This is a genomic window from Acinetobacter sp. ANC_7513 (assembly GCF_056779915.1).
The window spans coordinates 687158-743481 of record NZ_JBWYIW010000001.1 but is presented as its reverse complement, the minus strand read 5'-3'; the positions used below and the strand labels follow the sequence as shown (position 1 = coordinate 743481).

The 56324-nt window shown below is 38.2% G+C and carries 63 protein-coding genes and 1 pseudogene (2 of these 64 running past the window's edge); 22 read left to right on the top strand and 42 right to left on the bottom strand.

What is annotated here, in order from left to right; translation table 11 throughout:
* Positions 1–480: the end of an amino acid aminotransferase gene (locus tag AC1M9B_RS03745; protein WP_481608615.1), read on the top strand. The gene continues 726 nt to the left of window position 1, outside the view; only the last 480 of its 1206 coding nucleotides appear in the window; its start codon lies off the left edge, out of view; the stop codon is at positions 478–480.
* A gap of 40 nt (positions 481–520) precedes the next feature.
* On the opposite strand, the gene AC1M9B_RS03740 is transcribed toward AC1M9B_RS03745, so the two are convergent.
* Positions 521–1630 carry an S-(hydroxymethyl)glutathione dehydrogenase/class III alcohol dehydrogenase gene (locus tag AC1M9B_RS03740; protein WP_092766302.1) on the bottom strand — a complete coding sequence of 370 codons (1110 nt, stop codon included), beginning with the start codon at positions 1628–1630 and terminating at the stop codon, positions 521–523.
* A 135-nt stretch (positions 1631–1765) separates the two neighbouring features.
* Between AC1M9B_RS03740 and AC1M9B_RS03735 the strand changes: the two genes are divergently transcribed.
* Entirely contained in the window at positions 1766–3310 is a 1545-nt protein-coding gene (locus AC1M9B_RS03735) for a phospholipase D family protein (RefSeq protein WP_481608614.1), read from the top strand.
* Between the two features lie 90 nt (positions 3311–3400).
* Entirely contained in the window at positions 3401–3838 is a 438-nt protein-coding gene (locus AC1M9B_RS03730) for a hypothetical protein (protein ID WP_481595276.1), read from the top strand.
* Between the two features lie 29 nt (positions 3839–3867).
* Here the strand turns inward: AC1M9B_RS03730 and AC1M9B_RS03725 are convergent, their stop codons facing one another.
* Positions 3868–4455, bottom strand: a complete 588-nt coding sequence (locus tag AC1M9B_RS03725; protein WP_481608613.1) for a uracil-DNA glycosylase family protein — start codon at positions 4453–4455, stop codon at positions 3868–3870.
* A 13-nt stretch (positions 4456–4468) separates the two neighbouring features.
* On the bottom strand, positions 4469–5191 hold the full coding sequence (locus AC1M9B_RS03720) for an SGNH/GDSL hydrolase family protein (RefSeq protein ID WP_481608612.1): 723 nt from the start codon (positions 5189–5191) through the stop codon (positions 4469–4471).
* Between the two features lie 147 nt (positions 5192–5338).
* Here AC1M9B_RS03720 and AC1M9B_RS03715 point away from each other — a divergent pair, with 147 nt between their 5' ends.
* On the top strand, positions 5339–6715 hold the full coding sequence (locus tag AC1M9B_RS03715; RefSeq protein ID WP_481597090.1) for an alpha/beta hydrolase-fold protein: 1377 nt from the start codon (positions 5339–5341) through the stop codon (positions 6713–6715).
* A gap of 24 nt (positions 6716–6739) precedes the next feature.
* Here the strand turns inward: AC1M9B_RS03715 and AC1M9B_RS03710 are convergent, their stop codons facing one another.
* From AC1M9B_RS03710 to AC1M9B_RS03695, 4 genes are read right to left on the bottom strand one after another with little or no spacing between them, the layout of a single operon-like run.
* Positions 6740–7483 (bottom strand): SDR family oxidoreductase, encoded by a 744-nt coding sequence (locus AC1M9B_RS03710; RefSeq protein ID WP_179997992.1) that lies wholly within the window; start codon positions 7481–7483, stop codon positions 6740–6742.
* Between the two features lie 31 nt (positions 7484–7514).
* Complete coding sequence (locus tag AC1M9B_RS03705) at positions 7515–8213, bottom strand: histidine phosphatase family protein (protein WP_481608611.1); 699 nt, start codon at positions 8211–8213, stop codon at positions 7515–7517.
* On the bottom strand, positions 8210–9331 hold the full coding sequence (locus tag AC1M9B_RS03700; RefSeq protein ID WP_481608610.1) for a phosphotransferase family protein: 1122 nt from the start codon (positions 9329–9331) through the stop codon (positions 8210–8212). Before AC1M9B_RS03700 ends, AC1M9B_RS03705 begins: the two co-directional genes overlap by 4 nt.
* A gap of 27 nt (positions 9332–9358) precedes the next feature.
* The gene (locus AC1M9B_RS03695) at positions 9359–10600 is read right to left on the bottom strand and encodes an acyl-CoA dehydrogenase family protein (RefSeq protein ID WP_481608609.1); all 1242 of its coding nucleotides are present in this window, start codon (positions 10598–10600) and stop codon (positions 9359–9361) included.
* Between the two features lie 89 nt (positions 10601–10689).
* On the opposite strand from AC1M9B_RS03695, the gene AC1M9B_RS03690 reads away from it, so the two are divergent.
* From AC1M9B_RS03690 to AC1M9B_RS03675, 4 genes are all read left to right on the top strand, one after another.
* Entirely contained in the window at positions 10690–11604 is a 915-nt protein-coding gene (locus AC1M9B_RS03690) for a LysR family transcriptional regulator (protein WP_481588128.1), read from the top strand.
* Positions 11605–11710: 106 nt separating this feature from the next.
* Positions 11711–12265 (top strand): thermonuclease family protein, encoded by a 555-nt coding sequence (locus AC1M9B_RS03685; protein WP_481595280.1) that lies wholly within the window; start codon positions 11711–11713, stop codon positions 12263–12265.
* 100 nt (positions 12266–12365) lie between these two features.
* Positions 12366–12815: a MarR family winged helix-turn-helix transcriptional regulator gene (locus AC1M9B_RS03680; protein WP_179997997.1), complete on the top strand. Its 450-nt coding sequence runs from the start codon at positions 12366–12368 to the stop codon at positions 12813–12815.
* Positions 12812–14020 (top strand): MFS transporter, encoded by a 1209-nt coding sequence (locus AC1M9B_RS03675; RefSeq protein ID WP_481608608.1) that lies wholly within the window; start codon positions 12812–12814, stop codon positions 14018–14020. Before AC1M9B_RS03680 ends, AC1M9B_RS03675 begins: the two co-directional genes overlap by 4 nt.
* 50 nt (positions 14021–14070) lie before the next feature.
* Here the strand turns inward: AC1M9B_RS03675 and AC1M9B_RS03670 are convergent, their stop codons facing one another.
* The 5 genes from AC1M9B_RS03670 to AC1M9B_RS03650 all read right to left on the bottom strand — a co-directional run bounded on the left by AC1M9B_RS03670 (position 14071) and on the right by AC1M9B_RS03650 (position 19250).
* Entirely contained in the window at positions 14071–14673 is a 603-nt protein-coding gene (locus tag AC1M9B_RS03670) for a nitroreductase family protein (protein ID WP_481597086.1), read from the bottom strand.
* A 245-nt stretch (positions 14674–14918) separates the two neighbouring features.
* Positions 14919–15410, bottom strand: coding sequence for a hypothetical protein (locus AC1M9B_RS03665; RefSeq protein WP_035267803.1), 492 nt, complete (start codon positions 15408–15410; stop codon positions 14919–14921).
* Positions 15411–15552: 142 nt separating this feature from the next.
* On the bottom strand, positions 15553–16491 hold the full coding sequence (locus AC1M9B_RS03660; RefSeq protein WP_481597085.1) for a DUF4760 domain-containing protein: 939 nt from the start codon (positions 16489–16491) through the stop codon (positions 15553–15555).
* Positions 16492–16743: 252 nt separating this feature from the next.
* A complete protein-coding gene (gene fumC, locus AC1M9B_RS03655; RefSeq protein WP_481597084.1) occupies positions 16744–18138 on the bottom strand; it encodes a class II fumarate hydratase in 1395 nt (464 codons plus the stop codon).
* A 110-nt stretch (positions 18139–18248) separates the two neighbouring features.
* Complete coding sequence (locus AC1M9B_RS03650) at positions 18249–19250, bottom strand: NAD-dependent epimerase/dehydratase family protein (RefSeq protein ID WP_481597083.1); 1002 nt, start codon at positions 19248–19250, stop codon at positions 18249–18251.
* Between the two features lie 71 nt (positions 19251–19321).
* On the opposite strand from AC1M9B_RS03650, the gene tusD reads away from it, so the two are divergent.
* From tusD to AC1M9B_RS03630, 4 genes are read left to right on the top strand one after another with little or no spacing between them, the layout of a single operon-like run.
* Positions 19322–19690: a sulfurtransferase complex subunit TusD gene (tusD, locus tag AC1M9B_RS03645; RefSeq protein WP_035267807.1), complete on the top strand. Its 369-nt coding sequence runs from the start codon at positions 19322–19324 to the stop codon at positions 19688–19690.
* 44 nt (positions 19691–19734) lie between these two features.
* Positions 19735–20085 carry a hypothetical protein gene (locus AC1M9B_RS03640; protein WP_035267809.1) on the top strand — a complete coding sequence of 117 codons (351 nt, stop codon included), beginning with the start codon at positions 19735–19737 and terminating at the stop codon, positions 20083–20085.
* A 5-nt stretch (positions 20086–20090) separates the two neighbouring features.
* Positions 20091–20390, top strand: a complete 300-nt coding sequence (locus AC1M9B_RS03635; protein WP_035267811.1) for a DsrH/TusB family sulfur metabolism protein — start codon at positions 20091–20093, stop codon at positions 20388–20390.
* A 27-nt stretch (positions 20391–20417) separates the two neighbouring features.
* On the top strand, positions 20418–20741 hold the full coding sequence (locus AC1M9B_RS03630; protein ID WP_035267814.1) for a TusE/DsrC/DsvC family sulfur relay protein: 324 nt from the start codon (positions 20418–20420) through the stop codon (positions 20739–20741).
* 247 nt (positions 20742–20988) lie between these two features.
* On the opposite strand, the gene AC1M9B_RS03625 is transcribed toward AC1M9B_RS03630, so the two are convergent.
* Entirely contained in the window at positions 20989–21360 is a 372-nt protein-coding gene (locus tag AC1M9B_RS03625) for a hypothetical protein (RefSeq protein WP_481608607.1), read from the bottom strand.
* On the bottom strand, positions 21360–21710 hold the full coding sequence (locus AC1M9B_RS03620) for an immunity protein Imm33 domain-containing protein (RefSeq protein ID WP_035267817.1): 351 nt from the start codon (positions 21708–21710) through the stop codon (positions 21360–21362). The genes AC1M9B_RS03625 and AC1M9B_RS03620 overlap by 1 nt, the downstream gene beginning before the upstream one ends.
* Before the next feature lie 152 nt (positions 21711–21862).
* On the opposite strand from AC1M9B_RS03620, the gene AC1M9B_RS03615 reads away from it, so the two are divergent.
* The 5 genes from AC1M9B_RS03615 to accC all read left to right on the top strand — a co-directional run bounded on the left by AC1M9B_RS03615 (position 21863) and on the right by accC (position 26350).
* Positions 21863–22480 (top strand): LexA family protein, encoded by a 618-nt coding sequence (locus tag AC1M9B_RS03615; protein ID WP_257219868.1) that lies wholly within the window; start codon positions 21863–21865, stop codon positions 22478–22480.
* 28 nt (positions 22481–22508) lie between these two features.
* On the top strand, positions 22509–23840 hold the full coding sequence (locus AC1M9B_RS03610) for a Y-family DNA polymerase (protein ID WP_481608606.1): 1332 nt from the start codon (positions 22509–22511) through the stop codon (positions 23838–23840).
* A gap of 236 nt (positions 23841–24076) precedes the next feature.
* Positions 24077–24532, top strand: a complete 456-nt coding sequence (gene aroQ, locus AC1M9B_RS03605) for a type II 3-dehydroquinate dehydratase (RefSeq protein WP_481608605.1) — start codon at positions 24077–24079, stop codon at positions 24530–24532.
* An 18-nt stretch (positions 24533–24550) separates the two neighbouring features.
* Positions 24551–24970 (top strand): acetyl-CoA carboxylase biotin carboxyl carrier protein, encoded by a 420-nt coding sequence (gene accB, locus AC1M9B_RS03600; RefSeq protein ID WP_035267829.1) that lies wholly within the window; start codon positions 24551–24553, stop codon positions 24968–24970.
* Between the two features lie 15 nt (positions 24971–24985).
* Entirely contained in the window at positions 24986–26350 is a 1365-nt protein-coding gene (accC, locus tag AC1M9B_RS03595) for an acetyl-CoA carboxylase biotin carboxylase subunit (RefSeq protein ID WP_035267832.1), read from the top strand.
* An 83-nt stretch (positions 26351–26433) separates the two neighbouring features.
* Here the strand turns inward: accC and AC1M9B_RS03590 are convergent, their stop codons facing one another.
* On the bottom strand, positions 26434–26916 hold the full coding sequence (locus tag AC1M9B_RS03590) for a hypothetical protein (protein WP_035270703.1): 483 nt from the start codon (positions 26914–26916) through the stop codon (positions 26434–26436).
* Positions 26917–27168: 252 nt separating this feature from the next.
* On the opposite strand from AC1M9B_RS03590, the gene AC1M9B_RS03585 reads away from it, so the two are divergent.
* Positions 27169–28635, top strand: coding sequence for a GGDEF domain-containing protein (locus tag AC1M9B_RS03585; RefSeq protein WP_481608604.1), 1467 nt, complete (start codon positions 27169–27171; stop codon positions 28633–28635).
* A 4-nt stretch (positions 28636–28639) separates the two neighbouring features.
* Here AC1M9B_RS03585 and AC1M9B_RS03580 read toward each other — a convergent pair whose 3' ends face one another.
* Complete coding sequence (locus tag AC1M9B_RS03580; RefSeq protein ID WP_179998280.1) at positions 28640–29803, bottom strand: MFS transporter; 1164 nt, start codon at positions 29801–29803, stop codon at positions 28640–28642.
* A 605-nt stretch (positions 29804–30408) separates the two neighbouring features.
* Between AC1M9B_RS03580 and AC1M9B_RS03575 the strand changes: the two genes are divergently transcribed.
* Complete coding sequence (locus AC1M9B_RS03575; RefSeq protein WP_481588135.1) at positions 30409–30594, top strand: hypothetical protein; 186 nt, start codon at positions 30409–30411, stop codon at positions 30592–30594.
* Positions 30595–30659: 65 nt separating this feature from the next.
* Positions 30660–30884, top strand: coding sequence for a hypothetical protein (locus AC1M9B_RS03570; protein WP_481588136.1), 225 nt, complete (start codon positions 30660–30662; stop codon positions 30882–30884).
* Positions 30885–31451: 567 nt separating this feature from the next.
* On the opposite strand, the gene AC1M9B_RS03565 is transcribed toward AC1M9B_RS03570, so the two are convergent.
* From AC1M9B_RS03565 to AC1M9B_RS03490, 16 genes and pseudogenes are all read right to left on the bottom strand, one after another.
* Positions 31452–31850 carry a hypothetical protein gene (locus AC1M9B_RS03565; protein WP_481608603.1) on the bottom strand — a complete coding sequence of 133 codons (399 nt, stop codon included), beginning with the start codon at positions 31848–31850 and terminating at the stop codon, positions 31452–31454.
* Positions 31847–32386: an N-acetylmuramoyl-L-alanine amidase gene (locus AC1M9B_RS03560; RefSeq protein ID WP_481608602.1), complete on the bottom strand. Its 540-nt coding sequence runs from the start codon at positions 32384–32386 to the stop codon at positions 31847–31849. Before AC1M9B_RS03560 ends, AC1M9B_RS03565 begins: the two co-directional genes overlap by 4 nt.
* Complete coding sequence (locus AC1M9B_RS03555; RefSeq protein WP_179998017.1) at positions 32373–32663, bottom strand: phage holin family protein; 291 nt, start codon at positions 32661–32663, stop codon at positions 32373–32375. Before AC1M9B_RS03555 ends, AC1M9B_RS03560 begins: the two co-directional genes overlap by 14 nt.
* Positions 32656–33210, bottom strand: coding sequence for a DUF4376 domain-containing protein (locus tag AC1M9B_RS03550; RefSeq protein WP_481608601.1), 555 nt, complete (start codon positions 33208–33210; stop codon positions 32656–32658). The genes AC1M9B_RS03555 and AC1M9B_RS03550 overlap by 8 nt, the downstream gene beginning before the upstream one ends.
* Positions 33207–38678: a TipJ family phage tail tip protein gene (locus tag AC1M9B_RS03545; RefSeq protein WP_481608600.1), complete on the bottom strand. Its 5472-nt coding sequence runs from the start codon at positions 38676–38678 to the stop codon at positions 33207–33209. The genes AC1M9B_RS03550 and AC1M9B_RS03545 overlap by 4 nt, the downstream gene beginning before the upstream one ends.
* Positions 38679–38732: 54 nt before the next feature.
* On the bottom strand, positions 38733–39320 hold the full coding sequence (locus tag AC1M9B_RS03540) for a tail assembly protein (RefSeq protein ID WP_481608599.1): 588 nt from the start codon (positions 39318–39320) through the stop codon (positions 38733–38735).
* Between the two features lie 32 nt (positions 39321–39352).
* Entirely contained in the window at positions 39353–39682 is a 330-nt protein-coding gene (locus AC1M9B_RS03535; protein WP_481608598.1) for a hypothetical protein, read from the bottom strand.
* Between the two features lies 1 nt (position 39683).
* A complete protein-coding gene (locus AC1M9B_RS03530; RefSeq protein ID WP_481608640.1) occupies positions 39684–40436 on the bottom strand; it encodes a C40 family peptidase in 753 nt (250 codons plus the stop codon).
* The gene (locus tag AC1M9B_RS03525) at positions 40436–41233 is read right to left on the bottom strand and encodes a phage minor tail protein L (RefSeq protein ID WP_481608597.1); all 798 of its coding nucleotides are present in this window, start codon (positions 41231–41233) and stop codon (positions 40436–40438) included. Before AC1M9B_RS03525 ends, AC1M9B_RS03530 begins: the two co-directional genes overlap by 1 nt.
* 386 nt (positions 41234–41619) lie before the next feature.
* Positions 41620–42552 (bottom strand): annotated as a pseudogene (locus tag AC1M9B_RS03520) (phage tail fiber protein); the annotation flags it as partial.
* 51 nt (positions 42553–42603) lie between these two features.
* The gene (locus tag AC1M9B_RS03515) at positions 42604–42945 is read right to left on the bottom strand and encodes a phage tail protein (protein WP_481608596.1); all 342 of its coding nucleotides are present in this window, start codon (positions 42943–42945) and stop codon (positions 42604–42606) included.
* The gene (locus tag AC1M9B_RS03510) at positions 42942–46172 is read right to left on the bottom strand and encodes a tape measure protein (protein WP_481608595.1); all 3231 of its coding nucleotides are present in this window, start codon (positions 46170–46172) and stop codon (positions 42942–42944) included. Before AC1M9B_RS03510 ends, AC1M9B_RS03515 begins: the two co-directional genes overlap by 4 nt.
* A 59-nt stretch (positions 46173–46231) precedes the next feature.
* Positions 46232–47155, bottom strand: a complete 924-nt coding sequence (locus tag AC1M9B_RS03505) for a hypothetical protein (RefSeq protein ID WP_481608594.1) — start codon at positions 47153–47155, stop codon at positions 46232–46234.
* An 89-nt stretch (positions 47156–47244) separates the two neighbouring features.
* Positions 47245–47772 (bottom strand): DUF4468 domain-containing protein, encoded by a 528-nt coding sequence (locus AC1M9B_RS03500; RefSeq protein WP_481608593.1) that lies wholly within the window; start codon positions 47770–47772, stop codon positions 47245–47247.
* 79 nt (positions 47773–47851) lie between these two features.
* Positions 47852–48709 carry a KilA-N domain-containing protein gene (locus tag AC1M9B_RS03495; RefSeq protein ID WP_481608592.1) on the bottom strand — a complete coding sequence of 286 codons (858 nt, stop codon included), beginning with the start codon at positions 48707–48709 and terminating at the stop codon, positions 47852–47854.
* 79 nt (positions 48710–48788) lie between these two features.
* Complete coding sequence (locus AC1M9B_RS03490; RefSeq protein WP_481608591.1) at positions 48789–48953, bottom strand: Arc family DNA-binding protein; 165 nt, start codon at positions 48951–48953, stop codon at positions 48789–48791.
* A gap of 144 nt (positions 48954–49097) precedes the next feature.
* Here AC1M9B_RS03490 and AC1M9B_RS03485 point away from each other — a divergent pair, with 144 nt between their 5' ends.
* Both AC1M9B_RS03485 and AC1M9B_RS03480 read left to right on the top strand, forming a co-directional pair.
* Positions 49098–49379: an Arc family DNA-binding protein gene (locus tag AC1M9B_RS03485; RefSeq protein ID WP_481608590.1), complete on the top strand. Its 282-nt coding sequence runs from the start codon at positions 49098–49100 to the stop codon at positions 49377–49379.
* Positions 49380–49600: 221 nt separating this feature from the next.
* Positions 49601–50443 (top strand): hypothetical protein, encoded by an 843-nt coding sequence (locus tag AC1M9B_RS03480; protein ID WP_481608589.1) that lies wholly within the window; start codon positions 49601–49603, stop codon positions 50441–50443.
* 73 nt (positions 50444–50516) lie between these two features.
* Here AC1M9B_RS03480 and AC1M9B_RS03475 read toward each other — a convergent pair whose 3' ends face one another.
* The 10 genes from AC1M9B_RS03475 to AC1M9B_RS03430 form a co-directional block, all read right to left on the bottom strand.
* Entirely contained in the window at positions 50517–51590 is a 1074-nt protein-coding gene (locus tag AC1M9B_RS03475; RefSeq protein ID WP_481608588.1) for a RelA/SpoT domain-containing protein, read from the bottom strand.
* A 497-nt stretch (positions 51591–52087) separates the two neighbouring features.
* Complete coding sequence (locus AC1M9B_RS03470; RefSeq protein WP_481608587.1) at positions 52088–52522, bottom strand: hypothetical protein; 435 nt, start codon at positions 52520–52522, stop codon at positions 52088–52090.
* Positions 52523–52561: 39 nt separating this feature from the next.
* A complete protein-coding gene (locus AC1M9B_RS03465) occupies positions 52562–53476 on the bottom strand; it encodes a phage tail tube protein (protein ID WP_481608586.1) in 915 nt (304 codons plus the stop codon).
* Positions 53477–53539: 63 nt separating this feature from the next.
* Complete coding sequence (locus tag AC1M9B_RS03460; RefSeq protein WP_481608585.1) at positions 53540–54010, bottom strand: hypothetical protein; 471 nt, start codon at positions 54008–54010, stop codon at positions 53540–53542.
* Complete coding sequence (locus AC1M9B_RS03455) at positions 54007–54384, bottom strand: hypothetical protein (protein ID WP_481608584.1); 378 nt, start codon at positions 54382–54384, stop codon at positions 54007–54009. The genes AC1M9B_RS03460 and AC1M9B_RS03455 overlap by 4 nt, the downstream gene beginning before the upstream one ends.
* Before the next feature lie 10 nt (positions 54385–54394).
* A complete protein-coding gene (locus tag AC1M9B_RS03450; RefSeq protein WP_481608583.1) occupies positions 54395–55024 on the bottom strand; it encodes a hypothetical protein in 630 nt (209 codons plus the stop codon).
* On the bottom strand, positions 55011–55493 hold the full coding sequence (locus AC1M9B_RS03445) for a hypothetical protein (RefSeq protein ID WP_481608582.1): 483 nt from the start codon (positions 55491–55493) through the stop codon (positions 55011–55013). Before AC1M9B_RS03445 ends, AC1M9B_RS03450 begins: the two co-directional genes overlap by 14 nt.
* Positions 55477–55737 (bottom strand): hypothetical protein, encoded by a 261-nt coding sequence (locus AC1M9B_RS03440; RefSeq protein ID WP_481608581.1) that lies wholly within the window; start codon positions 55735–55737, stop codon positions 55477–55479. The genes AC1M9B_RS03445 and AC1M9B_RS03440 overlap by 17 nt, the downstream gene beginning before the upstream one ends.
* A complete protein-coding gene (locus tag AC1M9B_RS03435; RefSeq protein ID WP_481608580.1) occupies positions 55734–56084 on the bottom strand; it encodes a hypothetical protein in 351 nt (116 codons plus the stop codon). Before AC1M9B_RS03435 ends, AC1M9B_RS03440 begins: the two co-directional genes overlap by 4 nt.
* Positions 56081–56324, bottom strand: the 3' portion of a protein-coding gene (locus tag AC1M9B_RS03430) for a hypothetical protein (protein WP_481608579.1). It continues 134 nt past the right edge of the window; the window shows 244 of its 378 coding nt (coding positions 135–378); its start codon lies beyond the right edge, outside the window; the stop codon is at positions 56081–56083. Before AC1M9B_RS03430 ends, AC1M9B_RS03435 begins: the two co-directional genes overlap by 4 nt.

Here is a 56324-nt window from a genome sequence, read left to right as displayed (position 1 = left end):
AATTCATTCTCAAAAATCTTCTCACTGTATGGTGAGCGTGTCGGCGGCTTAACATTTGTCTGTGATGATAAAGCTACTGCTCAAAAAGTGCTTGGACAATTAAAAGCAACTGTACGCCGTATTTATTCTAGTCCAGCAAGCACAGGTGCATTGTTGGTTGAAAACGTGTTAAACAACGCAGATCTAACTGCTCAATGGCAAGCTGAATTACAAGAAATGCGTGAACGTATTATTAAAATGCGTGAATTGTTAAATGCTAAATTGAGTGCGGCTCTGCCTGAACGTGACTTTAGCTATCTAGTAAAACAACAAGGTATGTTCAGTTATACAGGTTTGACTGGCGAACAAGTGGATATTTTGAAAGATAAATATGGTATTTATTTAGTCCGTAGTGGCCGTATGTGCGCAGCAGGATTAAACTTGAATAATATTGATTATGTGGCTGAATCAATTGCAGAAGTTTTGAAAGCTACCGCTTAAAAACAAAAAACGGGCATATCGCCCGTTTTTTATTGCCCAATTAAAAATGTACAACTGTACGGATTGATTTACCTTCGTGCATTAAGTCAAAGGCTTTATTAATGTCTTCTAGCCCCATAGTATGAGTAACAAAAGGTTCTAATTGAATGTCACCCTTCATCGCATCTTCAACCATTTTTGGTAATTGAGTACGACCTTTTACACCACCAAATGCTGTACCCATCCATTTACGTCCAGTCACTAATTGGAATGGACGAGTTGAGATTTCTTGACCTGCACCAGCCACACCGATAATGACAGATTGCCCCCAACCACGGTGTGCACATTCAAGCGCTGAGCGCATTACGTTTGTATTACCGATACACTCAAATGAATGATCAACACCCCAGCCAGTCATCTCTACAATGACTTGTTGAATAGGTTGATCATAGTCCTTAGGATTGAGGAAATCTGTAGCACCAAACTGCTCAGCCAATTTAAATTTTTCTGGATTAGTATCCACTACAATAATTCGGCCAGCTTTGGCTTGTTTAGCACCTTGAACAACTGCTAAACCAATACCACCTAAACCGAATACAGCAACAGTGTCACCTTCCTGTACTTTAGCAGTATTGTGAACCGCACCAATACCAGTCGTTACGCCACAACCCAATAAACAAACGTGTTCAGGGTTTGCTTCAGGATTAATTTTTGCTAACGATACTTCGGCAACAACTGTGTATTCACTGAATGTTGAACATCCCATATAATGATAAATAGGTTCGCCGTTATAAGAGAATCGAGTCGTTCCATCAGGCATAACACCTTTGCCTTGAGTGGCACGTACAGAGACACATAAGTTTGTTTTATTTGATTTACAGAACAAACATTCGCCACATTCTGCAGTATAAAGCGGAATGACATGATCACCTGGTTTTACACTGGTTACACCCTCACCAACTTCAACCACAATACCTGCACCTTCGTGACCCAGTACCGCAGGGAATACGCCCTCTGGGTCTTCACCAGAAAGTGTAAATGCATCAGTATGACAAACACCTGTATGCGTAATTTTCACCAATACTTCACCAGCTTGTGGTGGAGCAACATCTAATTCAACAATTTGTAATGGCTGACCTGGACCGAATGCCACCGCTGCACGAGATTTCATGATGAAAACTTCCTTTGTAAATTAAGATTTAACAGATAAGTTACAGTAACCGCTTTTGATAAAAACATTCAACTATTTGATTGATGATATTATAGCCATACAACTGAATAATAAGATTTAGGAACGACAGCTTTGATGCTTATGTTGCGATATATATTGTGTTTACTCACATTCTTTATTTTAACTGGATGTAATTTGGCGATGAATACAAGTATAAAACAAGCCCCAATCCAACCTCATACCACACATTGGCTCAGCAATACACCAGAAACAAGACGCAATATTGAACAAGGTTTAACCGCATTTTTACCACTTCATGATCCTTTTATGAGTATGGCCTCACGTGTTCACTTAATACGTGAAGCGCAACATACGATCGATTTACAGTACTATATCTGGGAAAATGATGTGATAGGTCAGCATTTATTGTCTGACCTACTCAAAGCAGCTGATCGTAATGTGAAGGTTCGACTGTTAATTGATGATCAAAATGGCACTCAATTAGACTCGACCTTAAGTGCATTGTCTAAACATCCTAATATTGAAATTAAACTATTCAATCCCTACAAATTTCGCAGCTTTAGAGTTTTGGATTATGTGTTTCGCTTTAATAAAATCAATCATAGAATGCATAACAAATTGATTATTGCTGATGGAGCGATTGCTGTTACTGGGGGGCGTAATATCAGTAATGAATATTTTGATGCCAGTGACAATTTTCAATTCGCGGATATGGATATTTTATTTGCAGGTCAATCAGTTTCAGCTGCAAACACGGTGTTTCACCAATTTTGGAATGATGAGCTGAGTTATAATATTCAGCAAATAATTCCTCAGTCTCAAAAAGAATTAGCGTATTTAAGATCGCATTATTCAACCAAGCAAAATTTTCAAGGTGCTGAAACTAAAAAACGTATTGATCAAGCAGAACGTTTTTTAGAAGAAAATTTAAAAAAACATCCTATTCGTTGGTCTAAAGCTCATTTTGTTGCAGACAGCCCCAATAAAATCAGAGCGAAAGCTCAATCTCATGAACTGCTGTTTAATCAGTTCAAATCCATTATGGGGAAACCTGCTCAAGAAATAAACTTGGTGTCTGCCTATTTTGTTCCTACTGTTCATGGTGAGTCTTTCCTCAAACAATTGAGTGAGCAGAATGTCAAAGTTCGAGTTTTAACAAACTCATATTTGGCAAATGATGTCCCGATTGTTCATGCATTTTATCAAAAATATCGAACCCCACTCTTAAGGTCAGATGTAAAACTTTACGAGTTTAAACCTTATATTGAACGGTCTGATCGGACTTGGTATGAAATTATGACGGGTAATGTTATTCCTGCGAAAGGAAAAAATGCGTCGCGTCTTCATGCTAAATTTTTTACTGTAGATGATAAAGTTTTTATTGGAACATTCAATTTTGATCCACGTTCAGCGTATTTGAATACTGAACTTGGACTGATCATTGAGTCAGCCGATTTTAAAACAGAGATATCTCAATCTTTAGATGAAAATCTTCCCAAAGTTGCCTATCAACTACATTTGGATGCACATCAAAACTTAAGATGGGAAGAACAACGAGGTGAAGAAAAGTTAATACATGATCATGACCCTGAAACGACTCGTTTTCAGAGATTTATGTTCAAGTCTTTGTCCTATCTCCCAATCGAATGGATGATGTAAATTCTTTGTTGTGACTGGTTTGTACAACCAGGATAAATTGCATTATTATTCACGTTTTATTTTTTGAACCCTTGGTTCTACTCTACTCCCATGCAATTTTTTGATCTTAGTCGACAGTATAATCTGAACGACATACTCACCCCTTTTTTATCACTTGAAGATTTATCTCAGCATGAATGGTATTTAGCTAAAATTAGTGTTGATTATGATTGCCTTACTGATGAAGACTTAGTTGAAGGTTCTATCACGTTAAAATCTAACCATAATGTTCAAATTGAATTGGCTTGGTTAATTTTAGACAATGGTCATGAGTTACAAGTTTTTTTCAAAGGCATTGAAACCTCTGTCTCAGAACAAACGCTCGTGATTGTGAAGGGTGCCCGCTTAGTTGATGAAGAAGGACAAGAATTATCTGCTCAAGCATTATCTTTATGGATTGATGGTACTCTACTCAATATGCTTCCACATATTCGTAAAGAAATTAAATCACGTTTAAACTTGTGGGATTATGTAGATTATGATGTGTAATAAGCATCTCGATTGACTTTAACAGGTTGTTAAATTAATCCAATTGACTGGAAAAGTTCACGATAGTATTCGGCTTTCTTTTCAAGAGCTAAAGGATAAGCTCTTGAAGAAGATGGCATACGATGAATTCGGATATCTTTGTTATCAAATTGCAGATCCACGACTGTACCCATTTTAACTTTAGTGTGTACAGACGCATTCATTGACTTTAATAAGGTCTCAGTTGCTTTATCACCTGTGGTCATAATATCTCGACAATATGGAATTTTTTTAAGCAATAGAAACATATCTGTCGGTGTAACGATTTCTAGAAATTGATCTGAGGCATTGTCTTTCAAACGCCGTATTTGATAGGCTGTATCAAATATTGCAATGCCCAACTCATTTAGAAAATCTTTCAGCATTTGCTCTTTGAATTGTTTATTTTCACGGTCTAGAAAATAATGAGAGTCTTGAAAAAAGATCAACCCATATATTTTCCACATATCATTTTGAAAATTCGGATAATAAAAATCCATTTTCCATCTTGCTTTCGGCGGAGGAAAACTGCCAAGCATGAGCAATTTGGCTTGTTGAGGTACAAATGGCTCAAGTGGATGTGTTTCGATATCACTCATATCAAATTTCGGTCTAACTTTTCGATCTACAGTGATTTTGAATAATCGAACTAATTTTTTTTGCCCAAAGCTGATAGATTTCTTTACTTGGATGAAATCCATCCTCAGCCATCTTCAAATTGAGTTGTTTATACTCTTCCAAATCATATTTAACCAATTCAAATTTTGGTTGTGGTTCAATCCAATTTTCCAATTCAACATTCATTTGATGGGCATATTTTCCAAACAACCAAGCTAAAGGATTTGGTAATGCAGGAAACTCATTCATCGGTGGAACTCCAGTCGCGATAATGAGCTTGGGTGAAAATTTCTCAGCGATCAGTGAATATAATTGTTCTTGTAGGCAGATCCATTTTTGTGGTGAGATGAGCTGTGTTACATCATTGACCCCTATCGAAGTTACTACAATATCAAACTGATCGTTATTAATAGCCTGTATAGTTCGAATTACATCTGAAGTACGATTTCCAGTTTTTGCAATTAATGACCAGCGAATTTGAAAATGATCTCTTAGTTCTTGTAACAATGTTCCGCTTAGCGCATCTTCTTGAAATTGCACACCCACACCAGCAGCAGCTGAATCACCTAAAATTAAAATTGATATTTGAGGGCCATTACCAACCAAACCATTTCTTTCCCCCAAAGCTTCTGCTAAACGAGGTGTATTTTTCTTGACTTGGTAACCTTGCACAAGTAAAGCTGGAATGAGTGCGATTGTCGCTAATTTAAGAAACATGTATTTGATTTTAGGTTTTGATATTTCCTATTTTAAACGATTTTTTGATATTTTCATTGCTATTTATTATTGAAAATAATTATCATTTACATAATTAATTCAAAGCTAAAATCCATGAATCATCCTATCAAATTTTTTTGTATATTGATGTTAGTGAGTTCCGCAGTAAGTGCTGATCTCTCTGTAAATCATTCATTACAAGTCAGCACTCAATCCTATGCCCCTGTATGTGAGGATATGGATGCTAAGAGTAAGGTGCTTCAACAAATCCAAAAACAGATTCAGATGTATCCTGATCAAAAAAATCATCTCCTCGATCAATTTTGGTCGGAAATTCGTAAAAATCAAACCCCAATAATTGAAGATTTTAATGAAACACACCAACGTGTCATTTATTTATATCGTGGTGCAAAACACAATGTGCGATTAATCGGTGGTCCGAGTAATGATCATGAGTGGTTAACTCGACTTAAAGGTACTGATATTTGGTTTAAAGAAAGTATTGTCGATTCAAGATTTATCGGAAGTTATAGTTTTGCTGTGGATTCACCGAATATCGATGGATATTTATCAAATTACTGTCCACATTTAAACCCAAATTTAAAAGAATCACGAGATCAGCGTCGATCTATTTTAAAGGTACAACAACTCGACCCTTTCAATCCTCATAAGTGGTTTGATTCTAAAAACATTGCCTTAAAAACGAATACCACGCTGAGGAATGAAAATATCGCAAAACTCAGTCGAGCGCCCAATTTTATTGATCCAACTCAAATGGCTGAAAAAAGTGAAAAACAATTAACTTCTTCCGTGTTGAAAAGTAAAGTTTTGGGAAATGATCGTCTTATTCAGATTTATGCAACTCCACCTCAAGTCGGAAAATCATATATCACTCTGATTTTTTTTGATGGTGAACAATATGCGCATTTAGTTAAAGTTCCCCAGATATTAGATCAGTTGGTTGAACAACAGCAACTCCCACCTATACAGGCTGTTTTTGTTGGACACCCAAATGATCAATTACGTGCTAAAGAACTTAGCCCCAATCCAGAATACACACAGTTTTTTCAAGAAGAATTATTGCCTTGGATGAGTCAACATTTGCCCAACCAACGTGATCACAACAAAACAGTCTTATTGGGTTCAAGTTTAGGTGGTCTGAGTTCTGCTTATTTGGCGTTAAAAACATCCAATGATATTAGTCACGTCGTGTCACTTTCTGGTTCATTTTGGTGGAAATCTGATCCAAACGATACAATCAATGGTATGAGTAAACTGATCAGAGCTTCAACATTAGACAATACAAAGAAACTCAATTGGTATATTTCAGCCAATAGCTATGAAAATTCGAGACAAAATAATAGCTTAAGCATTCTAGAAACCTCTCCGATTGTCGCTCAGGATTTAATCGATCAGGGACACAATGTTCACTATCAAGAATATATAGGCGGACATTCATATGCCGTTTGGCAAATCGTCATACAAGATGCTTTGAAATATTTCTTTAAAAATAAATCCCACTAAATGTGGGATTTATAAGACGTTATTTTAACTCAGCTTATTGACGAGCTGAAGCGGTAAAACCTTCATTGCAAAACCCAATGGCAACCATGGCCACTTTGGTACATATGCTTTGACTGGTTGCTTTTCGATTGCTTCAGCTAATAGTCGTGATCCTGTGGCTTGATCGACCTCAAAAGGTAATTTTCCAGCACCTTCATTAATTTCAGTTCGAATGTAACCAGGATAAATCGTTGAAACTTTAATTGGTGTTCCAAGAAGTTCAGCCCGAATCCCTTCGGCTAAATGCGCAATTCCCGCTTTACTTGCAGCATAAGCTGTAAGATGTTTTGGCATACCACGCAAAGCACTCATCGACGAAATTACAACTAAATGTCCTGAATTTTGAGATCTAAAAATTTCGACCGCTGCTTCACATTGTGCCATCGCAGAAATAAAATTAGTTTCAACTGTTGCTTTATTAATCGCAAAATTACCTTTACCGATACGACGTCCTTCGCCCACACCAGCATTGACTATCACTCGATCGATAGTGCCTAGCTCATCTTTAAACTCTTTAAATACACGGAAGACTTGCTCATCATCCGTGACATCCAATACCTTCGCACTTACTTTTACCTGATAGCGTTGTTCTATTTCATCTTTTAAAGCATACAACCTTTCTAAACGACGTGCACAGATCGCTAGGTTATATCCTTTTTTTGCAAACTCTTGTGCCATCCCAGCACCGATACCTGAGCTTGCACCTGTAATTAATATAGTTTTGTTCATTCCATTTTCTCTCTATGGCATATAGCCTTGATCAAATCCAAGTGAGCAAATCACGATCTTGTTCTTTTAAATAATGATGTTCATTTAAACTGAGTAATTGTGGTTCTGTACCAACCAATCTTAAGGTGGTAAAACTGGTATTGGTGATTGCCCAGTTCAATGCAAAAGTTTTGTCTGCACTTAAACCAAGTAAATGCCCTGCAACAACAGATATAACACCACCAGACGTATAAACTACGGCATAGCGAGGTTTTTCCTTTTCAAGTTGTACACATAGTTTGTTCAAGCCTTGAAGTACTCTTTGCTGAAATTGAAGCCAGCTTTCGTCATAATCATGATGATGATCACCATTGGTCCAACGTTGAATTGCACCTTCAAAAATTTTTCCTAAATAGGCACGTGGATCTACCGCTTGACTAACATCTTTTTTAAGTAATGCAGGATCTGCAAAACGTGGTTCATATTTTGCAAACACTTGTTGATGATTGAACTCGTTCCAATGTGGATCGATATCAATCTGACTGTCAGGAAAACACTCTTTCAAAGAGATATCCGCCGTCTGCTGATGACGTTTCATCGAGCCAGCTAATACATAGGGCTGCTCTTGTATTAACTTTTGAAAATATTGTCCCAACACACATGCTTGAACTTCACCTTTCTGAGAAAGCTGATCATAACTTTCAGCACCAAATGAAGCTTGACCATGTCTGACCAAATATATTGTCGTCATCTTGGCAGAATATCCTGTAATTTTGCGAGATAAGTTTTTGCAATTTCATTCGCTTCAAGCTTTTGTATACCTATGAGTTTTAAAGCACGAATATGTAATGCATGAATCACAATCCAAAAATCCTTAAATGCAGGATTATCCGTTTGTTTATGGTAATAACGATAATAAATTTGTTGTGCTATGACCGCTAATCTAAAGATCCCAAATACTTCATAAAACGTCCAGTTAGATGGCTTTAGTCCTGTTTTTTCAAGGTAATAATCCACAACTTCTTTACGTGTAAACATGCCTTTAAGATGTGTAGGTTGTCGACGTGTCGATTTAAAGATCATATTGTCGTTTTCTTCAACCCAATATGCTAAGGCTGATCCTAAATCCATAAGTGGATCACCAATTGTCGCCATTTCCCAATCCAACACCCCGATGACCTCAGTAGGCTGTTGAGGATTCAAAATGACATTATCAAAACGCCAATCGTTGTGAATAATACAGTTGGTTGAATCCTCAGGAATATTGTCTTTAAGCCAATTTCTTACAAACTTAAAGGTCGGTACATTGATGGTATGGGCTTTGTCGTAGCGACTGTCCCAACCCTCGATCTGACGACGGCAGTAACCCTCACCTTTTCCAATTTTTTCAAGTGCTGTTCCTTGATAAGGAACTTGATGCAATTCAATCAATTTGTCTAAAACATTTATACAAAGCTGATGCACATCAAATTCAGTGAGTTTTAGTTCTGGTGGAAGCTTTGCCCTTGGTATAATTCCCTCGATTCGCTGCATCACATAAAAATCGCATCCGAGTACAGATTCATCCTGACATAATGTCAGCATTTTGGGCACGACTGGATATAGATCTTTTAAAGCTTTCTGAACATTATGTTCTCGAACCATATCATGAGCAGATTTGGCCTTGGTTCCTGTGGGTGGTCTTCTTAATATCAGATCTGCATTGCTATATTTGAGCCGGTATGTCCAGTTTGAAGCTCCACCAGAATATTGTGTAACTTCTACAGGCTCAATCACTTCCACGCCATTTTGATTTAACCAGTTTGTGACTGAAACGATATCGAGCTCTTCACCACGTCTGACTTGCCCTGCTGTATCTATAACTGACATATTTCTTCCTTAAATCGAGTGCTCATCTTATTGAGAATGACGAGTTGAAAAACCACGTTTCGCAAGTTCCAATTTTGCAATCATGCCTTTATGCACCTCATCTGGCCCATCTGCCAAACGTAATGCACGCGCTTGTGCAAAAAAACCTGTCAATGGCGTATCTCTAGATAGACCTGCACCGCCGTGAATTTGCATTGCCATATCGACAACTTTTTCCAAAACACTAGGTGCAACGACTTTAATTGCAGAGATTTCAGTGAGTGCAGCCATATTGCCCAGTTTATCCATTTTATATGCCGCATATAAGGTCAAAAGACGTGCTTGATCGATGGCAACACGTGCTTCCGCGACTCTTTCCAAATTACCACCAAGTTTCAAAATTTCCTTGCCGAATGCTTTTCTTTGCATTCCACGATCAATCATTAATTCCAATGATTTCTCAGCAGCCCCGATACAACGCATGCAATGATGAATACGTCCTGGACCAAGTCGCCCCTGTGCGATCTCAAACCCTTGACCTGCTCCACCAATAAAATGAGTGACTGGAACACGAACATTATTAAAGGTTACTTCTCCATGACCGTGTGGCGCATCATAATCACCAAATACAGGTAACATTCTTTCAATTTTCACGCCCTCAGTTTCAACTGGAACTAAAACCATTGAATGTTGTTGATGTCGACCTTTATTTGCGTCTGGTGTATGTGCCATAAATATAATCAGTTTTGCATTAGGATCGCCTAAGCCTGACGACCACCATTTGCGTCCATTTAAAACAATTTCGTCTCCCTCAATTACAGCAGTGGCTTGCATATTCGTTGCATCTGAAGAAGCAACTTCTGGTTCAGTCATGCAAAATACGGATCGAATTTTTCCGTCTAAAAGAGGTTTTAACCATTGCTCTTTTTGTTGTGCTGAGCCATAACGCCAAATTAACTCCATATTACCGCTATCTGGCGCATTACAATTGAAAACTGTAGGAGCCAATAAATTACGGCCAGTTAACTCAGCAATGTGTGCATATTCTTGAACTGTTAAACCTTGACCAAATTCTGGGTCTGGTAAAAAAAGATTCCACAGATTTTGTGATTTAGCTTTTTGTTTGAGTACTTCAAGTTCTGCTGGCCACATCCATGATGTCCAATCATCACTTGGATTTAATTGATGAACTTTATGCCAAAATTCTTGTTCTATAGGCTCTATTTCGTCTTGAATAAAGCGTTGTGCTAAATCGTAAAAGTGTTTAGCTTTTTCCGTTAATTCAAACATTAATCCCTCAAACTATATTCTCGTCACGCTTTACATCAACATAGCTTGAAATCTACTATGAATAAAATGATTTATTTAAATATTACTTTATGAATAGAATTCATCAGGAATCTGTGGACCTGAGCGCTTTTTCACACATTGATATCAATCTATATCCATTATTTATTGCGATATACGAACATCAAAGTATCAGCAAAGCCGCAAATTTGATGTGTATTACACAATCTGCAGCCAGTCATGCTTTACAGCGATTAAGACTACAATTGAAAGATGATCTTTTTATCCGAAGTGGTATAAAGATGGTTGCGACACCCTTTTCACATCAAATTTATCCACGAATAAAAGAAACATTAATCGCAATTCAGCATATCTCGACTCATCATATATCTTTTGATCCACTGACGATTCAATCTATTCGTATAGCAATTCATGATGAAATTGAGCCTTTAATTTTTCCGCAGTTAATTCGTCATTTTCGTGATTTAGGACTAGCGACACGGTTTCAAAGTATCAAGTTAGATCGAACTAACTGGGCAAAAGATTTATTGTCACAGCAACTTGATTTAGTGGTCGATCTTCAACAGAAAGTTGATGAGAAAATTTATTTTAACCCTTTAGTGAATGATCGCTTTGTCATATGTGGTTTGACAACCATCGAAAATTTAGAACAATACAAACATGCCCAACATATTGGTGTTTCATCAAGGCATTCTGGTGTGCTTATTGAAGATTTACATTTTAAAAAGTTGAATATTCAACGTGATATTTTTTTACGCTGTCAACACTATTCAACAGCACTACAAATTTTGAAGGAGTATCCTGACACATTGCTAACCTTACCTTTTAGTATTTTAAAAAATTTGAAATTACCTCAAGATTTAAAAATTTCTGAACTTCCTGTTGAATTTCCTTTAATGAAAATGGGAATTTATTGGAACTCACAATTAGCATCACATCAAAAGTTTGAATATTTAATTTCAGAAATTAATAAAATTTTTGCTTAGGCTATTTAGTTGAAAATCTGTGTGAACACCATCTGTTCAATATTGAATCAAACACTCACTTCGAGTTGATTTATCATATTAAGGCTTGTTTTCTCTTGTGTTTTCTATGTTTGATCAACTCCCTGCATCATGGCTTATTGGGCTAGGTGCGATTTTATGCTTATTACTTCTTATCATTTTTAGACAAGTAAGAATTTATCTTCTTCAAGTATTTAAACCTTTTAAAAAAGGAAAAACTTATTGGTGCCGTGTTACAGCGGTGAGTGATGGTGACACCCTCTCCTGCCATCGTTTGAATTTGAGACGTTCTAAAACTAAATTACGCTTTGCTTTTGTAGATGCGCCTGAATCTAATCAAAGTTATGGGCTTGAATCTCAACGTTTAGTTAAGAAAATGGTTCAAGGTAAAATTGTTCGTGTAAAAATCACGGATATAGATCGTTATGGACGTTGCGTAGGTGTGGTCTACCTCTATCGCAAGAATATGAATGAAGAATTAGTGAGGCGTGGTGGTGCGTGGGTTTACGAAGAATACATACGTGATCCAAAGCAATTAAAATATATGATCTCGCTGCAAGATAATGCAAAACGCAATAAACGTGGTCTATGGCGCGGGACCCGTCCTATTCGACCAAGTACTTTTAGAAAACAAAAAAACTAATATTTTCAATACCCTGATTATCAATAAGTTCATTACGCTTGATTTGTCTAATAATTGAGCGTAAATTCAAGCCAACAAACTAGTTAGCTTGGTTAACTATATGCAAAACTCTCCCAAATTCCGTGTCGTATTGCTGCGAAGTGCGCGACTCTTTAGTGACCGTTTAAATGATATCTTGGCTCAATACCAACTGAACTATTCAATGTGGCAGTTGATTTATCATATCTATGATCATGACTCCATCACTTCAATTGATTTGGCTCATGAACTCAATGTTTCGAAACCATCAATTGCAAAACGCATTAATACTTTACATAAATTAGATGTTATTCAGTTTTTAGAATCATCTGATAAACGCCAAAAATTAATTCAATTAACCGAAAAAGGTAGAGATCTTTATCAAATTTGTACAATTCAGATTGATCAATTTGAACAACAGTTTTTGAATCAAGTAAATCCTGAAGACATTGCTCAAAGTGCTGAGACACTTCAACTGTTTTTGTCTATTTTAGAGCGTTATAAAAGCTTAAATATTGTGGAGGAGTTATGAGTACTTCCTCAAATCAAGTTAATCAGCCTCTTTGGACACGTAACTTTATTTTGGTCAGTTTAATTAACTTTCTATTGGTACTGACTTTTTATCTTCTCGTCATTGTCATTGTGGGATTTTCGATAGCAGAACTTGGAGCGACGACGGCGCAGGCTGGTTTAGTATCAGGACTTTTTATTGTGGGTACACTGATTGGTCGTTTATTGGTGGCTAAGTTCCTCGTTAAATTCGGTTCTAAAGTCACCATGCTGGTCGGACTCACTGGATTTCTCATATTTTCAGGCTTTTATTTTCTCCATTTAGAGGTTGGAGCTTTATTAATCGTTCGATTCTTGCATGGCTTTATGATGGGGGTTGCCTCCACCGTATTTGGCACAATTATCGCTCAAATTATTCCAGCTACTCGTCGTGGTGAAGGTATAGGTTACTACAGTATGAGTAGTACTTTAGGAACTGCAATTGGACCATTTTTGGCAATCTGGCTAATGCTTCATGTCAGTTACAACATTATTTTTGCCCTATCTTCAATCCTTGCAGTTTTATGTTTAATTACAGCTTTATTTATTCAAGTTCCTCAATTGCAACAGGTTTCGTCTATACCTGATCAGGCCCATACTCAAAATAGTTTTCTATCTCAATATATTGAAAAGAGCGCCTTACCCATTGCTCTGATCATGTTGGTAAGCTCCCTCTTTTACTCTGGTGTTCTATCGTTTATTAATTTTTATGCCAAAGAAATTGATCTGGTTGAAGCAGCATCATTTTTCTTTCTCATTTATGCTTTGACGATTCTGCTCTCTCGTCCTATTACGGGACCACTGATGGATAAAAAAGGCGAAAATATAATTATGTATCCGGCCTTTCTCATTATGGCACTTGCATTCTTCTTGTTGAGCCAAGCTAACAGTTCGGGCCTTTTGTTGATTTGCGCAGGATTATTAGGTTTAGGCTACGGTAATATCCAGTCAATTTGCCAAACGATTGCAGTGAAAAGTACTAGTTTGGAACGAATGGGATTTGCAACCTCAACTTATTTTATCTTTTTAGATGCAGGTTTGGGATTCGGTCCTTATTTCTTAGGTTTAGCTTTAGATTTGATCAGTTACCAACAACTCTATTTATATAGTGCTATGGGTACTTTATTTTGCATTGTCTTATATTATGTATTACATGGGAATAAAGTTAGAAATATGAATATTGCTTAGGCTATTTATGGGTTTAAAAAAAAGCACTCCAATGAGTGCTTTTCCATATTTTATTTAAACATTTTAAAACGTGTGGCGTCGTCAATATAGCCTTTATCGAAAGCCTCTCCTTCTTTAGATCCAAATACCAATTGTGCGCGTAGTTTCCACGAAGCCGGTACAGCCCATTCAGATTGGACTTGATCATCTACAATCGGATTATAATGTTGAAGGTTTGCACCTAAACCTTCTGTATGTAAAGCTGTCCAAACCGCAAACTGTGCCATTGCTGTTGAATGTTCCGCCCAAATTGGGAAGTTTTCCGCATACGAAGGATATTTCTCTTGTAAGTCAGTGATTGTATCCATTTCTTCGAAAAATAATACAGTGCCTACGCCTGCAGCAAAGCTATCCATTTTTGCAGAAGTTTTTGCTGCACTCGCCTCGTCCTTCGCATATGACTTTAGCTTCTCTTTCACAAAGCCCCAAAACTTTTCATGTTCAGCGTTAAATAAAATCACCGCACGTGAAGATTGAGAGTTAAAAGATGATGGGCTTTGTTTAATCGCATTCTGAATAAGATCTGTTAAGTACTCAGGAGATTGTTCAACTGCTTTTCCTAAAGCATAAATCGTACGGCGTTTTTGAATTAAATCTAAAAATTGATTCGACATTTTCTGAAATCCTTTGGTATTTCCTCGGGGAAATACGATACTATGACCTTTAATTCTTTAGAAATACTTAACCAAACATTAAATATTCAACAAATCAAATATGTTGTAGTGTTACATTAAGCATTTATCAGACCAACATCTATCCATTTTGAACCCTAATTCGAAGATTTGATTTTATTCGTATTTTTTTTACCCAATAGTAAAAAGCCCTCCATGATAGAGGGCTTTTCTTGGCATATGTAAGCTTAAAATTTAGCCTCAAGAACCTGAGCCGATACTTGGTTTTTCCATAGGGAGCGTAAGGTTGGCAAATAGAATTTTTCACCTAACTCTACTAATTCAGCATCAATCGCCGTATGAACTTCATGCATGAACAAATAGTCTAAATCTACCGTACTGAGCTTAGGTTGTTCTTTAGAAAACTTTGCTCTTTTTTGTTGAGCAGTTTTTACTAGCTGATCTGCAAATTCACGATTTTTGAATTGTGTAATGGCATTTAGACGCAGTTCAATAACACCCCAACCTGTCAGTAGAAGTTTGAACGTTTCAAAATCTTTTGTTGTTGATTCCCACGTCATGTCTTCTAGATTTTCATCTTTAGGCAGAACAGGAAGTAGTAATTCCATGATACTTGGGAAGATTTTTTTAAAGTTAAGAATAAATTTAACAGGATGTTCACCTGGATAATCTTGAAATTGAACATTTTTTTGAACATCTGTTAAATATATATCGAGCATTGAAAATTTCCGTAGATTGGCTGTCTTAAGTCTAAGATAAGAACTTTGATACAACAGCAATTAAAAGCAATGTGTATTTTAACAATTGTGACGAGTTAATCAATCTCATAATAATTACATGACTATGTGATGAAGTTTTTACTTATTTTTTTAATGTTTTACAGTTATCGCATAATAAATCTTCCTCCGTTGAATATTTCGTTAATTTCTCTATTAATCTCATGATAGCTATCATTATTAGCCACCCTGAGCCCGTTAAAATTGTTAATGTAATGTTCCGAAGATTATTAAATTTATGTTTCTTTCTATTCTGAACTTCATCATCAATACCTTGCTTACAATTGATACATTCTGGTTCTTTGTTCTCTTCCCACCTTTTATGCAAAATTTCGAGTTGATTGTAAATTTTAGGACTATCAATCTCTCTTAAATATTCAATTACAGGTTGGAAGAGGTTGTAATTAGCTTTAAGTATTGATTTGAAACTACTTTTTATTAATTCTTCATCTAAGTTGTTATGTCTGATTCCAATTGCTACAAATTCCAAAAAATTTAATAAATATGTTACAGCCGATTTTTCCTCATCTTCCAATGAATTAAATTTTTCTCTAGTCAATTGCACTTTATCTTTCGACTCTACGTTTTGATCCTTCCCCAAATTCCTTCTTATTTTGGTTGCAATATCAACCTTAGCAATATACGCAGTAGAATTCCTACTATTCATCAATACTTGTACTGAATGACTTCTTATAGTGTTTATAATTTGCACCCTTGAAGTAAAAATCCAACCAAAAACGGCAGCTATAGCTGCTAAAACCGTAACTAATGCTGTCGTTTTAAACTGCCCATCTGTATTTTCTATATCAAAATTTAGAAATTTATAATCTTCAAAAAAACTTTTCCAAATTAATATTTCTACAAACGTGATACCTAATAAAATTAAGATGAGAAGGAGTTGATTACTACTTCTAATCTTAATAAAGAAATTATCTCTACGATAAATATAAAAATAAGCAATTACAGTGACATATGGAATAATCAAAAGATAAGTATAAAAGTAATTCAATTTTATTTTACTCAAAAATAAAGCACCCTAATGGATGCTTTATTACACAAATTTAAATGAGTCTCAACCTAATCCATAGCCTTCTTCAAGGATTAGACGAGCTTTATAATTATTCATGATTGTCTCCTTTATAAAAGCCTTAAGTGACGTATGAAAGGTCGTTATATAAATAGTATTCTGAAATGAATAATTGGTCAATATATTAAAGACAGTTGCTTGTCAATATATGTTATCAACATTCAAATCATAAAATTCACCAAATCAAAATCACTTCACATTAGGTGAAACCATATTCTCAGGTACAACGACTTCATCAAACTGCTCAGCTGTGACTAAATTCAGCTCTACAGCAACTTGTTTCAGAGTCTTTCCTTCCTTATAGGCAGTTTTCGCAACCTTAGCCGCATTTTCATAACCAATCACAGGATTCAATGCAGTAACTAACATCAACGAGTTATGCAAGAAATAATCGATCTTATCTTGGTTTGGCTCAATCCCCACAGCACAATGCTCATTAAAGCTATTACATGCATCACCTAGCAGTTGAATTGATTGCAGTAAATTATAAGCAATAACCGGCATAAAAACATTTAGTTCAAAATTACCTGAAGCACCAGCGATATTAATTGTCGTGTCATTACCCAAAACCTGCGCAACAACCATCGTCATAGCTTCACTTTGAGTAGGATTCACCTTACCTGGCATAATACTCGAACCTGGTTCATTTTCAGGAATACGAATCTCCCCAAAACCACAACGAGGACCACTCGCTAACCAACGAATATCATTGGCAATCTTATTTAAACTCGCAGCAAGTGTTTTCAGTGCGCCAGAAGCAAATACTGCAGCATCACGTCCTGCTAGTGCTTCAAACTTATTTGGTGCAGTCACAAAAGGTAAACCCGTAAGCTCAGCCAATTTTTTTGCTGCATTTATAGCATAATCAGGATGAGCATTTAGACCTGTACCGACAGCTGTACCACCTAATGGCAATTCATATAACCCTTCTAAAGCTTGCTCTAGACGCTTTAATCCATGATCGAGTTGGGATACGTAACCACTGAATTCCTGGCCTAAAGTTAACGGCGTTGCATCTTGTAAATGTGTACGCCCAATCTTAACGATATTTGAAAATTCTTGAGACTTCTGATGTAAAGTTTCACGTAAAGCTTGAACTGCTGGAATCAGTAACTCATTGATCTGTAAACTAGCAGCGACATGAATCGCTGTTGGAAATGAATCATTTGTAGATTGAGCTCGATTAACATGATCATTTGGATGAACGGGTTTCTGTGCTCCAAGCGGATTACCCAGCTTTTGATTCGCAATATTTGCAATGACTTCATTACAGTTCATATTACTTTGAGTACCAGAACCTGTTTGCCATACCACTAATGGAAATTGACTGTCCCATTGCCCCGTAATCACTTCTTCTGCAGCACCCACAATATAATTCGCCAATTCAGCAGGAATCTGATTTAACTCAGCATTAGTAAGTGCAGAAGCTTTTTTGACCAGCCCCATACCACGGATCATCGCACGAGGAAGTCGCTCACCACCAATTTTGAAATTTTGCAAACTGCGCTGGGTTTGAGCCCCCCACATCGCATCACTTGGTACTTCTACATCACCCATCGTGTCGTGTTCTATACGTGTTTGCATATCAGCCTCAAATATTTCGCTATTCCTTGGAAGAATCATGTTTGATTCGGATTCATCCACCGTTGATTTGATGCTAATCAAAAAACCCATAAATGTAAATGATTATCATTTTAATTATTAAAGGTGCTTTGATAGTATCGCCATTGATCTTCAATCATTTGTTCTAGTGATCGATGTGCTTTCCATTGCAATAATTCTAATGCTTTTAAACTATTCGAACCAATTTGATCTAATTCTTGGAAAACATAATCAGTTTCCTCAGTTCTAATTTTTGTTTCAGTCACTTTTTCTACAGTATTAATCAAGTTTTGAATTGAACTTGGCTGACCTGCGATATCAAATGCTTCGCACGTTGATCTTTGATTAAATAACCACTTTAAAGTTGCAATGACTGCCTCGCACACATCAATGACATGCACAAAACTTCGTTCAACCGTTTGGTCTTTTGTCTTGGCATTCTTTTGTAATTGAATGGAATCGCGCTGCATGGCTGCGATTTGTAACACCAAAGGCAAAATATTTTTAGGTAAAGGGGCAACCACTTCACCCAAAACTCCATGTTCAAAAGCACCAGCTACATTTGCTAGTCTCAGGATCGCAATACTCCATTCTTCGTCCGTTTTAGAGGTATCACGGATGATCTCTTCGATCATTTGCTGGGATTTAATATAAGGGTTTGGATTGGCAAAATTGAGAGGATGTTCTTCATTTAAATTCAAACTCGAAGTGCCATAAACCGCCATACTTGAAAGATGCAATAATGTTCGTACACCAGTTCGTTGCATTGCACGCATCAGACTCATAATGCAACTGACATTATCATTATAATATTCAAGCGGTTTTAAGCGAGACTCCTCTAAAGACTTAAATCCTGCAGTATGTATAACAGCACGGATTGAGTACTGCTCAAAAACTTTATTCAGAGCAGGCGTATTTCTAACATCTAGCTTTACAAAAGGTACATACATCCCAGAAATGTATTCAAGACGTTCAAGCGTTTGTAAATTCGCATTGGCAAGATTATCTACAATGACGACTTCTTGACCATGTGCCAATAAGCTTAAAACAACGTGTGAACCTATAAAGCCTAATCCACCTGTCACTAAAATCATTGTATACTACCTTTTTGTTTAAAAGCCTGAACAAGCTATTTTCAGTTTGATCACCCTATGCGAAGTTTTAAATGAGTACGTTATTACTAATTACCTCGGCACCTAGCTCAATCCATGCTTGGCATGCATTAGGACTCGCACAATCATTGCAAGCGAAAGGCGAAATTTTTCGAGTTTTCTTTTATCAAGACGGCGTTCAAGTTGCAAACAACTTACAGTGGTCGCCAGATGATCAAAGAAGTCTCACACAAGAGTGGCAAAAATTAAATATCAAACTTCCTGTTTGCGTAAGTGCTGCCCTAGCACGTGGAATCACTGATGCTGAAAATGCTCAACGCCATCACATTGAGTCCCATAATCTGGCTGAAGGTTTTCAGCTGGTAGGACTCGGTGAATTGGCAGATGCTGTCTCATCTTCAGCACGTCTAGTTCAATTCTAAATTATTCATTTTTCATTGATTGTTGCAATTGAAAGGTAAATTGTGTGAAATCTGTACTGGTTATATTAACCCAATCAAATCTCAACTCGCTACAAGTTCATGAGAGCCTTTCTGCAACCATGGTTTTAGCAACTTTTGGCGCTGAAGTAAAAGTTTTATTGCAAGGCGCAGCCTTAAGTTTACTCCGTTCCGAATTAAGCTTCGAACCCATTAAACATGCGTTTAAACTGGCTTCCAACCTCGTCGATAGCTTTGAGTTTTATGATCTAAGCCCTATTTTGGTTGAATCAAATCAACAAGATAATCCCTTTGTTCAACATACTACGCATGAAATTAAATTTATTGAATTTAATAAAGAGTTAATTCAAAGCTTTGACCATGTACTGTATTGGTAACTCATATGACCGATAAAACGCTTTATTTAATACAATCTCAATTTGCAAATACTGAACATTGTATTCAACAGGTTCAAAAAACACTGGATACCAATGATGCTTTAGTGCTTATGGGGGATGCGGTGTTGGCATTGTTTACACCATCTGTACTTACGATTCAAAACAAGGTCTACGTTTTAGATCGAGATGCTGAGTTATTACCTTCGCATCTATTGAACGGCGAGTATTTTCAAATTGAAGTGATTGATTACACCACTTTTGCAGATATCATTCTGGGCTTTACACGCTGTATTAGCCTTAAATAAAACAAATTTATTGACTTAGGTTTTACCATGACCACTGAATTATCCCTTGAACTCGATCAAGATGGTCATTTAGTTGACTATACCATTTGGAATGAAAATGTAGCGCAAGTACTCGCGAATACGCTCGAGCTTGAGCTAACAGCTTGGCATTTCGAAGTATTGCATGCGGTGCGTCAGTTCTACGCTCAATTTGGTCATTCTCCTGCAACTCGTCCCTTAATCAAATTTTTAATGAAACACGTCAGCGCTGACATTGATAATGCAGTATTGCAAGAAAAGTTTAAAACAGGCCTAGTTGCTCGCCATCTAAGTCGATTAGCCGGAATACCAAAGCCTGCCAATTGTCTGTAAACCAAAACTACTTTTTGATTTACATAGCATATCGAGTCAGTTCGTAGCTTTAAAAAATGAATTAATCAGTGAAATAGACATTAAAAAACCCGCTATGCAGCGGGTTTAGACATCACCTAGACTAATGATGGTTAAGATGTCGCGTGTCAATCAGGGAAATTGGAATACGTCAACTCAACGCAAAAAATTATAATAAAGTTCGAGTTATCAATTCAGTCCAAATTCATATCAATATCTGACAAATTTGCTAGTTTGCGCTACACCAATCATCAATTGTCATGCCCGATTGTTGAAAACTCGTAGATTGCTGATTTAAATAAAATTGCGCAATACGTTTCACTACATGTGCTTGTTCAACTTGAATAAACTCGTCTGCTAAACCAACAATGTTTAGATAGGCCTTTAACCTTCCACATAAAGCAAGTTGTTGCTCCATCGGTGTGGCTGTACTGTGTTCATCATCTAAAATCTGCTTGGTTTGTTCGATCAGCTGCATTTCATGATCCAGTTTTTGCTGATACACCATCTGTTGTGCATCAATCAAATCATTCGCTACAACCTGTTGTGATACAAAAAAACTTAAACCTACAAAAATCAACCTCACCCATAACATGCACATTAGATTCCTAAATCAGGCTCAGCTTTCCAAACATCCTCATAATCATCTCGATCAATCATAAAACGGAAACCTGTTTCCAATGCAAGAAATGGAATTGCGTCGGGTAAAATTTCTTCAAGCTCTTTCACCGTCATCGTCTCAAAAAAATCTTCGCCCTCGCCTAATTCACCACCATAAATAAACCATGCCACTTTCTCACCTGGTTCAGGCTTATTACGCAAACCGACGATTGGCTCTTGATCTAAAGTATGCTTAGCCACAGCAACAACATCATCTTCATTCACTTTGATGTAAGCAGAATCAAACTCCTCACAGACTAATTTTTGCTCTTCAATAAAATCTTGCAACATGGATGATTCCATTTTCATCATAAATTCAGACCTAATTTTAAGCATAGTGTCGTATAAGCACAATCAATCCGACGAAACAATCTGTTTTTACAATGTTTTTTTTGCTATCTTGATTTTGTTACATATTCAAGATTAAATGGGGGGAATTTCATATGAGCAGCAATTCAAATATTTCAGCAACAAATACCGCTTCTCTACATGGTGGTAAACGTGCCAATGCAGGTCGAAAATCACAGTTTTCAGAAAAAACAGTAGTAATGCGTGTTCCTGAATCAAAAGTGATTCAAATTAAAGAATGGTTAAAAATACGACCTGAAGATGATTTCAATCAACAAATTGAAATTTCACCGATCCAATTTAGAACACGTTTAAAAATCGCCTATCCTATTGAATCTGTGGCAGCAGGCTTCCCTTCCCCAGCACAAGATTATGTAGAAGGACATATTGATCTAAATGAATACTTGGTTCACAACGTAGCTTCTACTTTTATACTACGCGTAAATTCGTTATCAATGAAAAATGCAGGGATTGAAGTTGGTGATCAAATCTTGATTGACCGGAGTTTGAATGCAGAACATGGTGATATCGTCTTGGCGCTGATTAATAATGAATTCACAGTAAAACGATTAATGCTAGAAAAACAGAATGATGGAACGATCCTTTTATGGTTAAAAGCCGAGAATCCAGACTACCCTGACATCTATCCTCGTAGCGAAGAACAAATCATGGTCTGGGGTGTAGTGACTTGTATTTTAAAAAAACTGAAATAAATTGATCTAAGCAATTCACCCTACTCCTATGCAAAATATTTATCATCAAGAGATTTTTGCGCTCATTGATATTAATAACTGCTATGTCAGTTGTGAGCGTGTATTTAATCCAAGTTTAAATGGTCAACCGGTCGTTGTTTTAAGTAATAACGATGGTTGTGTCGTATCTCGTAGTGAGGAAGCGAAAGCTCTCAATATTGGCATGGCCGTGCCATGGTATGAAATTGAAAAAGATATGCTTAAAGCTGGTGTTAAAGTATTTTCAAGCAACTATGCCCTCTACGGCGATATGTCTAGTCGTTTTTTCACTATTTTAGAGCAACACTTTCATGCAGATTCAGATCTAGAGCCCTATTCAATTGATGAATGTTTTATTCGTCTAACACATTATCAAAGTCTTTTTGATTTAGAAAAATTTTGTCGGGAATTAATCGACCGTATTCAACAATGGATCGGTTTACCTTGTTGTATCGGGATTGGTTACAGTAAAACGCAAGCTAAACTCGCCAATCACTTTGCCAAAAAACGTTCTGGTTTTAACCGAGTTTGTTCTTTATTGGATTTGGATCCATGCAGTTTTGATCAATTACTTATAGAAACCTCAGTGTCGGAAATTTGGGGCGTAGGTCGAAAAATTAGTAAACAACTTGAAAGTTACGGTATTTATAATTGCTATGACTTAACTTTTGCCAATGAACACTATTTAATGAAGCAGTTTTCAGTGCTTATGGGGCGTACCATTCGTGAGCTAAAAGGTCAGTCCTGTATTTCACTAGAAGATCCTGATTTACCGTCTAAACGAATCTTAGCATCACGAAGTTTTGCATCAGCATTAAAGGATAAAGCATTAATCAAGCAAGCCATGATTTTTCATTTAAGTCGGGCTCATGAGCGTTTAACCAAGCAAGAACAATTATGCGCCTGTGTCCATGTGTCTCTTTATGAAAAAATTCCAGTAAAACCATTCAAGAAATCACATTCTCATGTAATTGGTTTGGAATATCCGACGGATGATTTATTACTCCTGACTCATGCAGCACAACAGCAAATTGATGTTTTATTTAAAGAAAATATACGTTATGTAAAAGTTTCCGTCATGTTTTCTGCTTTGAGTGCTAAAAAAACACATACACACGACCTTTGGCAGCCTCATGATTTAATCCAGCAGCGAGATTCGCTCATGACAACAATTGGCGCTATGAAAAACCGCTTTGGAAAGCATTGTATTCAAGTGGGCTATCATACCAATCAACAACAATGGAAAATGAAGCAATTGCACCACTCTCCACGCTATACCACCTCATGGTCAGAAATGCTGACTATTGATGACTCACATATGGCGGTTACACAAAACAAATGAATACTTTTGGTCAATTCGGTTTAAAATAGCAGACTCGAAGAATTAAAAGAAAAATGTAATTTTTTAACATTGCCAATTGACTGCAAAGTTCTCAAAATACAGCTCACTGACGACATTGTTTTTTTGCTATTTTTGAAACAAAATATAAATGAAAAGCTTAAAAACATGCCATAATATGCAAACTTTGCAGACATCTTGCAAGGTTATATTGCAACTTTCATATTGGAGCTGTCTTCATGAGTTCGACCATTTTGGTCATACATGGACCAAATTTAAACTTGCTAGGAAAGCGAGAACCTGAAGTTTACGGACATTTAACTTTAGACGATATCAATCATCAACTCATACAGCAAGCTCAAGAAAGTTCAATTCAACTTGAAACCTTCCAAAGCAATTGGGAAGGTGCCATTGTCGACCGAATTCATCAAGCCCAGATTGATGGTATAAAATTTATCATCATCAATCCTGCTGCACTGACCCACACCTCAGTAGCAGTACGTGATGCCCTATTAGGTGTTGCGATCCCATTTATTGAAGTTCATCTTTCAAATGTTCACGCACGTGAAGCATTTAGACACCACTCTTATCTCTCAGATAAAGCTGTCGGTGTCATTTGTGGACTAGGCGCACAGGGTTATTCATTTGCATTAACTCATGCCGTGCAAAAAATTCAAACTTCTACACCTCTTTAACCTTAGGAATACGAATTCATGGATATTCGCAAAATTAAAAAGCTCATCGACTTAATGATTGAATCGGATCTTCAATCTATTGAAGTAAAAGAAGGTGATCAATCCATTGCTTTAGCGCGTCGTAATCCTATCGTAGCCGCTGGTGTTGCACCAATACAATCTGCTGCGCCAGAAGCTCCAGTTGTGAAACCCGCTTCTCGTGGTGCTGTTGAAACCTCACCAATGGTTGGCGTGTTCTATGCTGCACCAAGTCCAGGCGAAGCACCATTTGTAAATGTAGGACAAACTGTTTCAGCAGGCGAAACGCTTGGAATTATTGAAGCAATGAAAATCATGAACCCAATTGAGGCAACTCAAAGTGGTGTGATTGAAGAAATTTTAGTTAAAAATGGTGATGTAATCCAATTCGGTCAACCTTTATTCCGCTACCGCGCGTAATCGTTGGGGGTTGGTATGTTGCAAAAAGTTCTCATTGCCAACCGAGGTGAAATTGCACTGCGTATTACACGTGCTTGCAAAACACTCGGTATTAAAACAGTCGGTATCTACTCGGATGCCGATAAAGACCTCATGCATTTACGCTTTGTTGATGAAGCCGTTTGTATTGGTCCTGGTGCAAGTAGCGAAAGTTATCTAAATATTCCTGCAATTATTACAGCAGCGGAAGTGACTGGTGCAGATGCAATTCATCCAGGTTATGGCTTTTTATCAGAAAATGCTGAATTTGCTGAGATTGTAGAAAGTTCTGGTTTTATCTTTATTGGTCCACGTCCTGAACATATTCGCCTTATGGGGAATAAAGTGTCAGCGATTATGGCGATGCGTAAAGCTGGTGTACCAACCGTTCCAGGTTCAGCTCATGCTGTAACACCAAACAATGCCTTGGCGGAAGCAAAAGAGATTGGCTTCCCACTTATCGTAAAAGCTGCTGCTGGTGGTGGCGGTCGCGGTATGCGAATTGTTGAACGTGTTGATACACTGTTGGAGTCTGTACAAGCAGCTCAACGTGATGCTGAAATGTGGTTCGGTGATGATACGGTTTACATGGAACGTTTCCTTCAAAAGCCACGCCATGTTGAAGTACAGGTGATTGGCGATGGTAATGGTCACGCCGTACATTTATATGATCGTGACTGTTCATTACAACGTCGTCATCAAAAAGTTCTTGAGGAAGCTCCTGCTCCGAACCTTCCAGAAGAAGCTCGTGCTGAAATTTTAGCAGCTTGCGTAAAAGCATGCGAATTAATGCAGTATCGTGGCGCAGGCACGTTCGAATTCTTATTTGAAGATGGTGAGTTCTTCTTTATTGAGATGAATACACGTGTTCAAGTAGAACATCCTGTGACAGAAATGGTAACGGGTGTCGATATTATTGAACAACAGCTTCGTGTAGCCGCTGGTCTTGGTTTAAATCTAGAACAAGATCAAATCAAAGTACACGGTCATGCAATTGAATGCCGTATTAATGCAGAAGATCCAACCACCTTCCTTCCATCACCAGGTAAAATCGAGCAATTCTACACACCTGGTGGTGCAGGCATCCGTTTAGATTCTCATATCTATCCAGGTTATAGCATTCCACCTTACTATGATTCGATGATTGCTAAATTAATCGCACATGGTAAAGATCGCGAAACCGCTTTGGCTCGTATGAAACAAGCCTTAGATGAAATGATCTTAACTGGAATCAAAACCAATATTCCGCTACACAAAGATCTCATCCTTGAAGATAAGAACTTTGCAGAACAGGCTATGGATATTCACTACTTAGAGAAACATTTGTTGAAACAGGTACAAGGACATAGCGAAGCTGAGTAATTACAGCTTTACAAGATGAATAAAAAAGCCTCTTTTTCAAGAGGCTTTTTTATTATTGAAGAATAGACTGCAAAGATTTTAGCTTAAGGCAATATACGATTAAGTTTTGCAAAACATTGTCCACCCTTTTCAGATGCACAGAAATTGATTTGATTCGGATTGTCCCATTTTACAAAATATTGAGACAAATCTCCTGCCTGATCTACTTGATTACCAGAGCAGTCTTTTTCGTTGTTCTCATAATTGACTTGCATGACCAAGGTAGGCAACAAGCCCGAAGAGCTGTCTTGAGATGGTTGATACTCAAATAAACCGACCGACCACTCTTTAGCACTATTCACGACCACCTCATTGTTACCACGGAAATTATAATACTCAACACATTTTTTATTATTTGGAATTTCCATTCCCCATAAACCTAAAATTTCTGGGCGCATGTTGATTCGAATATTATTTTCAGGCTGTTGTAAATCAGCACCTTTAGCTTGCGCTTGGACATTTTGATCGGCAGAAGAAAAAGACGTCATTAATAAAAGTAAAGGTGCAAAAAAAACTGTTTTTTTCATACAACATCTATAGGTCAACGTTTAGAACTAAATTAGCACATTTCAGCAAGAAAACTCATAGAATTAACGTGATAAGAACAATTTTATATAAGAAAATGAATTCCCTATTGATGAACTTTAAATCATCAGCAGTTTAATGCGATCTATTGATTTATTAGTCCAAAAATATATTCTTATCAGAATAATATTCATTCTATACCTCACAGAAAGCTTAAAAATATAAGATTTTATGCAAGGGAATATACGTTAAGTATGACCATATGGATACGAACAGAGCTGATTAAAAACAATGCACAATCTTTTTTGATTGTCATGCTCATCATTACACTTTGTGCTTTGGCTGGAATACTTGGTCGACCTCTCTCATTTCTTGCAATTTTCTGGCCTGCAAATGCCGTACTACTTGGTCTTTTTTTAAGATTTAGTTATCTCAATAATCTTGGTGGCTGGCTTGGGGCCTTTTCTGGGTATATGCTTGCAGACCTAGGTACTGGCAACACTTTACAACTTACTTGGTTGTTAACTCTTGCTAACTTGCTAAACCCATTAGTGACCTTATACCTACTGAACCGGTTAAAAATCAATTATCAAGAATTCAATAAAGGTCTTACATTTGTTTACTTATTTTTAATTAGTGCTTTTGGAGGGTGCCTAGCGAGCCCAACCTTTGCGATTTTAACCATCCCTTATGTTCCTAACAGCTTTATGGAACTCAGCCGTATTTGGGTTGATTTTGGCATGTGGTGGAGTGGTGAAATTCTTAACTTTGTCGCTTTTTTACCTATTGTTCTCGCATTACCAAACAAAACTACAGTTCAACAATATTTTGTAAATCAAAAAAATCAACGTTTAAGTTTGCCCCTTGTCTTACCCTTCATATTTGTCGTTGTATCTGTAATTCTAACTCACTTTTTTATTGGCCCTGGCGCCATCATGTTCCCGATCGGAGCACTCATCTGGGCAGCATTAACCTACAATTTATTGTTGGTTGCAATCATCAACTGCTTTGTATGTATGTTCTTATACAACAGCTTAAGTGCATATTATCTAACAGAATCTCCCGAAGCATTTATTTCGACAACACTGTCTGTTCGCATCGGTCTTTTCATGCTGGCTTTAGGCCCACTAACATTATCAATTATTAGTTTGAATCGCCAAAAGCTATATCACCAAATATTATATTTAGCGAACCATGATAGTTTAACAACGACTATGAATCGCCGATATTTTTATGAAGAAAGCGAAAAGACGATAGACTCAACTCATAGGGAGGCGAAATCCAATATTCACAGCGTGTCTATTCTACTACTCGATATTGACCACTTTAAAAAAATTAATGATCAACATGGACATGAAATAGGTGATATTGTTCTCAAAGACTTTAGCAATATCGTCAGATCTCAAATTAGATCAAATGATTTATTCGGTAGAGTTGGCGGTGAAGAATTTGCCATCTTAATTAAAGATAGTAACCTACCAGCCTGCATTAAAATCGCACAGCGTATATGCGACCGCGTGGCAGAAACACCGATTATGATCAGGCAAAATCAACATCTCAATATTAGTGTAAGCATAGGTTTAAGTTATCAACAACTTCCGTCTGGCACCCCATTCCAACAATTGATTAATCGTGCAGATGTTGCCCTTTATCAAGCGAAATCTGAAGGACGAAATAGATTATGCGTGGATCCGCAATTACTATTTACTCAAACATCATAAGTCACTATCTTGCTTCAGTGGGCTTGAGATTTGGTAAAGCGGATAAAAATATGAAACCAATCAACGTTGAAGCTCCTGCAATGATAAAAATATAGCTGCCAGAAATCAGCTCCCAATATTGTCCTGCCAATACGCTTCCAGATGCCACACCCAAGCCCCACATCGTACTATACAAAGCTTGAGCTCTACCCTGCTGCCCAGCAGAAAAGTGCTCAAAAATAATGCGCATCGCCAATAAGTGAAATAAACCGAAACTGAATGCATGCATTGTCTGGGAGAGAAATTGGAGAACAAAACTTTCAGGAAATAAACCAACAATCAAAAACCTAAGCCCAGTCATCCATAAACAGATCGCAACCAACTGACGCCATGTAAAACGATTTAAAAAAAATGATGCATAGGCAAACATCATGATTTCAGCAATAACACCTGTTGACCAAAGAAATCCTGTTGCTGTGGTACTAAATCCAGATGACTGTAAGTAATTGCTATAAAAACTATAGAATGGTGCTTGAGCAAACAACATAATGAACTCAATTAAGAAAATTGCTTTCACAACTGGTTGTTTTAAGACTGGAATAATGGATTCAAGTGTTTTTTGGGCTTTTGGTGCGCCCTTCGGTTCTTTTACTGTAAATGACCATAAGAACGCTAGAAATGAAATACTCAGTAATAAAATCGGGAGATACTGAATATCGATGATTTCAAGAATTAGACCAATAAAGAAAACACCAACAATAAACCCAATCGATCCCCATTTTCTCACTTTGCCATAAAGTTCATTTCGTTTTTCGCCTAACCAAAATAATGTAACGCCTTCAAATTGAGCAAGTATCGCATTTTGAAAAAAGCTGAAGATCAACATTAACAAGGCAATTGATTGAAAATTATTGGGTATAATAAAAATGAGGAACCATATACTCGCTTCCATCCATGTTGCGATTCGCACCAATAGCATTCTTTTACCCGTTTTATCCGCCACCCAACCCCAAATAAACGGCGCAAAAAAACGTGTCATGATTGCAATTGCACTAAGCCACCCAATCTCTAAAAAGCTAAATCCCTGATCTTGCAGATATAGACTCCAATACGGCATGAAGGTACCGACAATCGCATAGTAGAAAAAGTAGAATCCACCTAATTTTGTTTTAATTGGCAACGCTTGTATCATATTGCAATTACCAGTATTTTCAATAAGTTAATATCATTTAATAGTTGCATACATTTGTTACCACTTAGGTGTAATTGCACTTCATCAGTCTACAAATCAGTCTACAAATTTATTTTTTTGTAGACTCTTCATTTTTTGTAGACTGAAGATATTTACGTCTTAGAAAATAATTCTGTGATCATTTTCATGAGAATTAATTGTTAGTAAGTTACTAAAGAAATTTTATACTTTACCTATAAGGTTTCCTACCCAATTTTGCTATTTCTCTTTTTTGAGAATTCAGCGGATAGTATAACTTGCAAAGTATTGAAAAAATTTCAATCTATAGATTGAGTCGCACTAGACTGGGGTAATAGAGTTTGATGAGGAGATTATTGCTAAATTGCTAATGTAAAAATTTATGACAATGCATGAGTAAGAGTTTTTATAAATTACAAATATATTAATTTAAATATTATATTAATAATCGATTAATATCAGGCACTCATAATAAATATTTCTAAAACTATAAATCTTGATACATATTCAGGGTATCTATTAATAAATATAAGGCACATGCTGAGTTTGTCGATAATACTATTGACAATTCAAGGACAATCATTATGTCAAATTTCACAAAGTCAAGTGACTCTAAAACCCAGCAACAGAACCAGCAACAATCAAATCCTGTAGGCGATAATACGCAAAAAGCTCAGCAAGAAAAAAATAAGGAACAGCAATTAAATGCTGAGAATAGACAAACTAAAGATGCTCCGAAAGAGCATACTGAGGTTGAAGTTAAAAAATAACTTATAACTCAGAATTCTTAAATCATTTAAAAGGTTTAACTCCTTTTAGGTGATTAGGATAAATAATGAATATTGTTAAAGTTAAAGTCCATAAAATGTATGAAAACTTTCACAGAAATCCAGCTATTCAATATGTTGGGTTTTTTGATGATAATAATGTATTAATCAGCTTATACGATAACAATAATATTAAACTCATTAATAAAATCGGGACGTTGCAATGGGTAAGCATTGCTACCAATCAAGCTTACTTTGTTGAAATACCAGATCATATTAGTGCCGAGAATTAAACTCATGATGATTAAATACCCTCAAGTAATCCTCGTTTTTCACAAAGAGTCAAACCACAGTGATCGTAGATGTGCTTGGGCAAACTATAATTATCAAGGGAAACTAAATAACATTACGGATTTTTATGGCCAGAATTTATCTCTTTACGATGGCAATAAAGTTGTCATCGATGGTGATATTTGGGTTCTGGAAAGTCATCTACACAAGGTATATAGAGATAGAGGTCGCAAATGAAAAAAATTCTAAGTGCATTCGATTTAAAACGTAATTTATATTTCAGAAAATTAATGCTCGATGGTGATTACAAACAAAATGTATATGATTTAAAGCATAGGAATAATTATGATTTATATGTATATAAATTAATAGATAGTGAATCAGGCAGAAAACTGTACTTTAAAAATTTTATTATATTTAAATAAATTAGCCCTCATTTAGAGGGCTGATGGATTTTAATAAATGCTTTAACTTTAGCTCTACAATCTGCGTATTGCTCAGAAGTATCAACAATCCAAATTAATGCCTCACCCATTTCGCCAGTCTCCAATTGCTTTAAATCTTGGCAATCAATTAATAGGCTTGCTGGAATTTGCGGTAGCGATGGCGGTTTGGGCGATACGCAAGCCATCATCAGTAAACTTGCAATCAGTGTAAATGCGGTCAGTAATGATTTTTTGAGTTTCATGTCGAATATCTCTAAATTCAATTTTGATGTTGTTGCGTTCGGCTTCGAGTTCATTTTCAACAATGAATACTTTTGCTTTCCATGCATCCAGTGCAGATTGGTAGGCTTCATTAACTTTGTTTATTCGCTCGACACATTCAGCATCAGCACTATTAAATTTGTTTTGCCAGTGGCTTACACGCCATGACTGAATACCAAGCCCAATAAGTGTGAGTAATAAAAAAGCCGTCAGAGCAATAATGACGGCTTCATAAAATTTGGCGATGAAGGTTTTTATCATGTAGCCTCCCGCATCAAAACGGCTGCCACTTCTTTCGCTACAAGCCACTTTTTAGAATCCCATTTAGCAAGGTCAGCATTATTGGAAATGAAGAACAGCTCAACAATCAAACCACCACCTTTACTAATAAAGCCGAGTCGTGAATGCTGCCCACTACCCTCTGATTTCCAACCTTTATCACCTCGAAGTGGAATGCCAAGATGCTTGTGAATAGCAGACGCCAACTTTTGAGCTAAAGCTTTGTTTTTATTAGCAGATAATACTTCAACTCCAGTTGCCGCCTTATTTGCTGCCGCATTACAGTGGAATTCGATAGCAATATCACATGCTTGTGCTACCTTGATTGCTTGTGCGAGAGGCTGATTAACACCACCTTTCCCGTCTGTTTCATGCTTAATGCCATCAAGGGTTAAGTAGTGTGCGACCATCTTTCGCATATCAAGCACGATTTGCGCTTCAGTGCGTGTGCCATTTACTGCACCCGGATCAGTGTCAGAATGACCTGCACAAATGGCTATCGTTTTATTTTTTGACATTGATTTCAACCTTATCAATTTTATCACTGACGTAATGAGTACCTTTGAAACCAATGGCGGATGAAACACCCACCGCAACAATTTCAGGTATTCCAAACCAAGTCATTACCGACCAAGCGCCGATGGCAAATAAGCCACACATAAAAGCTTCAAGCCAGTCCGCCTTGCCATGTTTTCTAGCCGTGCGAAAAATCGCCATTAAAAAAGCCATCACGAATGACGCAATGGCTGTATAAAATGGCTCAAGTGACGCAATGACTAATTTTAAGTCATCCATATATTCCCCTAAATTGAATAGCCTCAACCTCTTCTTTTGATGAGGCTGAGAAAATAGCTTGTCGAGCAACTCGCCCACGTTCATGAGCAAATGCAATATGGGCCTGTAGCGCTTGGTAAAGATGCTTGAGTTGCGTAGCAGTCAATTCAACAACTGTATTGTTTGCCAGTGTCCATGTTTGATCCACCCCTGCAATCGAAGCTCCTAATATTCGGCTCTGTGATAAATGATCCGAGTCAAAATAATTTCCTTCAAACTCAAAACCACCCAGCTCAAAAGCATCTCTAGCCGATTTTATTTCAATCCATTTTTGATCTTTAATTTGCTCCAGTGTTCTAGGATCAACCCATTGCTTAGATTGATAATCAAAAGTGTGAAACGAGGATGGTGATTTGGGTAAATCAACCCACCACCCCTTGTAGTACATATTTGATCTAGGGGGGTCAGGCACAGCTAAACACCCCAAAGGTTTATTTAACTCGATTGTTTCTTGATTGCCTTGAATAGAATAAAGAAGCTCCCCATGTTTTGAGATAATTGCTGTCATTTTTTTAGCTCAATAATATTGATTGCTCGGTTTCTTGCAAGATTTCGATTTATTGATGTATTAGGCCATGAGACAACTTGAGCGTTATCTCGTGAGGTTGTTGCCGCTATCTTCAGCTTGTATGTGGTTTGACCAACCGAGGGGGAGTCAATAAATGCAGGCATAGTATATGAGCCTGTATACTGATATACGCTGGTGCTTGAGCTGTAGGATCGTGTTGGGTAGCCAACATTCCACTTTGCAACAATAACGTTATTTCTCATTAGGATACACCACAATGAAATAGTATCACCAACACCCTGAATTAAATTAATCCCTCCGTTTTGTGATACCATTACATCAAACATATCTAAAGAGAAACCAACATCAACTCTACACTTACCCCCTGACCTATTAATAGTAATGGAAGCTAAATCTGGAGTGTCTTGAATCCATTTATTGATTTGACCGTCTTCAGTCTTGTCTACAATATTCCCACTAACTTCAGGTATTGCGATTGGCGATGAAAGATGAACCCCAACCGGTACAGTAACAGCCTCATCCTTAATCTTCAGTGTATCCACCTGCAAATCACCAATCTTCGCAGTAGTTACTGCTAAATCATCAATTTGAGCAGACTTAACCGCCAAATCTTTTATGTGAGCAGTATCGATAGAAGCATAATCCATAAACGCAGATTTCATATAAGCACCAACAGGAAAAACAGTGCCTGTATTTGGATCTGTGTATGGTGTGTTGCGGAAGATGAATGGGTAATACTCTACACCTGGATTGTTTGTGTCATATGGACTGGCTAAAGCAAACGAATCAGAGCGTATTACAAAATTACCAACATCCCCACCTTCTTCATCTTCAACCGCTAAACCATAGCCATAAATTCGCCCTCCTACATCGAGTTTAATTGTGCTTTGAGCCTTAATCTTAGTTTCAGTAACAACTAGAGATTCAAGGATGTTTCTTTCTGATTGGATCTGATTGATTTGACTTGTAATTGCAGACTTTTGTAAGTTTGCATCACTTATTGCCAATTCAAGCTGATCTATCTGATCCCGCATTTGTTGGATCAATGCTAAATCTGCATCCACACCCTTGTCTTCTTCCGCATCGATTTTTAGTTCAAGTTGAAGAATTTGAGCGTTAAATCCATCTATTGCGGAATCAATCACGCCTGATTTTGCTTGAAGACTAGCTATATCACCATCCAGTCGGGCTTTAGCAATCTCATGCTTAAGCTTTTCTAGATTTCCAATATTGTTAATGACTTCAATGCTATCAATAGCCCCATCGAGTGACCGCTGATAAGTATCAACTCGACCAGCTATTGCGTCCAAATCATCGCTGAAAGCGCCTTGAATCTGCTGGATTGATGCTATGTTTTGTGTCGCTGTGTTAGCTTTTCCAAGTGCCTCATTTGCTGTAGCTTGAGCTGCAGAAGCCGCTGCTGCTGCATCTGTTGCTGCCTTGTCTGTTACTGCGAACCATTGAGAGCCATTCCAACGTTTAGGTGTGTTATTACCTCCTGTTGTGTCGATCCAAAGGTTTTGACTTAATCGCTTATCTTGAGCAGGCGCGGAAGAGCCATAAATCACTTCGCCTTTATTTCCAGCCAGGTTCGCAGCCTGTTGAGCGGCTTGTTGAGCTGCATCCGCTGACTGTTGAGCTGCATTTGCAACTTGCTTGGCTGCTAATTCTGCTGCGTCAGCTTTATTCTTAGCATCCAAGGCTGCTGCGGCAATTGCGGCTTGTTGTGCGGCATTTGCCTTTGCAGTCGCATCATTAGATGCCGCTGCAATAGCTGCTAATCTTTCAGCTTCGGCTTGTGCTTGCGCATATGCTTTAGCTGCTTGTTCTGCTGCATTCGCTTTACTTTGCGCATCGGCAATCGCTTGTTCTGCTGTTTGTTGAGCGGTAGCAGTTGATGATTGGACAGTATCCACTCGACCAGATAAAGCTGAGTCAGCATTAGCCAACACAAGCATTTCTTGCTGAATTGTTGCTAGATTTTGCTGTAAATCATTACCTACTTGAGCTTGAAGGTCATCAATTCTTTGCCCAAGTGCGCTGTCCGCATTTGCTCTTGCAAGTGCTTCGGATTGAATGAGGGTTGCATTCTCATTTATCTGAGCGACAGTTGAATCGATTCGTTGGCTTAGCGCCTGATCACCCTCAATTTGGGCTGTTAATTGTGACCATGCGCCTGCGTAACCTTCAGTTGATCCGATAAGTTCATCGTTTGAACCAATCATCGCTGGATTGACTTGAGCATAAACCCCATCAATCTTTGAAGTGTTCGCTGAAACACGCCCTTCAAGCTGCTGTACATTTGCATTAGTTTGTTCTAAAGCTCCAGCACTTGCCTTGTTGCCCAATTCAACTGTTATTGCTTGAATGTTTTGAGCATTAGCGCTTGATTGGTTTGCAGCACCATTTGCTGTAGATAAAGCTGTTGCTGAATTTTGCATAGCAAGATCAGCATTGTCAGATGCTTCATTTGCCACAACTCTAATTTGATCAACTTGAGAAGCAGCAGAGCTTGCTTCATTAACTGCAATATTTGCTTGAGACAGCGCTGTAGCTGCATTGGTTTTTGCTGTTGAGGCATCATCTTCAGCGATTGTTACACGACCATCTAAAGCTTGGATTGCTTGAGCATTGGAGCTATTTTCAGCCACAGCAACATTAATGGCTTGTTGAACATTGCTAAGAGCCGCATCATTACTAACCTTATAGTTATTCAAAGCTAATAGGTTAGCCGCATCACCCTGCTGTCTGTGCTGAATCTCTTGAGTTAAGCCATCTTCTAAATCTTCAATTGCATCCAAGCGAGCTTGGGTTTCATTGTTAAGAGATTGGTTGAGTTGGTTAACTTGGGTTTGAACCGCACCAATGTCTTCAATTAAATTACCCACATCACCATCAAGTCCAGCAATCGTGTCAATTTGATTGATCTTTTGCTGTAAATTTTGATGGAATTGGCTTTCAGTAATTTTACCTGACAATATATCCAAAACCGCAGAGGCATCAGCAGAAGTTGTTGCACTGACCCAATTTGACCATGGACCAATATTTCCAATTCGATCAATCAGCCTCCCTCGGAAGTATCGAGTGAGATTGCCTTGCATTCCTTGAATTTCATGATTTGTGGTCGGATATGCGAACAAACCTAATTGTGCAGCATTAGCTCCGTTTGCAGTTGTTGCGATTTCTATTTCCGTGTATGCCGTATCTAATGCGCCAATTGCAGGGAAATTCCATTTAAGTTTATAGCCAAACAACACGCCTGATGCTGTTAGATTTGACAATGCAGGCGGCAATCCTGTTTTACCTGACAAACTGGTTAATACAGAATAGGTTGGCAATGACGCAACATCGAATGCTGAAATAGCTGTAACTCTTGCTTCGTAATTACCTGAATAAATCCCCTGCACTTCTACTGAATTAGCACCCGTGATTGGTAGTTTTATCCAAGCCCCATCATCTTTACGCCATTCAACCTGATATTTAGTAGCACCTTTTGCCTGATCCCATGAAATCAACATTGTTGCCACGGAAATGCCTTGTTGTACCATGTTTTCAGACGTAAGCGCCACGCTTGATACAGGCTCTTGTGTGGTTGGGTTAATAATTGAAATCGGCCGCTCATCAATAAAAGCACCATGATCGATTGCATCGTATTTAGATGACTCGTATTGAACTGCATTGATTGAAAACTGATGTTTTTCGTTTTGAGTAATACTCATGACACGAAACTTCATTGTCTTCAAATCTTGCGCATCCACAACCCAGACGTTTTGAGCTGCAACAGAATCAAAAGCACTAGAAACAGTGATGTTTCGACCACTCACTGATGAGACTGTACGCGCTTGAGCTATGCCATCTTCGCCATTTACGACGAGTCGATCACCCGCACGACACACCACATTGTCACGATCAACTGTAATTGTTCTACGATTCGTTGAAACTGCTGAAATGCGACCGCCATTCGCTCGACCAGCAAACAACTCATCTGCAATTTCAATTACTTTACCAGGTAAGGGAATATGACCATCCAAACCAACTTTGAAAGACACCGTACGTGTTTCAAGTTGCTCGGATTTTAAAGCCCACAAGCCTGCTCGTTGTGCTTGCCCCTCAGATGTACAACCCCATGCATCGATATCTACTACACGAACACCAAGCTTGGCGATAGCAGCCTCATCACGCACATACACATATTCTGTCTTGTAGTGATTTTTTGGGTTATCCCATGCCACTTTTGCAACCGTGTGACGATCACGCGCTCTTGATCCTGAGTATTCAAATAACCCATCAATTACGTTGGCGCGAGTATATGTAAAGAATGTGTCTTGCGGGATATCAGCATCACAGACAATTGAATTACCATCCCAAAAAGTAATGGCTCTAAAGACGCCTGCCAATTTATTTAGAATCGCATATGCATCTTCTGTAGATTGCAAATAAACATTGCAAGTAAAACGCGGCTCTTGACCACCCTTGCCATCATCAACCATTTGATCGCAATATTGCGCCAAACGATACAATGACCACTTATCCACCATAGAAGAAGTTAATCGATCTCCTAAAGCGTAACGTTTTGATGTGCAAATATCGTAATAAATCCACGCTGGATTGTTGGTGTAAGCTCTCTTGAAAGTACCATCCCACAAGCCTGTGTAAGCCCTTGTAATTGGATTGTAATTACTTGGAACTTTGACTTTTATACCTTTTAAGTCAACTGCTACTTTGGCAACATTTGAAAATGTTTCTGCATCATATCGAAGACCAAGTAACGCAGTATTTGGATATGAAAGCTTTAGGTCGATAACTTCCGTAATCGCCTCAACATACATTTTGTCACTTACGTACTCTGACGTTGAATTTGGTGTGATTCTGCGAACTCGCACTTGCCAGCCATTGTCGGATTTCGGCAAATCGATACGGTGTGAGCGCTCATAGTTTGTTGATGTTTTATCAGAAATACGAGCATCAATAACTGTATTCCAAGCCCCTCCACCTGTCTGCAAATCAATTGCGTAATCAATCGTTACGCCTGTAACATCACCATTGTCTTCATTTGTCGTTCTCAATGCACCCCATTTTAAACGAATTCTTAATGCATCGAGATCGGTGTTTGAAATTGCTCGAACCCAAGGCGTTCCTGATTGAAGCTCAACACCTACAGCGGTTTCAGATGAAATATCAGGAAACCCCTCGATATATTCCTGATCGTTCGTGCCGTTTCTAAAATCTGCGACAATATTTTGGAAATTTGGACTGCCATTACTATCATGAAGTGGAGTTTCTTCAAGATACACACTTTGCAACCCATTCGCTAAACCCTCGACTTCTCCTTCGCTCAAGCCATACAGGATATTTATAAATGTTTTAGATTGAGCTGAATCTGGAGCAATGACTGCTTTTCTTGCTTGTCCTGATCCTTTTTTTGCGCCTTTAATTACTGCGTTCATACTTTCTCTCAAACAATAAAAAAGGCGCTTGTAGCGCCTGAATAAAATTCTTAGTTACATCAAATCTTCGGGATATTGGCCTGCACTTGCAATAAATCCACCAACCTCTCTTTGACCATAGAGAATTGGAACCGGATTGCCTTGTGCTACGGTTGTAACTGCACCACCGAACCCTTTATTGGCTTTGTTGCCGTCTTGATTTTGATCTTGGTTTTCGGTTTTTGGCATCAGCATCATTGCTATACCACCCATCATCATTCCTGCACCAGCACCAATTAAACCTACAGCAACTGCACCACCAACACCTGTCCACCCCACTGTGACACCAACTACAATACCAGCCACCACCATGACCGCACCCAAAATAGTTTGCACAGCGCCACCAGCACCCTTAACTTTAGGCACAATCTTGATGGTTTTGGCATCAGTATTCATTTTAAGTTCTGATTCACCAATGTTTTGATTATCTTGGAAAACAGCAAACTCTAGACCTTGTTCATGTGCATGCATCATAAACGTTTCAAAACCTGGCACTTGCACAGATAGAGCGCGAATTGCTTCTGCTGTATTATCAATAGCCAAATGAAATTCTTTACCGAACTTTTTAGCCAAGATGCCGTACAACTTAATTGTTTTGAGCATATTTACTTTTCTCCATGCAATAAAAAACCGCCTTATTTGGCGGTTAGTGTTTTGAAGTATTCATTTATCTTTTCAAACATACGCTTTGGCATGATGTACCCCTCAGTGTTTACGCAATCACGCAACGAAACAAATTTATATCCAAGCACCTTACTGTTGGATTCCAACACATCAAATAGGTTAATTGTGCTTATCGAAAATCGAGGCTGCGAAAACATTTTATCTGCTTCATTTTCTTCAATTAGTTTTAATTGATTTGAAATTTGTTTGAAGTTATTGTTGCACTTCTTAACAGCATCATAAAAATTATCACCACCCTCACCGTGGGGAGGTTTACCTAAATCAATTAATTCAATATTCATTTTATTCTCGCAAGTTCTTGTATCGCACTATTTTAACAGTTCTTTCTTGCCATTGATGCCCGAATATTTCACGTACAGATTTACGCCCATAAGGATGATGCAAAATTAGAGCTGACCCGATGCAAGGCTCGGTAATTTCAGACTTAAGCACACCGTTATCACCAAGCCAAATTACCGCATGATTCACATGCTCAGTGCGTCCGACTCGACACAAAAGCACATCCCCATATTGCGGCTGATCCACCTCAATAAAACCAGCTTCACCAAACCCATTTAAATATAAAGACTTGCTTTCTGGATTCTGCCACCATGCGTCTTCACGCTTAAAATCCATGAGCTTTATACCGAGTTCGCGTTCGTAAAAGTCACGTACGATTGAGTAGCAATCTTGCCAGCCGTGAAAATAGTTTCGCCCTACAAGTGGTGCTTTATAACCGCATGGCTCGTAAGCCTGAAATTCCACATCAGGATAAGCACAAATCACCCAAGGCTTTTCGTGCAGCTCAATTTGATGCAAATCATATTCTGATGCTTGTGCTGATGCATTTGGGTGTGAGTGCACATACGCTTGAATTTCACCCATATCTTCAGCTTTTGCCAAATCCTCATGATGAATTTCAAATTGATCATGGTTGGGTGAAATATTGCGACAAGCGATATATTTGCTATTAACCACAACACCGCAACATTCAAGCGGATATTCACGCTCAGCGTGGGCTAAAATTGCTTTTTTAAGTTTTGCGGATAATTTCATCACATTAAACTCGAAGCTGGAAAGCCACCAAAGCGACTTTCGTTATTGCGTATACGACAAGATGAAAGTCTGCCTGAGCATCGATCCAAGGCTGGATTGTCGGTAGGTTCATCTTTATCTGTAAACATTGCTGTACCAGTGTATTGACACTCTTCACCGCGATATGAATTAACAGAGCACCAATGGCAATAATTTGATATTTGGCGTACAGGAATTTTTAGACCCTCAAAATCCACAGGATTGGATAGCTCAAATGTCACCGCCTGTGCATTCTCGGACGTCTTTTGTTCGATATACCAAATTTGCTCTTTAGACTCATTTGAAGCAGTTGAGTTGCCCGCACTAAAGTTTTCAGCATCAAGATATTTTGCAAGAGTGGTAATGACTTTTAGTTTTGCGCCCGCAAAGTCGCCAAATTGCAAACAATAAGCTGAAACAGCACCTTGAATTTTGTTGATATTGTTTGCCATTGTGAGGATAGGCATTGACGCCTTTCCATCAGATCGCATTTCCATACCGGTTACATCAATTGCCATTGGCTCAAATGTTTCACCCTGCCAAATGATGTTTCGATGCCAAACTTTATTTTGACCCTGTTCAAAAACTTCACCGATGAGCTGAGTTTCGTCACCAATCAAACCATCAGACCCAATCAGGCTGTAAATGCGCTCCCAGTCTTGATATGCGATGTGACCATGAAAACGAAGAATGCCCGCACCTAAAGTGCGAGCATCCAACTCATAAAGCGTCACAATGCCGTCAACGTGAAGTTTTTGAAAATCACTGTTTAGTGCCATTAGTTACTCCGTCACAATGTGAGTGCTTGATTCCAAAGCATATTGACCTGCTCTGCACTAAGCCCCATTAAATCAGCCATAGCCAATAAACTTGGATTCAAGCGTTCAAACGTGGTTGCATCTTGCCATTCAATCAATGCGATTTGGCGTTGCATTGGGTCAGGGATTTGATCAATCAGCGCTTCTACTTGTGACAAGTCATATCCATTCATTGTTAAAGCTAAACGGAATTGACGGCGTGTTAGTGGCTGCATTTTCGCAAGTTGCTCTTGCTCTAATCGCTCAGCATCTTCACCTGAGATCACCCACACACCATTTTCTAAAGTGTGATATTGGCTTGGTGCTGGTTGACCTTCATCATCAAGAATCGTTTGATCAACTTCAGGCTCAATTTCTTCAGTCGGCAATTCTTGTAGACGAATCGAAATAAAGCGATTTTCTTTAATGTCGATTGGCTTGTTAGGATCTGCTGCAATTAATCCAGTTTCATTGATGCGTTTTTCATAAGTTTTTACAGAGATATCACCATTTTCAAACTGCTCATACACAACGGCGTGGAAAATATTGCCATTTGCATCTTTAGGTTGTTCTACATACCAACCTTCTTGTGCAAATCCGCTTGAACCTTTAATTAAGTAATCACCCACACCAAGTTTTTCAAAAGTGATGTCTTGTTGTTGTGCTTCTGCGTTTAGCTCAATTCTATCTGCATAAAGACTAATGATTGGCGATGCTGCTTTCAGAAATCCGTTACTATCTACTGTAGTATTTCTTGAAGTACGAATATCATAGAGCTCATAAGCAGAATAAGATTGGTGTTTAAAAGCCACCATTAGGCGGCGTTGACTCGAAAGCGCACCGATTGCATAACCAATGTTAGCAGCAAAATTACAATTAATATATGCAACTGACGGTGGGAAAGCTTCAAATTCACTTGCTGTTGAAGGGGTTGTATAAAAACCATTTTTAAATGGCAATCCGTTTTCTACATTGGTTGCTACATATATGTTATTTGGTAATCCAATGCCAAAATCACCAACTGTTAGAACACGTCCCAATGTTGAATCACTTTTTGACGTTGTAAGTGTCGCTGTCGCTGCTGTGCCTAACCCTAAATTAGTTCGTGCCTGTGCTACTGTTGTTGCACCTGTGCCGCCCTTATTTACTGGAAGTGCAGAAGGCAAAACCCCTTGAGCATTTGCACCCAATTGAGCATAAATCTCATCATCATTCGCCTGCAATTTAGCAGATCCAGTCCGGAATGTATCCCCACCTGCGCCAGTTGGTGCTGTACCTTGATTAATTGTTTGCTTAGCCATAATTTTTCCATTAAAAAACCCCGACTAAGCGGGGCATAAAAATTAAATTTTTTAAGGTTGAAAATCTTGAGTAAAGGTAGTTGAAATTCGCCACACCAATCCACCTACATGAACTGGTGTGTATTCGCTTGCTATGACCCTCACTTCACCATCTAAAGGCGAATCCCATAAAAAAGATTCAGAACCTTTATGGTCATCAAAGAAGGCTTTAATCTGCAAAATTTCATCTTTATAAGCTGTGCGCGTGTAATTCCACACACCTCGCTTATTATTAATGCCTACCGATGTACTTTGGCGATATCCATCACCAAATTGACTTGATAGAACATTGAATGAATTAGTTTGCGAGTTGCCTTCTCGATCAGCAGGAAAGTTGAATTTTCGGTTGCTCAAGCTAATAACCCCCCTTGTCGTTTCTCGCGTCGTATCACCGCAATTACCGCCTGATTAATCATTTCACCAAGCTGCTTACTGTCGCTATGTGTAGTCGCATTACCATCACTTGCAATCGTAATGTGGTTTTGAATGGATATTGACTCAGCTTTAGATGTTGAAATTGGTTGTTGGATTGAATTAACAACTCGTGAACCAACTCTTTGATTGTCTTTAACCAACCCACCTGTAGAGTACCCACTCTTGATCGCTTGTCTGAGTTGGTTAAACCCAGCTTCACCACCAATCGCACGTATTTCCTCTTGGTTTAAAACACCTTCACCTTTATGGACAATACCAGCAGGCTCGTACTTGCCACCATGACCTGTAAAGCCGCCATCTGAGAAGCCTGCCATTGTTTGAGCAGCGATAGCTCCAACACTTGCCATACCCATGCCCAGCACAATATTTGCTGCCACAGATTTGCTAATCAGATCTGTATTCCATGGGCTTGCTAATACTTGGTTATAGGCTAGAAATGCGCTCACAGTTGCAGAGGTCATTGCAAAAGCTTGCTGCATCGCAAACATGGCTTTATATGCGCCCGACTGCTCACCTGCTCCATCTTTCACAAGTTGAGTCATTTGCGACCATGTTGATGAAGTGGCAGACAAGATGGTTTGAAGTGATCCAAGTGCCAAGGACTGCTTGTCTCTCTCATACTGAGATTGGTTTTCCAGCATTGCAGATTGAAACTCAGTCTCACTCATATCAAACCATTCGCGGTATTCAATGATTGCTTGACGTCGATCTTCAAGCGCCTTTTCAGCACTATAGTCAATCCCCATGGCACCAGCAAAACGTTGCGCTACACCCTGTTGTGCGACACTTGTGTCATACCCCTCATTTAAGATGGATATCGTCATTTGCTGATTTCTTAAATTCGGGTCTTGTGTTTTGGCAATCTCCTCACGTTCTAACCTGTAACGCTCCCTAATCGCTTCACTCTCAGTCATCAACGCTTGCTTCATATAGAAGATGCGTGTTTCTTGAGCCAGTTTGATTAGGGCGAGTTCGTGGTTGGATTGGTCAACCATAGAATCTAAGCTGTATTGCTTATTGGTATCGGTTAGCTCACGATTAGATAAAATGAGAAGCCTATTTATTTTAACTCGTTGATCAAGTTTTTCCTCCTCAGACCACTGCCACTCATTTAACTGGTACTTGAGTTGCTCGTTATACAACTCCTTTTCATAACCTGCACGAGCCTCAGCATTTGCAATAAAGCCCTGAGTGTCTTTTGGACTAAACTTGGCTTTTCTAATTTGCTCAATCTCGCGAGCTAAATTAATTTCTATTTGACGCTCGCGGTCTGCATTCTCAAATACAATTTGTTGACGATCTCTTATAGACTGATCGAGGTCTTTAACAGCCTTCTTTTGCTGTGCTGTTGATTCTCTGGTTGCTTTTGTATGCTTTGCCAATGCGCCATTTCGCTTGGTTGTAACCTCCTCTTCAGCGATAATCCCTTTGATTAATTCCTTTTGTTCAGCGGTTACGCCTTTAATGCCCTTCTTTTCGTTTTCACGATAGGCTTGCAACAAAAGATCCGCTTCTCTTGCTGATTTACCATGCTTGTCAATAACTGCATTAATAAATTCCAAATCCCATTTCTGCTGCTTTAACTTGCCAGTATATTCAGCAACCGCCTCAGCAGCACTTCTAACTCCTCTTGCTGCATTATCACCCGCAGCGGCATTTTGATTTAAGGAGTTAGTCATTGCATCAACAAATTGCTTCTGGTTTTTATATTCATTTCCAGAGTTGCGAACCTGCCCAGCCAGAGCGTTAAACTTATCTTTAGAGTCCTGACTCACAAAAGAAAGCTTATTAATCGCCGCAGAAAACTTATCTAAATCACCCGTTTTCTTAAATTCAGCAATTAATGCATTTACCTCACGAGATTGCTCTCGAGTAAAATCATTGTATCGACTCAAAGCGTATGCATTGGTATTTAAATCATCTGTTAATTCCTTATAACTCTCAGCTAGTTCAGACAGCTTTGCTTTCTCGACTGCTTGCTGCCCGCGCTTTTGAACGTCATCCAGCTCGCGGTATTTTTGAATAGCATCGCCGACAGCCTCATTGTTTTCACGTAATGAAACCGTGGCTTTTTCTGAATTGCTGCCCAGTAGTAGATATCCAGCTGCAACCGTTGCCACCGTAATACCGAGACCAACTGGTCCCGCCATAAAAGCCAAGGCTGATCTTGCGGCACTAGTCAGTGTTAGCGATGTTGTTGTGGCTGCGGCTTGAGCAGCACTATAAGCGACTAAATTAACAATGCCTTGTTTTACAGCGGCGCCTTTAGTCAGTAATGCTGTGGTTACATACCCCAAACCTATTGCTGCACCAGTATTTGCTACTAAGTCTAGGTTATCTGCTAAGGTGCTTAAACCTCCTGCCAATATACCAGTCGCACTTGTAGTTTCGTTAGCCTTCCCCAGGTAAACAGTCACTGCATTAGATAGCTTGGTAAAACCATCTGCCAAGCTATTTTCCATATTATTAGCAAGCTTTTCATTTTCATTGCGAGTAGCAATCAGTGTCTCAATTAAGTCGTTTAAAGACGCTTTACCCTCAGCACCTAATTTTCGAATTTCAGCTTCTGTTTGACCTGTGGTTTTCGCCATATCAGCAATGACGTTATCCGCGCCCGTCACAATTGAAATCCACGCATCAGCATCAATCTTGCCTTTTGCCATAGATTTGCTTAGCGCATCCATTGCTGATTGTGCTTGGTCGGTACGTGTGGCGTTATGGGTAAAGCTAAAAGAAAGTGAATCAACCAAATCAAGCGTCTGGGTAGTTTGATAGCCAAGCGACTTCATGCCGCCAGCCATACTCAAGTAGACTTCCTGAGCCTCACCTAATTGACGATAGGTGGTATTTGCAGTTGCTAAGATTCGGCTTTGCACTAGGTCATATTCAGCCGCACTTGCAGTTGCGTTACGAATACGTGCAGCCATCTGTGTATAGCCATCAGCCATGGTTATTGCTTTATTAATGGTTAGAATGCCACCCATATATCCCACAAGGCTTTTAATTGAAGCACCCATTGCTGTCATCTGAGTGTCAGCCTGATCACCCTTTTTAGTTAGGTTTTCAAGCTCGCTTGCGACTGCACGTGCATTACGTTCAGCATTTTTTGAGTCAATCACGATGACCAGACGAGATTCTTGAGACATTTCACTTTCCTGCGGGCAATAAAAAACCCCGCAATGCGGGGTTGTATTCATTTGTGTAATTAATAATTTTTCTTAGCTGAATCCAATCCATCTAAGAAAGAAACCACTAAATCTTTTGATACTGAAATAACTCTTTCCTGTTTTCCTTTGAGTTTTAACTCAAAGCCTTCTTTATTTTTTCTTATGAACTCTTCAGTTAAAGTAACACCTAATGTTTCATTTAACTTACATCCCATATATCTATTGGAACAGTTGGCTTCATGATTTATTAGTACAACTTCGTGCGCAACTCCCTGTATGTCGTAAGCAATCTTTATTCCACCCCAACCACCAATAAATGTAGCATCTAAATACAATTGGACTAAAGTTGTTTTTTTTGTAGTTGGATTATAGATACCTCTCAATATCATATTTTCAAAAGATTTTGTTTTGATATTTACAATTTTCTCAAAGCGATCAAATGAAACTGTGGCTACTGTATCCTTAGGTTGTAGTGATTTACCTAAAATTTCAACTAAAGAATCAATAGTCACTGGTTTACCATCATTTCGTTCAAATGTATAATTTACATACATTTCATCTAATGGTCTATCAAGATTTAAGTAATAAACATCACAGTTAGCAGTGACAACTTTTGTGCTTAATGATTTGTTTACAGTAAATGCCTTTCCATTAATATTAATATCACTCTTAGAATTCTTTAAACTGTATTGAGATAAACTGTCATGATATTTAGTTGGCACCCCAGTATCTAGTATTTTAAAATTATTTTCTTTTAGAGTTTTATATCCTTTTTCATTCCTATTAACCCCAGCTATTAAGTTTTTGTTTGGATCAATAAAAAAATTATAAGACGCACTTTGTTTAGCCTTTTCAGTTAAGCGAAACTCTGTACCCTTTAAACCCTCATATTCGCAACTATTTGCATACGCCCCGGTTGAAAAAATAACTCCAAATATTAAAGTTGTAATAAGCTTTTTCATGTATTTACCCCTTTTAAGTAAACACACAATACTAACAATCCGATCAAAAGAAAACCACCCGAAGGTGGTTCTGTTTAATATTCCCAAGCTTACCAATTACTATCAGATTTCTGATTTATAATGTCTTGCTTATATTGCTGGATAATGGATTCCATTTTAGCCTTAACTTGTTGCTGCTGTTTGATCTGCATAATAGGGACATCGCGACCAATATTAGTGTTTAGTCCACCCTTCACATATGTGAGAGGTTTCCTAGAAATATCGGAAAAAGCCACTCGCGCTCTTGAGTCCTTTGTGTCGATTTTTATGGTGAAATTCACAACATCTCGACCAAAAGCCTCACAATCCATAAAGCCACTACAAGGATATTGGATGTTTCCCTTACCAATGATGCTGCCAGTATTTTTATCTGCATACTGAACTACGTTATTTGATGAATTAAATACTTTCGCCATCCAAATTTTAGATGACTCAAATAATTGATCCTTAGAATACCCATCAATCTCTACAACTTGAGCCACCTCGTTTAATGGGCTTGGGGCATGCTGCATATCTGGAGATATTGCACATCCAACCAATCCAAAACCCACTACCCCTGCAACCAATATCTTTTTCATGTGATTTCCCTCTTATAATAAATTATAAGATACTAATTCCAGAATGAAAAAACCATCCCGAAGGATGGTTCTTTTGGTTTTAGCGATTATTTCGCTCTCTCAGGAAATGCCTTCCTACGCGCAACGTATCAGTACCATAAAGCAGATCCAGCAAACTATCAAAACGCTTAGTAAATTCAGCAATATCCATTGTTGGGTAGAAGCCCGGTGGTAGTGGCATTGCGGTCAGCACACCGTTACGAGCACTTACATGCCAAGAATCATACCGTGAGTTATTAAATTCCTGATTAATCTGTTCAGCAACTTGAATAACCTCTTGTGGATAAGGTAAGGCTTTAACTTCTTGCTTTTCAGCCTTCGCTTTTATATCCATTGTTTCCAGATAATGAACAGCCTCTGGAAAATGAATTTCTAAAAGCTCTGCATAACGCGGAATTTTAAAATGTCGATTATGACGACTCCACATTTCTGCATAAATCTTACGATTGCCTTGTGAGCGTCGATCTACAATTTCATGCAGTAGTGCTTGCTGTTCAGGTGAGATGGCTTGACGAGCCTTGACTCTAAATTGCATCACCATCGCATCATAAGCACGAATCACCTGTAAGTGGAATTTTGCAGAGATCCACATTGCATATGAGTAAACTAATTCTTTAACTACATATGTGCCATTATTCTTGCCATCATTGACTTTGCCAACAGCAGGCATCTGCAAATTTGCAGATGCCCCATTCGAAGGGTTTTCAATCTCAGCAATTAGGTCTTTGGTTTGTTGGTTACGGATAAAGTAAGCAGGCTGGTGCTTCTTGTCGTAACCACTTGCTTTGTGTAGATCATTTAAGCAATAACGACCATCTTCATCTTGGCGAATTGAGAAATCACCAATAACCAATGGTTGAGCATTTGGATTTACTAAATTTTGTGTTAAATTAGACATGTGTTTACATCCTTCTGTGATGGCAACTAAACCTTGCAAAATGTGGTAGTGGAGCAAGGTTTTTTTGTGCCTATAAGTTTCATGCTTTCGCACTCTTTTGGTTTTCTCGCTTTTCTAACCATTCTTCAATGATCATATTTAGCTGAGCTGTGATAGTTCTGCGGTCTTTCTGAGTTTCCTCTTTAAATCGCTCTAAAGTTTTTTCAGGTATTCTAAAGTTTACCTGAGGATCTTGTCTTGCCATTAGATTCTCCTTATAGCATGTGATGTAATTTAACATCACAATCACATTAAAGCAGGTGCTTTATTTGGTGTCAATAAATTTTTGACTATTTATTTATAGCACACTATAGTTTATGTACATTGGAACATTAGTTGTTATAAACCTATGGCACGCACAGACCCACAAGTTAACTTTAGAATACCTGCTGAACTCAAAGATAAGCTGGACGAAGCTGCCAAGAACAATGGCAGAACACTTACTGCTGAATTAATTTTGCGACTTGAGACCACATTTGAACTCGACAATCTTCCCGAGCCAACCAATCCAAAAAATATTACTGACCCTAATAAACTTGAGGCTTGGGCTAAGTCAGTATTAAATGAATTATTAAGACTTAAAGAATTGGATACGCGAGTTAAAGAACTTGAAAAAATGTCGAGTATTTAGAGTCCTTCCAGAGTGAAGCTACAGATAGGTTGAATTACTTGGATGGACGAGATTATTAATTCAACGACACTCAAATTGAGTGTCGTTACAACTGACCTTCAAACTGAGTGTCAAGACTCTAATCTGAGCCTTGCGTCCCCAGCCTCAATTTGAGGCCCTGACTACAACTAGCCACAACCTCATTTTAGGATTGTGAACACCATTACTACTTAATAACAAATATGAAATTTAATATAAGACTCGACTGGGCTGTTATCACATCAATATTCACCATATTTCTTTTTTGGTGTGGGTACTGGTATTTTCATGGATTTGCGTCATTTTATAACTATCAAATAGATACTTTTGACATTCCTTTATCAACTCTAATTATAAAAGGCCTAATGATAGGAGTTGAATATGTTATTTATCTAATTCTTACGCTTATACTTTTATCTTTTCTTATATCCATTGATAAGAATCATTGGAGTTTTATTTTTGCCAAGACATTACAAATTGTTTTAAATGTATATCTTCTTTTTTTCTATCTTTATAAACACTTTTTCAGATCAAGCTCTCCAGGTTTTATTCGGCGCAACAGTAGAAAATTATTCTTACGTATAAAGCCGCATCTAAATAGCACTGTACGTCTAGACACTTTATTAGGCCTAAAAGTTCAGCGTTTTTTTAAAAGGCATAAAATTTCTGATAATGATTTAAAGAAAGCAATTTATGGAGATCCTCCAGTTACACCAGCAGTTCAATTTGAATTTGCTATGCTTATTCACTATCTTTTAATTGTTTTGCTAATCTTTGGTTTAGGCGCACTATTTTATATTGGTAAGAAGCAAAGTGAAATTGGTTATTCTGACGCAGAAAATAAATTTAAAGAATTCTGCACAATGCCCCAAGTTGTAACCGAGCCTAAATCTAAATCTGATTTTAGAGTTACTGATTTATGCTTTAAAGGGCTATGTTTGATCACTGATAAAGATAAGAATGTTCAAATACATGAAATGAAGAATTTGCTAGTAAAAAACAATCAAGACAAAAAACAAAAGAGCGCCCTAGATTGTAAGAAATAACTAGTATAAAAAACCTCCACCTGGAGGTTTTGTTTTATTCCAGGTTTAAAAAAACCACCCGAAGGTGGCTGTTTTAAGCATCCAAATACTTCTTAAATGCTGACTGCATCTCTTTGATGAATTGATTAGTATCCAAGAAGTAGTTTGGATAAGCTTTTTTAATCGCCTTTAAATCCCCCACAGATACCAATACAACATCTACATCTGGATTACCTTTAACTTTAGCCTCAAGTGATGCATAAAAAGTCTTGGCTAAGTCTTCTTGATTTTTGGAAAAAGGCATTACATCCACCTTCCAAGCTTCTTCGTCTCTATATAACCTTAAAATATGATATGCATACTTACTATTAGAGGTTGACTCAATGTGCTTAGCTGTAATTGCAATTCCCTTGAGCTTCTTGAAGATTTGCAGCTTTTCTTCAATTTCTTTTGCTTGATGCGCAATCTCATTTGGGGTGAGTTCTGCAAATTCCAGTAGCATCGGTGTTTGCTCTTTTATTGAAAATAGTGCGCTGCTCAACTTAAAAAAATGCTTATGATCTTCAGAGCCAAAACCAGACTTTATAGATGCTTTTTCAATTACCCCAAGAGTCTCTACAGCTGTTGCCCATGAGTGCTGTAATTTAGTCCTTATTTGCAACTCAATACTTAAGCCATCCAGCTCTGTGTGATCTCTACTCTTGTAAATAAATATCTGATGCAGGCTACGATAACCATCAGGCTTTGGTTTTAGAATATAATCATCACAAGGTAGTTTTGGCTCATGGCTAAATCTTTTGTTTATGTGGATCAAGTCATTGTGCAGTCGATAAACATCCTGAATGCTAGGCAAAATCACCCTTAACCCACCAATGTCCTGCATTCGAGCCAAATTCATTCCAGGATATCGCTTCAATTTAGAGACAATTGATGGCAATCGCTTAAGTCTTTGCGCCACAGTTGAGTCTTTAAATTTCAACTCACCACATCTTCTTCTCAAGGTTTTTTGAAAAGTATCAATTGGGTATGTATGTAAAGAACGCCATGCGGTTAGCACTTTAAAGGCTTCTATTTTTTCAGCTTCACTAGCTTCTGAGCTGATTAAAGTATTGCCCGCTCGTCTTAAGACATTTGTACCCGGTACAACTATTTTTTCTGAGCCACTCATAACCAATACCTAGTATTTGATTTAGCTATGAGATTATCATATTTTTTAATTTGGTGTTTTCAATTTTTAATAAATTTATGTTTTTCTTCGTAAATTTAAGGATAATTTATTTAGTATAAAAACATAAAAAATAAAAAAAAAGAAGAAACTAACTTACGCTGATTTCTCACCCATCCTTTTAAACACCCCATCCAAAAACTTGTTATCCATCATCACAATGCAATCTACAAAAATATGAAGCTGACAAGGTGCTTCATAAATCTGTAGATACTGAGCAATTGCACTCATATCAATAGGTAATGGTGTGCCTTGTTCATAGTTTCTTGATCGAGCAATGATGTTGAAAGCATTTAAAATGAGATTTGCTGTATAAGAATATTCAGGCTTAGTGATTGGATCAGGTAAAGGCTGCCCTAAAGCTTCAGCGATTGCCTTCCGCTTTAGGTTATCCTCGTTGGCTTCTTCTTCACTTTCGTACTGAATCCAGTCATAAAGACTTAAGACTTTCCCAGTGTTTCATCTCGATGCTTGTCAGCCTCAAATTGAATCAACTCAGATTGCGTTTTAACAAAAGCCCAAATTTGTGGACCAATATCACCCAAGTTAAAAAGCTTCATAGCATTTTCAGCTGAATAAGGCACTTCAATAACTTCGTCATTTTCTTTAAGTGCTACGCCTTTCCAATCTTCAATGAGATGACATGCAGCAGCATCAAGATGAAGCTCATGAAGTAATCGATCACTAGCACTCGCCTTGGTGACATCAAAACCCTTTGAAGATACCTGATTGTGCGCACGCTCAATTGCAACCTGATAAGCAGGATATGCAGCACCACGAATCTTGAATTCAGCTAAAACATTACCTTTAGCATCTTTATATTCTTTCCATAAAGACACATTTTTACTTTCTTTAATCTCAACAACTAAAGCCATATAGACCTCAAAAATAATACCGCCCGAAGGCGGTGTGAATTATGCTTTTGGAGTGCGAACAAGAGTCGGTGCTTGCTCAACGGTTTTGTATTCAAAAGTAGTGGAAATCTGATCAGTTTTAGACCCAGTTGCCAGTGGTGCTGTTAACTCGGCTTTTGGAATAGTGAGCGTGTAAGCGTTACCATCAGCATCAGTAATTGGGATAACAATGGTGACTGGGGTGTTTGCAAATTGCTTTTCATACATTTCAGCAGCTTTAGCACTCCATGCTACTGTTAGATTTCCTAAGCCTTTTGCGCCTGTTTCAATGAGGCTTTCAATTGTTAAGCCTGAGCCTAAACAATCTTGCGGTGTGATGCCATTTTCCCATTTAAACGAGAATGCAGACACACACGCCACACCTTTTGTAGATACACCATCAATCAGGATTTCACCCACTGACACATTGGATAATTTTTTGTTTGTTGAAGCGGCTGTTACTGATCCTGCTGGCAATGTGTTCGATGGGGTACGCTTTTTGCCCATGAATCCAAAGCTAAATTTGATCATGCCCTTAGCTGGAATATCGATGCCGAACGTATTTACGTGCATACCTGCAAACGTGTGGTAATTCGCAATATCGGAATAACCCCACAGAATACTGAACGACTGTCGAAGAATTCCGCCGAATGTTAGTGTATTCGTAGCCCAGTTATTAAATGCTGCGGCTGCAATTAAATCATCAAACGCTCCATATCGAGCCTCAACGTTAATATCACCATCATAAGTTGCGCCAACCACAGCAGAGGCTTCATCCAGTCTTGAATCTACAACGGATTGAGATTCTTCTTTCTCTGCTGTTTGATTTAATGAGCAGTCAATAAATGGCAGGGTTTGTCTTGCAAAAGGTGTTGGCGTTGTGCCATTGACTGTTTCTTTGGCAATTTGAAGTATTTGTTTAGCACCACTAGACATGGCAATCTCCTAATTTTAGGCGTAAAAAAACCGCCATGTAGGCGGTGGAATAAAGTGTTCAAGCTAATTCACTCGGAACTCAGCTCTAATAATTCGACCCAAGAAATTAGGGTCATCGATACGTGCTGGTGCGTGGACTGTATGAATCTCCAGATCGTCTTCACTAAATGACTGCAAGAGTAGCAACCACTCATCACATAGATTCAATAGTGGTAGAGTTCCTGAACTAAGTGGTGCAAAACACTGAATCTGAATTAATCCGTTATGTCTAACCAGTGGGTTGTCAGCAAGTTCAGCCACCAAGCTATTCGCATAATCTATATACACTTTGCACCACAATTTATTTTTAGGCGGTGTGTGTGGTGGTGAATTTTCATATACAACATCAATATCGGGCTGACCTGTTTCAACTTTACCCAAAGGCTCAGTTTGACCAATCAGGTGAATATCAGCACCTGCCATGTATTTACTTCGATCAATAAATTGACCTATTCGAGTGTAAATCACACGCTCAGCTTGGCTTAGTGTCATCATTTTACATTTCTCATATTCATGAATGCGATTGAGTAAACACCTTTGGATGCTTGATCAGACCATCCATTTTCAAGCCTTACCGCGTAAGGCGCATTGTTTTGAATATACAACTTATCACCGAGCTTAAATTTCACAATTTTGGCGCTTTCTTTGGCTATCGTGCTTTGACCACCCAAATCTTTAAGGTTTTCATCAAATGTGTGGTCTTCCTCATTGATTGAAATTAGATGATTGCCGCGATATGCACCATCCATAATGGGCGATCCAACCACAACCGATTGTAGACCAACACCTGCAATCTTCTTCACATGCTCTTCGCTTTCTTCAATTACATCTAAAGCAAATTGTGTGGGCTTATAACCTTTCCAGCTCATAATATTCACCTCACACAGGGATACCAATCACCATAATCCTAACCTCTACACCCGCATCACCAGCTTGAAGACCAGCACCACCGACAATCGAGATACCACCCTTGATATTAGAGAAACGAATAGTTTTTTGATTTGCTGTGATTTCATAACAACCCATCAAATGAGTAGCGTTGATTGTCCCGACAGGATTAATCGTCATCGCCAAAGGTAGAATAATTTGGCTAAAAATCGCTGGTGACGACTCATTGCCATCAACCGTCACATGAACTACCAGGTTGTTAGGCGATGATTCTGGCGTCCTTACAGATTTAGACCAGACCACAACCCCGTTTATGTTTTGATTAGGGAAAGCATTACCATCAATAAATTTTGTAATTGGTAGAGCGTCAGCAAGCAAATATTGACCATGAGGGTTAATTTGACTAGTGTGCTCTCTCATCACACTGTTTGCAGTTCCACGATCTTCAGCACCAATCTGTTGAAGTGTGATGTTGCCTTCACCTATCAAATCCACGTTGTTTAAAGTTTTGATATCTCGGATTGCTCGAGAGTAATCTACAAATATTTTTCGAGCATTCGGATCCCAAACAAAATCATCTGAAAGATCGTTTACACCAATTAGAAATTTATGGACTGTCAATAGGGAACCCCCTTAAGACTTCTTCACCACCCAAAGTCCGAAGTACAACAGTAGCCATTTCGCGAATAATTGCTCGAACTTCATCTTCAGTTGTGAAATTGCTTAGATCAACTCGCCACTCAACACCGTTAGTATCAGTTGTTACTAATACCTGACCATCAAGCACCATTCCATTCGTGTGAATATCAACAATGAATGACGTCATATCGATTTCAGATACAACACCCAATTCATTCTGATAAGTGATATAGCGCTTACCATCTTCAATTCGGGTGTTAAGCACAGTGATTGATTCATTCGCTTTCACAGCTTCAATGAATTCTTGTGATGATGTCTTTAGCCCTAATGCACCATTTACTTTTCGCTCAATGGTTGAGTTATCAACTTTAGGTTGAATTTTGTTATTTACATCAAGCTCAAAGCTGTTTCCAAAGTCACTAGGCGCAACAAAATCAATCACCGTTCTCATAAATATTCCCTGCGATATCTCTAAATACCAATTTGTTTTCTTCAAGCCGTTCATCAATACGTTGATCGACTTCTTCGGGTGTTAAACCGGGATCACCTTTAGGTCCTTGCGCCCCTGTTCGAGCCAAAGTCACATTCTTAATTGGTCGTTCTAGTTGGATTTGCTTAGCATTGGTTTTTGAGACTGAGATGACTTTATTTGTTGTAATCTTCTGAACAACTTTCTTTTTAACCAAGTTACTCATGGCTTAGCCTTTTTAGAAACTGAACGTCCAACCTTAAAAAGACTGACGCCTGTACGTGGCAGTGAGTGCGACTCACCACCCGGATAAGTGATTCTTAAATCCCATTCAAACGTGCCGATCTGCCAATCATCAGTCACACCAAGATCAATAATAATGTCACCGTCAGCAGTACCAGTTACTGCAGGTTCTGCAATGACTTCACCTTTAGTTGTTCTGATTTGGCAAATGATTTCCGCATTAGATAAGTCGTAAGGTTGATTATTTTCATCTGTATATTCAAAGATGATTGGCTCACTATCGCCTTGTTTAATCTCATGATCGATTAAGTTGTTGTGGTCTCTAATCATTCAGTCACCTTGCGAATCTGCACAAGCCATGTTGCATCCGCAGCATCAGGCGAAACGTTTATCACCCTAAAATCACCTTTAGGAGTGTCCCAAATATCACCAATTTTAGGTTCTGCTGTAACTTCGTTCTGCAACACAATTGATTTGCAATCATCAACTAGGTAGTCAGAAGGCTTTGACAAATCCTTCAGGTAATTGCCAAACAATACACCTCGACCTGTGTAAGTCTCAGTTTCTTGG

What these genes read in the sequence shown, in the direction of transcription:
- AC1M9B_RS03490 (WP_481608591.1), bottom strand. Translation starts at nt 48,953, where the DNA reads ATGGCAAGACAAGATCCTCAGGTAAACTTTAGAATACCTGAAAAAACT.
- AC1M9B_RS03620 (WP_035267817.1), bottom strand. Translation starts at nt 21,710, where the DNA reads ATGTTGCAAGATTTTATTGAAGAGCAAAAATTAGTCTGTGAGGAGTTT.
- AC1M9B_RS03470 (WP_481608587.1), bottom strand. Translation starts at nt 52,522, where the DNA reads ATGGCTTTAGTTGTTGAGATTAAAGAAAGTAAAAATGTGTCTTTATGG.
- AC1M9B_RS03730 (WP_481595276.1), top strand. Translation starts at nt 3,401, where the DNA reads ATGCAATTTTTTGATCTTAGTCGACAGTATAATCTGAACGACATACTC.
- AC1M9B_RS03545 (WP_481608600.1), bottom strand. Translation starts at nt 38,678, where the DNA reads ATGAACGCAGTAATTAAAGGCGCAAAAAAAGGATCAGGACAAGCAAGA.
- AC1M9B_RS03505 (WP_481608594.1), bottom strand. Translation starts at nt 47,155, where the DNA reads ATGAAAAAGCTTATTACAACTTTAATATTTGGAGTTATTTTTTCAACC.
- AC1M9B_RS03585 (WP_481608604.1), top strand. Translation starts at nt 27,169, where the DNA reads ATGACCATATGGATACGAACAGAGCTGATTAAAAACAATGCACAATCT.
- accC (WP_035267832.1), top strand. Translation starts at nt 24,986, where the DNA reads ATGTTGCAAAAAGTTCTCATTGCCAACCGAGGTGAAATTGCACTGCGT.
- AC1M9B_RS03675 (WP_481608608.1), top strand. Translation starts at nt 12,812, where the DNA reads ATGAGTACTTCCTCAAATCAAGTTAATCAGCCTCTTTGGACACGTAAC.
- AC1M9B_RS03560 (WP_481608602.1), bottom strand. Translation starts at nt 32,386, where the DNA reads ATGTCAAAAAATAAAACGATAGCCATTTGTGCAGGTCATTCTGACACT.
- AC1M9B_RS03650 (WP_481597083.1), bottom strand. Translation starts at nt 19,250, where the DNA reads ATGATTTTAGTGACAGGTGGATTAGGCTTTATAGGTTCACACGTTGTT.
- AC1M9B_RS03685 (WP_481595280.1), top strand. Translation starts at nt 11,711, where the DNA reads ATGTTTGATCAACTCCCTGCATCATGGCTTATTGGGCTAGGTGCGATT.
- AC1M9B_RS03700 (WP_481608610.1), bottom strand. Translation starts at nt 9,331, where the DNA reads ATGTCAGTTATAGATACAGCAGGGCAAGTCAGACGTGGTGAAGAGCTC.
- tusD (WP_035267807.1), top strand. Translation starts at nt 19,322, where the DNA reads ATGAGTACGTTATTACTAATTACCTCGGCACCTAGCTCAATCCATGCT.
- AC1M9B_RS03690 (WP_481588128.1), top strand. Translation starts at nt 10,690, where the DNA reads ATGAATAGAATTCATCAGGAATCTGTGGACCTGAGCGCTTTTTCACAC.
- AC1M9B_RS03530 (WP_481608640.1), bottom strand. Translation starts at nt 40,436, where the DNA reads ATGAAATTATCCGCAAAACTTAAAAAAGCAATTTTAGCCCACGCTGAG.
- AC1M9B_RS03440 (WP_481608581.1), bottom strand. Translation starts at nt 55,737, where the DNA reads ATGAGTAACTTGGTTAAAAAGAAAGTTGTTCAGAAGATTACAACAAAT.
- AC1M9B_RS03680 (WP_179997997.1), top strand. Translation starts at nt 12,366, where the DNA reads ATGCAAAACTCTCCCAAATTCCGTGTCGTATTGCTGCGAAGTGCGCGA.
- AC1M9B_RS03565 (WP_481608603.1), bottom strand. Translation starts at nt 31,850, where the DNA reads ATGATAAAAACCTTCATCGCCAAATTTTATGAAGCCGTCATTATTGCT.
- AC1M9B_RS03705 (WP_481608611.1), bottom strand. Translation starts at nt 8,213, where the DNA reads ATGACGACAATATATTTGGTCAGACATGGTCAAGCTTCATTTGGTGCT.
- AC1M9B_RS03555 (WP_179998017.1), bottom strand. Translation starts at nt 32,663, where the DNA reads ATGGATGACTTAAAATTAGTCATTGCGTCACTTGAGCCATTTTATACA.
- AC1M9B_RS03720 (WP_481608612.1), bottom strand. Translation starts at nt 5,191, where the DNA reads ATGTTTCTTAAATTAGCGACAATCGCACTCATTCCAGCTTTACTTGTG.
- aroQ (WP_481608605.1), top strand. Translation starts at nt 24,077, where the DNA reads ATGAGTTCGACCATTTTGGTCATACATGGACCAAATTTAAACTTGCTA.
- AC1M9B_RS03670 (WP_481597086.1), bottom strand. Translation starts at nt 14,673, where the DNA reads ATGTCGAATCAATTTTTAGATTTAATTCAAAAACGCCGTACGATTTAT.
- AC1M9B_RS03550 (WP_481608601.1), bottom strand. Translation starts at nt 33,210, where the DNA reads ATGACAGCAATTATCTCAAAACATGGGGAGCTTCTTTATTCTATTCAA.
- AC1M9B_RS03615 (WP_257219868.1), top strand. Translation starts at nt 21,863, where the DNA reads ATGAGCAGCAATTCAAATATTTCAGCAACAAATACCGCTTCTCTACAT.
- AC1M9B_RS03715 (WP_481597090.1), top strand. Translation starts at nt 5,339, where the DNA reads ATGTTAGTGAGTTCCGCAGTAAGTGCTGATCTCTCTGTAAATCATTCA.
- AC1M9B_RS03535 (WP_481608598.1), bottom strand. Translation starts at nt 39,682, where the DNA reads ATGAATATTGAATTAATTGATTTAGGTAAACCTCCCCACGGTGAGGGT.
- AC1M9B_RS03460 (WP_481608585.1), bottom strand. Translation starts at nt 54,010, where the DNA reads ATGATGACACTAAGCCAAGCTGAGCGTGTGATTTACACTCGAATAGGT.
- AC1M9B_RS03610 (WP_481608606.1), top strand. Translation starts at nt 22,509, where the DNA reads ATGCAAAATATTTATCATCAAGAGATTTTTGCGCTCATTGATATTAAT.
- AC1M9B_RS03485 (WP_481608590.1), top strand. Translation starts at nt 49,098, where the DNA reads ATGGCACGCACAGACCCACAAGTTAACTTTAGAATACCTGCTGAACTC.
- AC1M9B_RS03570 (WP_481588136.1), top strand. Translation starts at nt 30,660, where the DNA reads ATGAATATTGTTAAAGTTAAAGTCCATAAAATGTATGAAAACTTTCAC.
- AC1M9B_RS03710 (WP_179997992.1), bottom strand. Translation starts at nt 7,483, where the DNA reads ATGAACAAAACTATATTAATTACAGGTGCAAGCTCAGGTATCGGTGCT.
- AC1M9B_RS03575 (WP_481588135.1), top strand. Translation starts at nt 30,409, where the DNA reads ATGTCAAATTTCACAAAGTCAAGTGACTCTAAAACCCAGCAACAGAAC.
- AC1M9B_RS03480 (WP_481608589.1), top strand. Translation starts at nt 49,601, where the DNA reads ATGAAATTTAATATAAGACTCGACTGGGCTGTTATCACATCAATATTC.
- AC1M9B_RS03665 (WP_035267803.1), bottom strand. Translation starts at nt 15,410, where the DNA reads ATGCTCGATATATATTTAACAGATGTTCAAAAAAATGTTCAATTTCAA.
- accB (WP_035267829.1), top strand. Translation starts at nt 24,551, where the DNA reads ATGGATATTCGCAAAATTAAAAAGCTCATCGACTTAATGATTGAATCG.
- AC1M9B_RS03475 (WP_481608588.1), bottom strand. Translation starts at nt 51,590, where the DNA reads ATGAGTGGCTCAGAAAAAATAGTTGTACCGGGTACAAATGTCTTAAGA.
- AC1M9B_RS03510 (WP_481608595.1), bottom strand. Translation starts at nt 46,172, where the DNA reads ATGTCTCAAGAATCTCGTCTGGTCATCGTGATTGACTCAAAAAATGCT.
- AC1M9B_RS03740 (WP_092766302.1), bottom strand. Translation starts at nt 1,630, where the DNA reads ATGAAATCTCGTGCAGCGGTGGCATTCGGTCCAGGTCAGCCATTACAA.
- AC1M9B_RS03540 (WP_481608599.1), bottom strand. Translation starts at nt 39,320, where the DNA reads ATGCTCAAAACAATTAAGTTGTACGGCATCTTGGCTAAAAAGTTCGGT.
- AC1M9B_RS03500 (WP_481608593.1), bottom strand. Translation starts at nt 47,772, where the DNA reads ATGAAAAAGATATTGGTTGCAGGGGTAGTGGGTTTTGGATTGGTTGGA.
- AC1M9B_RS03495 (WP_481608592.1), bottom strand. Translation starts at nt 48,709, where the DNA reads ATGTCTAATTTAACACAAAATTTAGTAAATCCAAATGCTCAACCATTG.
- AC1M9B_RS03435 (WP_481608580.1), bottom strand. Translation starts at nt 56,084, where the DNA reads ATGATTAGAGACCACAACAACTTAATCGATCATGAGATTAAACAAGGC.
- AC1M9B_RS03525 (WP_481608597.1), bottom strand. Translation starts at nt 41,233, where the DNA reads ATGGCACTAAACAGTGATTTTCAAAAACTTCACGTTGACGGCATTGTG.
- AC1M9B_RS03445 (WP_481608582.1), bottom strand. Translation starts at nt 55,493, where the DNA reads ATGAGAACGGTGATTGATTTTGTTGCGCCTAGTGACTTTGGAAACAGC.
- AC1M9B_RS03465 (WP_481608586.1), bottom strand. Translation starts at nt 53,476, where the DNA reads ATGTCTAGTGGTGCTAAACAAATACTTCAAATTGCCAAAGAAACAGTC.
- AC1M9B_RS03455 (WP_481608584.1), bottom strand. Translation starts at nt 54,384, where the DNA reads ATGAGCTGGAAAGGTTATAAGCCCACACAATTTGCTTTAGATGTAATT.
- fumC (WP_481597084.1), bottom strand. Translation starts at nt 18,138, where the DNA reads ATGCAAACACGTATAGAACACGACACGATGGGTGATGTAGAAGTACCA.
- AC1M9B_RS03735 (WP_481608614.1), top strand. Translation starts at nt 1,766, where the DNA reads ATGCTTATGTTGCGATATATATTGTGTTTACTCACATTCTTTATTTTA.
- AC1M9B_RS03695 (WP_481608609.1), bottom strand. Translation starts at nt 10,600, where the DNA reads ATGTTTGAATTAACGGAAAAAGCTAAACACTTTTACGATTTAGCACAA.
- AC1M9B_RS03725 (WP_481608613.1), bottom strand. Translation starts at nt 4,455, where the DNA reads ATGAGTGATATCGAAACACATCCACTTGAGCCATTTGTACCTCAACAA.
- AC1M9B_RS03625 (WP_481608607.1), bottom strand. Translation starts at nt 21,360, where the DNA reads ATGTGCATGTTATGGGTGAGGTTGATTTTTGTAGGTTTAAGTTTTTTT.
- AC1M9B_RS03590 (WP_035270703.1), bottom strand. Translation starts at nt 26,916, where the DNA reads ATGAAAAAAACAGTTTTTTTTGCACCTTTACTTTTATTAATGACGTCT.
- AC1M9B_RS03630 (WP_035267814.1), top strand. Translation starts at nt 20,418, where the DNA reads ATGACCACTGAATTATCCCTTGAACTCGATCAAGATGGTCATTTAGTT.
- AC1M9B_RS03635 (WP_035267811.1), top strand. Translation starts at nt 20,091, where the DNA reads ATGACCGATAAAACGCTTTATTTAATACAATCTCAATTTGCAAATACT.